We start from the raw sequence: 56,651 nt of genomic DNA on the forward strand, positions 1-56,651 counted from the left end.
CAGATGTGGAAGCCCGGTAACGGGTGGAGCTGACTGGTACTAATAGGCCGAGGGCTTGTCCTCAGTTGCTCGCGTCCACTGTGTTAGTTCTGAAGCAACGAACGGTTGCTGGTTTCTAGAGCTAGAACATAACTATAAAGTGTGCTTGTTCGCTCGAAACCGATAGGGTTTCGGTGGTCATAGCGTTAGGGAAACGCCCGGTTACATTCCGAACCCGGAAGCTAAGCCTTTCAGCGCCGATGGTACTGCAGGGGGGACCCTGTGGGAGAGTAGGACGCCGCCGAACAATCTTTCAAAGGACCCTTGGTCCAGCGTTCAACGCTGGGCCGAGGGTCCTTTTTGTTTTTACCTTTTTACGCCGAAGCGCGGCCATGGGTTGGTTGCGCGAGAATGACTAGCGGTACCCCGACGACAGGAGTCACACCCATGTCCAACTCTCCCGACGATCGTCCGGAGCGCGAGCCTCGGCGCAACGACGGCGGTGACAGGGGCGGCTACCGCGGGGGCCGTGACGACCGTGGCGGTGACCGTGGTGGCTTCCGCCGCGACGACCGTGGTGGCCGTCCGACCGGCGCCGGCGGCGGTTTCCGCCGTGACGACCGTGGTGGGCGCCCCGCCGGCGGCGACCGCCCGTCCGGTGGTGGCTTCCAGCGCCGCGACGACCGTGGTGGCGACCGCCCCTCGTTCCGTCGCGATGACCGTGGTGACCGTCCCACCGGCGGTGGCGGCGGCTTCCAGCGTCGCGATGACCGTGGTGGCGACCGTCCCCCGTTCCGTCGTGACGACCGTGGCGACCGTCCCAGCGGTGGCGGTTTCCGTGGTGGGGACCGTCCGAGCTACCCGCGTCGTGATGACGACCGCGGTGGCCGTCCCACCGGTGGTGGCGGCGGTTTCCAGCGCCGTGACGACCGTGGCGGCGACCGCCCCAGCTACCCCCGTCGTGATGACCGTGGTGACCGTCCCACGGGCGGTGGCGGCGGCTTCCAGCGCCGTGACGACCGTGGCGGCGACCGCCCCAGCTACCCGCGCCGCGATGACGACCGCGGTGGCCGTCCGAGCTACCCGCGCCGTGACGATGACCGTGGTGGTTTCCGTGGTGGCCGTGACGACCGTGGCGGGGACCGTCCCAGCTACCCGCGTCGTGATGACCGTGGTGGCGACCGTCCCCCGTTCCGTCGTGATGACCGTGGTGACCGTCCCACCGGTGGTGGCGGCGGTTTCCAGCGCCGTGACGACCGTGGCGGCGACCGTCCCAGCTACCCGCGCCGTGATGACCGTGGTGACCGTCCCACGGGCGGTGGCGGCGGTTTCCAGCGCCGCGATGACCGTGGTGGCGACCGTCCGAGCTACCCCCGTCGTGACGATGACCGTGGTGGTTTCCGTGGTGGTCGTGACGACCGTGGCGGGGACCGTCCCAGCTACCCGCGTCGTGATGACCGTGGTGGCGACCGTCCCTCGTTCCGTCGTGATGACCGTGGTGACCGTCCCACCGGTGGTGGCGGCGGTTTCCAGCGCCGTGACGACCGTGGCGGCGACCGTCCCAGCTACCCCCGTCGTGATGACGACCGTGGTGGATTCCGCGGTGGTCGTGACGACCGCGGTGGTGACCGTCCCAGCTACCCGCGCCGTGATGACCGTGGTGACCGTCCCACGGGTGGTGGCGGCGGTTTCCAGCGCCGTGACGACCGTGGCGGCGACCGCCCCAGCTACCCGCGCCGCGATGACGACCGCGGTGGCCGTCCGAGCTACCCGCGCCGTGACGACGACCGCGGTGGTTTCCGCGGCGGCCGTGACGACCGTGGCGGGGACCGTCCCAGCTACCCCCGTCGTGATGACCGTGGTGGCGACCGCGGCGGCTTCCGTGGCGGTCGTGATGACCGCGGCGGCGACCGTGGCGGCTTCCGCGGGCGTGACGACCGGGGTGGCGACCGCGACTTCCGTGCGGACCGCGACCCGGTCAAGCGCCTGCCGATCGACGAGGACATCACCGGTCACGAGATCGACGCCGATGTGCGTCAGGAGCTCCTGAGCCTGCCCAAGGGCCTGGCCGAGGAAGTCTCCAGGAACCTCGTGATGGTGGCGCGGCTGATCGACGAGGACCCCGAGCAGGCGTACGCGTACGCCCGTATCGCCCTGCGTCTGGCCTCCCGTGTCGCCGCCGTCCGTGAGGCCGCCGGCTTCGCCGCCTACGCCACGCAGAAGTACAGCGAGGCGCTCGCGGAGTTCCGCGCCGCCAAGCGCATGACCGGTTCGGTCGAGCTGTGGCCCGTCATGGCCGACTGCGAGCGCGGTCTGGGCCGTCCCGAGCGGGCGCTGGCCATGGCCGGCGAGCCCGAGGTGCAGAAGCTGGACAAGGCCGGCCAGGTCGAGATGCGTCTGGTCGCCGCCGGTGCCCGGCGCGACATGGGCGAGCTCGACGCTGCCATCGTGACCCTGCAGAGCCCGGAGCTGGCCTCCAGCTCGGTGCAGCCGTGGACCGCGCGTCTGCGGTACGCCTACGCCGACGCCCTGCTGGCCGCCGGCCGTGAGGACGAGGCCCGCGAGTGGTTCGCGAAGACCGTCGAGGCGGACAAGGACGGGGCGATGGACGCCTCCGACCGTCTCGCCGAGCTGGACGGGGTCGAGTTCGTCGACGCCGCGGCTCCGGACGAGGACTTCGAGGACGATGACATCGAGGACGAGGACGAGGCCGACGACGCCGAGGACGACGCCGAGGTGGCTGCCGCCGAGCGCGCGACCGACCAGGCCGAGTACTACGACGAGGACGACGAGGAGTACGAGCCCCTCGTTGACTCCGAGGCCGATGTCGACGTCACCGACGAGATCGTCGTCGAGGACGAGGAGCGCGACGAGCGGGACAAGGCCTGACCGGCTGTCGTATCCCGTGAGTTGACGTGAACTGACGTGAAAGGGCGGTACCCCCACCGGGGGTACCGCCCTTTCGCATGTCCGGGTCCGTGCCGGCGGCGCTCAGTCCAGGCTGCGCAGGACCAGGCCGGTGGCCGGCTTCGGGCCGAAGGAGGTGGACTTCCGGGGCATGGTGACGCCCTGGCGGGCCAGGTCCCGGACCACTTCCTCCCGTACGGGGTGCAGCAGGACCGCGGTGCCGCCGTGGCGCTCGGCCATGGCGACGGTGGCGGCCGCGTCGTGGATGTACGTGATGTGCTCCGGCTCGTCCGGGATCTGCCACAGGGTGTCGAGCAGGGCGGCGTGCAGCACGGTCGCGTCGAGCCGGCGCCAGGCCTCGGGGCGGTCGCGGCGGACGGTGCGCTCGATGAGGGCCGGGTCGGGGTCGGTGACGAGGTGGAAGCGGCCGTCGCCGGTCAGGAGGAAGGCGTTGCCGCGCTCGGCGGCGTCCGTGAGGGCCTCCAGGGCCAGCGGGAGCGGCCCGTCGACCGGGCGGACCCGGAAGTGCCCCTCGACCGCGGCCAGGGCCTGTGCCGGGGGGAGCCGGCGGAGCATCCGGTGGATGGCGCGGACCTGGAGCGGGTAGCGGGCGGTGTCCACGAGCAGGACCAGGCCGAAGTCCCATGGGGTGGGCGAGCGGTGCTCCTCCTGGAGGCGCAGGTACGTCGCCCAGCGGTGGTGGCCGTCGGCGATCAGGGCCTGGCGGTGGCCGAGGTCGGCGGTGACGGCCGCGAGGTCGGCGGGGTCGGTGATGGCCCACAGGCGGTGCTGGAAGCCGTCCTCGGTGGTGGTGGAGAAGAGGGGCGTGCTCCGGGAGGTCCGCTCGACGACGGCGGCCGCGCCCGCGGCCGGGTCGTCGCCGCGGTAGGTGAGCAGCAGGGGTTCGAGGTTGGCCGAAGTGGCACGCATCAGGCCGGCCCGGTCGGTGACCACGTGCGGCATGACGTCCTCGTGGGGCAGCACGATGCCGGCGTCGGCGGCGGACAGGGCCAGGGCGCCGATGACGCCGCGCTGGAGCAGGCCGGCCTTGCGCTGTTCGTACACGTACAGCGCGGGCTCCGGGTCGGCGCTGAGGATGCCTTCGGCGAGCCAGTGGTGGAGCGTGCGCGCGGCCTGCTCGTTGCGTGCCGCGGGCGTCTCGGCCTGCGGGAGGATCAGGCGGACGATGTTGTGCGGGTCCGCGGATTCGAGGTAGTCGACTCCGTCGGGGCGTACGACCACGTCGTACGGCGGTGAGGTGACGGCGGCGAGACTGCCGACACGCTCCGGGACATAGCGCAGTCCATGGAAGGGGATCAGGCGCAGCCCGTGCTCCGCGGTACCAGATGTGGTCATTGGTGCATCGTAAGACGCGTCTCGCGGTGCGGGATGATCGGGGGAGTGGCAGGGCGGCGCAAAAGCGGACAACATCGATCGAAGATCGATTCGAAGATCGTTTGGATGAGGAGCGGACACGATGACCCGGCAGAGCAGGACCACTCCCGCGGGCAGTGAGCGGAATCTCCACCAGGCGTACGACACGGCGCTGCTGGACCTGGACGGGGTGGTCTACGCGGGCGGGCACGCCATCGCGCACGCGGTGGAGTCGCTGGCCGCGGCCCGGGCCGGCGGGATGCACCTCGCGTACGTGACGAACAACGCGCTGCGGACTCCGGACGCGGTCGCGGAGCACTTGAGCGAGCTCGGCATTCCGACGGAGGCCGGCGAAGTCATCACCTCCGCGCAGGCGGTGGCCCGGCTGATCGCCGAGCAGGTCGAGCCGGCGTCCAAGGTGCTGGTGATCGGCGGCGAGGGGTTGCGGGTCGCGCTGCGCGAGCGCGGGCTGGTGCCGGTGGACTCCGCCGACGAGGAGGGTCTCGCGGCGGTCGTGCAGGGGTACGGGGGGCCGGATCTGCCGTGGGGGCGGTTCGCGGAGGCCTCGTACGCGATCAACCGCGGTGCGCCGTGGTACGTGTCCAACACGGACCTGACGATTCCGAGCGGGCGCGGGATCGCGCCGGGCAACGGGGCCGCGGTGGAGGTCGTACGGATCGCCACGGGTGCCGAGCCCCAGGTCGCGGGCAAGCCGCTGCCCCCGATGCACCGGGAGACGGTGCTGCGGACCGGGGCGAAGCGGCCGCTGGTGGTCGGGGACCGGCTGGACACCGACATCGAGGGCGCCTTCAACGGCGAGGTCGACTCGCTGCTGGTGCTGACCGGGGTGACGGACGCGGCGCAGCTGCTGCGGGCGGAGCCGAAGTACCGGCCGACGTACGTGGACCGGGACCTGCGGGGGCTGCTGACCGGGCAGCCGGAGGTGGAGCGGACCGAGGAGGGCTTCCGCTGCGGTGGCTGGACGGCGGTCGCGCTGGACGGCGTACTGGAGCTGCGCGGCGGGGACGGGGAGGCGGCCGACGCCGTGGACGGGCTGCGGGCGCTGTGCGCGGCGGCCTGGACGCAGGCCGGTGAGGGGGCGTGCGCCCTGGACGCGGGCAAGGCGCTGGTGAGGCTGGGTCTTTAGGCCCTGGCCGGTGGCGGTGGCCGGTGGCGGGGCTGGGTCGTCCGGGTGATCCGAACGGGCGGGAGGGTAGGCTAACCTAACTTCCGTGTTGGTCGAGAGTCCCCCTGAACAGAGCGCGGCACCCGTCGCCGCCACCCGCGCACGCCACGGCGTACGCGCCGCCGGTCTGCTGGCCGCCCTCGCGGTGCTGGCGCTGATCGCGGTGGCGAGCATCGCCGTGGGCGCCAAGGCGATGCCCCTGGACCAGGTCTGGCACGGCCTGTTCCACTACGCGGGGACCACGAACGACGTGGTGGTGCGGGACCTGCGGGTGCCGCGGACCATCCTCGGCGTGCTGGTCGGTCTCGGACTCGGCCTGTCCGGTGCGGTGATGCAGGCGCTGACCCGCAACCCGCTGGCCGAGCCCGGCATCCTCGGCGTCAACGCGGGAGCCGCCGCCGCCGTGGTCTCGGCGATCAGCTTCCTCGGGGCGAGTTCCCTGAGCGAGTTCGTGTGGTGGGCCTTCCTGGGCGCCGCGGTCGTCTCGGTCGTCGTGTACGTGCTCGGCGGCAGCCGCAGTGCGACGCCGGTGCGCCTCGCGCTCGCCGGTACGGCCGCCAGCGCGGCGCTGGTCGGCTACATCCAGGCCGTGCAGCTGATGGACAGTACGGCGCTGGACAAGCTGCGCTTCTGGACGGTGGGCTCGCTGGCCTCGGCCAACATGGACACCGTCCGCCAGGTCGCCCCGTTCCTGCTGGTCGGCGCCGTGCTCGCGCTGTCGCTGGGCCGGCCGCTCAACGCGATGGCCATGGGCGACGACACCGCGCGGGCGCTCGGGGCGAACCTGACGCGCACCCGGATCGGCGCCATGCTCGCCATCACCCTGCTGTGCGGTGCGGCGACGGCCGCCTGCGGGCCGATCGTCTTCATCGGGCTGATGATCCCGCACCTGGTGCGGATGATCACCGGGCCGGACATGCGCTGGGTGCTGGCGTACTCCGCGGTGCTCTCGCCCGTACTGCTGCTCGGTGCCGACGTCGTCGGACGGGTCGTCACCCGGCCCGCCGAGCTCCAGGTCGGCATCGTCACCGCGCTCATCGGCGGCCCCGTCTTCATCTACCTGGTTCGGCGCAAGAGGATGGCCCAGCTGTGACCCTGACCGCGAAGCCTGCGAAGTCCGGGCCGCGCGCGCTGCGCGGACCCGGGGCCACATCGCTGCGCGTGGAGCCCCGCGCCCTGCTGGCCGGACTGCTGCTGACCGCCGTGGCGCTGCTGCTGGCCGTCCTGCTGATCGGCACGGGGGACTTCGAGATCGCCCCGTGGGACGTGGTGCAGACCCTGCTCGGCAACGGCACTCCCGCCCACGACTTCATCGTCAACGACCTGCGGCTGCCGCGCGTGCTGGTCGCGGTGCTCGTCGGTGCGGCCCTCGGGATGTCCGGGGCCGTCTTCCAGTCCGTGTCCCGCAATCCGCTCGGCTCCCCGGACCTGCTCGGGTTCGGGTACGGCTCCGCGGTCGGCGCGCTCACCGTCATCATCCTGTTCAAGGGCGATGCCACCCAGGTGGCCGTGGGCGCCGTCGTCGGCGGCGTGCTGGCCGGCCTCGCCGTCTACCTGCTCGCGTACAAGCAGGGGATCCACGGCTACCGGCTGGTCCTCGTGGGCATCGGCGCCTCCGCCATGCTCGTCGCCCTCATCCAGTACCTGATCACCAAGGCCAAGCTGATCGAGGCCACCCGCGCGGTGGTCTGGCTGACCGGCTCGCTGGCCGGCCGGGACTGGGCACAGGTGTGGCCGCTGCTGGTGACCTGCGCGGTGCTCTTCCCGGTGATCCTCGGGCAGGGCAGGGCCCTGAGGCTGATGGAGATGGGCGACGACGCCGCGTACGCCCTGGGCGTGCGGGTGGAGCGGACCCGGCTGCTGCTGATGCTGGCGGCGATCGTCCTGACCACCGCGGCGGCGGCCGCCGCCGGGCCGATCACCTTCGTCGCGCTGGCCGCACCCCAGCTGGCCCGGCGCCTGACGCGCTCGCCCGGGTCCAACCTGCTCACCGGCGCGCTGATGGGCGCCGTCCTGCTGCTGGTGTCCGACTGGGCCTCGCAGCGCGCCTTCGGCGCGGACCAGCTGCCGGTGGGCGTGGTGACCGGGCTGGTCGGCGGTGTCTATCTGCTCTGGCTGCTCGTCACCGAGCGCAAGGCGGGACGTATATGAAGACCTCTAGGAGTACCCAAGTGCAGCGGCTGACCGCGGAGAACGTGACCCTCGGCTACGAACAGCGGGTCATCGCCGAGAACCTGTCGGTGGAGATCCCCGACAACTCCTTCACGGTGATCGTAGGACCCAACGCCTGCGGCAAGTCCACGCTGCTGCGCGCCCTGTCGCGGATGCTGAAGCCGTCCGCCGGGCGGGTGCTGCTCGACGGCCAGGCCATCGGGTCGATGCCGGCCAAGAAGGTGGCCAAGACCCTCGGGCTGCTCCCGCAGTCCTCGATCGCACCGGACGGCATCACCGTCGGGGACCTGGTCTCGCGCGGCCGGTACCCGCACCAGGGGCTGCTGCGCCAGTGGTCGGCCGAGGACGAGCGGATCGTCAACGAGTCGATGGCCTCCACCGGCGTCGCGGAGCTCGCGGACCGGGCCGTGGACGAGCTGTCGGGCGGGCAGCGCCAGCGCGTGTGGATCGCCATGGCGCTGGCCCAGCAGACCCCGCTGCTGCTCCTCGACGAGCCGACGACCTACCTGGACATCCAGCACCAGCTGGACGTGCTCGACCTGTGCGCCGAGCTGCACGAGAACCAGGGCCGGACCCTGGTCGCGGTGCTGCACGACCTCAACCACGCCGCCCGCTACGCCACGCACCTGATCGCGCTGCGCGCGGGCGTGGTGGTGGCGGAGGGGCCGCCGTCCGAGGTGGTGACCGCGGAGCTGGTGGAGCAGGTCTTCGGGCTGCGCTGCCAGATCATCGACGACCCGGAGACCGGTACGCCGCTGGTGATCCCCGCCGGGCGAAGGGCCCGCGCGAAGGCCACCGCCTGAGCGGGGGCCGCGAGAGCCGAGAGCCTAGAGCAGGCTCTTGAGGCGGAGCAGGTCGCGGAAGCCGGCCTCCAGCCTGACCCGGCCGGAGGCCCAGGCCTTGGCGAACTTCAGCTCACCGGCGACCAGCGCGAGCAGGTCGTCACCGGCCATCGCCAGCCGGATCTCGGCCTTTTCGCGCGGCGGGCCGGGGGCGACCGCGTCGACCCGGATCCGGCCGCCGTCGAGCCGGCCGGTGAACGTCCGGTCGAGGTCGGTCACGTGGCAGCTCAAGGACCGGTCGAGGGCGGCGGCGCCGCGCACCTCGCCCTCGGCCCGGGCCAGGTTGTCTGAGAGTTGGTCGAGTGCTTCGCGGCACTCCTCGATCGTAGCCATCGTGATCACGACCGTACCGCAGAGCCGTACGTGGTCGCGGCGCGGTTCGCGGTAGCGTCGGGGCATGACCGACGAAGTGTCCGGGAGCGCTCCGCGAGCCCCTGAGGAGTCCGCGGCGCAGGCCGTGGCAGAGCCGGTGGCGGAGCCCGCCGCGCAGGCCGCCGGCGAGCCCGCGGGGCCCGCGCCGCTGGGTGTCGTACGGACCCCCACCGGGCACGCCGGGGTGGACGCCGTCCTGGAACGGCTGGCGGACGCGGACCACCTCACGGCGGACGGACACGTCGAGGTGTACGAGGATGTGCACGGGGGACTGCGTGACGCGCTGACCGCGCTGGACGCACCGCCCGTCCCCGGACCGTACGAAAACAGGAGCTGAACCGAACGTGGCAGGAGTGGCACGCCGCCGCCTGGACGCCGAACTGGTACGCCGCAGCATGGCCCGCTCGCGCGAGCACGCGGCCCAGCTGATCGCCGCGGGCCGGGTGACCGTCGGCGGCACCACCGCCACCAAGGCGGCCACCCAGGTCGAGACCAGCGCGGCCCTCGTCGTCCTCAAGGACGAGGACGACCCCGACTACGTCTCCCGGGGCGGCCACAAACTCGCGGGCGCGCTGGCGGCCTTCCAGCCGCAGGGGCTGGTCGTCGAAGGGCGCCGGGCGCTGGACGCGGGCGCGTCGACCGGAGGCTTCACCGACGTACTGCTGCGCGCGGGCGTGGCACACGTCATGGCCGTCGACGTGGGCTACGGGCAGCTGGCCTGGTCGCTGCAGAGCGACGAGCGGGTCACCGTCAAGGACCGGACCAACGTCCGGGAGCTGACCGTCGAGCTGATCGACGGGGTTCCGGTGGACCTCGTCGTCGGTGACCTGTCCTTCATCTCGATCGGGCTGGTGCTGCCGGCCCTCGTACGCTGCTGCGCGCCGGACGCGGACCTGGTGCTGATGGTGAAACCGCAGTTCGAGGTGGGCAAGGACCGCCTCGGCAGCGGAGGAGTGGTGCGCAGCCCCGAGCTGCGCGCGGAAGCCGTACGGGAAGTCGCTGCGCAGGCCTGGAAGCTGGGGCTGGGGGTGCTCGGGGTGACCGCGAGCCCGCTGCCCGGGCCGTCGGGCAACGTGGAGTACTTTCTGTGGCTGCGGGCGGGGGCACCGGCACTCGACCCGGGGGACGTCGATCGTGCAGTGGCGGAGGGGCCGCAGTGACCGATTCAGCAGGTGCAGCTTCAGCTTCAGTTCCGGCGGTTCCGGCGGTTCCGGCGGTTCCGGCCGGGGACGCGGGCAGACGTACGGTCTTCCTCGTCGCGCACACCGGACGGCCGGCGGCCATCCGCAGCGCCGAGCTGGTCGTCCAGGGCCTGCTGAAGTCCGGGCTGGGGGTACGGGTCCTCGCGGACGAGGCGGTGGACCTGCCGCTGCCCTCCGAGGTCGAGCTGGTCGCGGAGTGCACCCTGCAGGCGCTCGAAGGGTGTGAGCTGCTGATCGTGCTGGGCGGGGACGGGACCCTGCTGCGCGGGGCGGAGTTCGCGCGCGGCTCGGGGGTGCCGATGCTGGGCGTCAACCTGGGCCGGGTGGGGTTCCTCGCCGAGGCCGAGCGGGACGACCTCGACAAGGTTGTGGACCGGGTGGTGACGCGCGAGTACGAGGTCGAGGAGCGGATGACCATCGACGTGGTCGTGCGCACCAACGGGGACGTCGTCCACCGGGACTGGGCGCTGAACGAGGCGGCCGTCCAGAAGGTGTCCCCGGAGCGGATGCTGGAGGTGGTCCTGGAGGTCGACGGGCGCCCGGTGTCCGGCTTCGGCTGCGACGGGATCGTCTGCGCGACGCCGACGGGCTCGACGGCGTACGCCTTCTCGGCGGGCGGACCGGTGGTCTGGCCGGAGGTGGAGGCGCTGCTGATGGTGCCGATCAGTGCGCACGCGCTGTTCGCGAAGCCGCTGGTGACCTCGCCGGACTCGGTCCTGGCGGTGGAGGTGCAGACCGGCACCCCGCACGGGGTGCTGTGGTGCGACGGGCGGCGCATGCTGGAACTTCCCTCCGGGGCCCGGATCGAGGTGAGGCGGGGCTCGGTGCCGGTTCGGCTCGCCCGGCTGCACCACGCTTCCTTCACGGACCGGCTCGTCGCGAAATTCGCGCTCCCGGTGTCGGGGTGGCGCGGGGCCCCGCACTAGGCACACCAATAGCACGCGCGTTCGGAGAACTCTCCACGGGTGACGTCACATGGCACCGGTGAAACCTCGGTATGGTCGTCCCGTGCTTGAGGAGATGCGGATACGGTCGCTCGGGGTCATCGACGACGCGGTGGTCGAGCTGTCGCCCGGTTTCACCGCCGTGACCGGCGAGACCGGCGCCGGCAAGACGATGGTCGTCACCAGCCTCGGACTGCTGCTCGGCGGCCGCGCCGACCCGGCCCTGGTGAGGATCGGGTCCAAGGCGGCGGTGGTCGAGGGCCGCATCGTGCTGCGCCCGGGCGCCCCCGCGGCGCTGCGCGCGGAAGAGGCCGGGGCCGAGCTCGACGACGGCGCCCTGCTGATCAGCCGGACGGTGTCCGCTGAGGGCCGCTCGCGCGCCCACGTCGGCGGCCGCTCCGTGCCCGTCGGCCTGCTCGCCGAACTCGCCGACGACCTCGTCGCCGTGCACGGGCAGACCGACCAGCAGGGCCTGCTGCGCCCGGCCCGGCAGCGCCAGGCCCTCGACCGGTACGCCGGGGACGCCGTCGCCGTCCCGCTGGAGAAGTACGCGGGCGCCTACCGGCGGCTGCGGGCCGTGGCCGTCGAGCTGGACACCATCACCACCCGGGCCCGGGAACGGGCCCAGGAGGCGGACCTGCTGCGCTTCGGGCTCGACGAGATCGCGGCCGTGGAACCCCTGCCCGGCGAGGACGCCGAGCTGGCGGCGGAAGCCGAGCGCCTCGGCCACGCCGAATCGCTGGCCTCGGCGGCCCAGGCCGCGCACGCCGCCCTCGCCGGCAATCCCGAGGACCCGGAGGGCATCGACGCGAACACGCTCGTGGCGGGCGCGCACCGGGCCCTGGAGTCCGTACGCTCCCACGACCCGGCGCTCGGCGCGCTCGCCGAGCGGATCGGGGAGCTGGGGATCCTGCTGGCCGACGTGGCCGGGGAGCTGGCGGGCTACGCCGACGACCTGGACGCCGATCCGCTGCGGCTGGCCGCCGTGGAGGAGCGGCGGGCCGCGCTGACCCAGCTCACCCGCAAGTACGGGGACTCGATCGACTCCGTGCTGGAGTGGGCCGAGCGGGGCTCCGCCCGGCTGCTGGAGCTGGACGGCGACGACGACCGGATCGCGGAGCTGACCGCCGAGCGCGACGGCCTGCGGGTCGAACTCTCGCAGCTGGCACAGGCGCTGACGGACGCCCGGATGGAGGCGGCCGCGCGGTTCGCGTCCGCCGTCACGGCGGAACTCGCCTCGCTGGCGATGCCGCACGCACGGGTGACCTTCGACATCCGCCAGACCGACGACCCCGAGGGCGTGGAGGTCGGCGGCCGGGCCGTCGCGTACGGGCCCTCGGGCGCGGACGAGGTCGAACTGCTGCTGGCCCCGCACCCCGGCGCCCAGCCGCGGCCGATCGCCAAGGGCGCCTCGGGCGGTGAGCTGTCGCGGGTGATGCTGGCGGTGGAGGTCGTCTTCGCCGGGTCCGACCCGGTGCCCACGTACCTCTTCGACGAGGTCGACGCCGGAGTCGGCGGCAAGGCGGCCGTCGAGGTCGGACGGCGGCTGGCGAAGCTGGCCAGGTCGGCGCAGGTCGTGGTCGTCACGCACCTGCCGCAGGTGGCGGCCTTCGCGGACCGGCAGCTGCTGGTGGAGAAGACCGTCGACGGCTCGGTCACGCGCAGCGGGGTCACCGTCCTGGAGGGCGAGGACCGCATCCGCGAGCTGTCGCGGATGCTGGCCGGCCAGGAGGACTCCGAGACGGCTCGGGCGCACGCCGAGGAACTGCTGGCGACGGCACGGGCGGACGCGTAGCGGACGTGCGGCACACGGTGCGGTGGGGGCCCGGGACGGGACGCGTTCCGGGCCCCCACCGCTTTTCGTCCCGGGGCGTCCGCGCGTCCGGGCGGATCGGGGGTAGCCCGTGTGGGTGAGGCTGAGGGGTGTCTGGCGGTATCTCCTGCGGGATCCGCACCCGTATGGTCCCGGAACGCGCGTGCGGACTGGCATCCTGGGCGACGTCTCTGACTCCCTCACCCTGGAGCTTCGGCCCGTGAGCAGCTCCCCGGTTTCGGCCCCCGTCCCCGCGCAGCCCTACGGGCGGCCCCCGCTGCGCACCGTCCAGGTGCTGGGCGGTGCGGGCGCGGGCAGCAGTGCGCACGTGCGGTCCCTGGCCACCGGGCTCGCCGCGCGGGGAGTACGGGTCACCGTGTGCGCCCCCGTGGAGGCGGAGGGGGAGTACGACTTCACCGGCGCCGGAGCCGAGTTCACACCGGACGCCGCCAGCGCCCTGCGGGCCGCCTGCGCCGGGGCGGACCTGGTGCACGCGCACGGGGTACGGGCCGGGATGCGGGCCGCGCTGGCGCTGCGCGGGCGCCGCCACCGGGCGCCGCTGGTCGTCACCTGGCACGGGGGCGTCCCCGAGGCCGCGGGCGCGCTCGGCCGGATGAGCCGGCTGCTGGAACGGCAGGTGGCCCGCGCGGCGGCGGTGGTGCTGGGGGCCTCCTCGGACCAGGTGGACCTGGCGCGGCTGCGCGGGGCGCGGGACGCCCGGCTGGCGGCGGTGGCGGCGCCGGTGCCCGCCGGGGCCGAGCCGGCCGCCGAGCCGGGCAAGGTGCGGGCGGAACTGGGCCTGGTCGAGCGGCCCTTGGTGATCGCGGTCGGCAGCCTGGTGGCCCGGCGCGGGTACTCCGTACTCCTGGACGCGGCGCGGGCCTGGCGCGCGCTGGAACCGGTACCGCTGCTGCTGATCGCGGGGGAGGGCCCGCTACGGGCCGAACTGGCCCGGCGGATCGAGGAGGAGGCGCTCCCGGTGCGGCTGCTGGGGCGCCGCCGGGACGCGGACCGGCTGCTGGCGGCGGCGGACGTGGCGGTGCTGGCGAGCCGCTGGGAAGGCCGGTCGCTGCTGGCGCAGGAGGCGCTGCGGGCCGGGGTGGCACTGGTGGCCACGGAGGTCGGAGGAGTGCCGGAACTGGTCGGGGACGCGGCGGTGCTGGTGCCGTACGGGGATCCGGCGGCCCTGGCCTCGGCGGTGGCGGGGCTGCTGGGCGATCCGGCCCGGCGGGCGGCGCTGGGCGCGGCGGGCCGGGTGCAGGCGGCGACCTGGCCGTCGGAGGACGACACGGTGGCGCAGGTGCTGTCGGTGTACGACGAGCTGATGGAGCGCCGGCGGGGGTAGCCGTCAGCCCTGGGGGCGGGCCGGCCAGCTGCGCATCGCCAGGTCCACGGCGCGGTGGAGCTCGGCGCGGGTGGCGCCGCTCGCGGCCTGGACCGAGATCCCGTACGACACCAGCGAGATGTATCCGGCGAGGTCGGCCGCGTCGGTGTCGGGCGGTAGCTCACCCTCCCTTTTGGCCTGTTCGAAGCGGTCCCGGAGCCGTTCCTCCGCGCTGTGGCGGCGGGCGGCGAGCTCCTCGCGGAGCGGGGCGGCCGGGCCTCCGGTGGCGAGGGCCCCCTGGACCACGAGGCAGCCGGCGGAGGGGTTGTCCGGCGAGGTCGTGACATCGGCGGCGCCGCGCAGGAGCTGTTCGGCCGTCTCGCGGGCGGTGGGGGCGAAGAGGGCTTCGCGGGTGTGCCGGGCGGGCCCGCCCACGTACCGCTCCACGGCCTTGCGGAACAGGGACTCCTTGTTCCCGTAAGCGGAGTAGAGGCTGGGGCGGCTGATCCCCATCGCCTCGGTGAGCTCGGTGAGGCCCGCGCCCTCGTAGCCGTGCTGCCAGAACACGCGCATGGCGCGGTCGAGCCGCTCGTCCAGGTCGAATTCGCGGGGTCGCCCCGTTGTTGCCATGCCGGATCCGGCCCCTCTTCGCTGTTGCCTACTGATCGGTAGAGTACCGTGGGCTGCTTGTATACCGAACGGTACAGAAGGGTGGGACAGGCGTGACTGGCCTGAAGCGGAAGGTGGCGCTCGTCACCGGCGGGGCGCGCGGAATCGGCGCGGCCACGGCCCGGGCACTGGCGGCGCAGGGCGCGGACGTGGCGATCAGCTACGTCTCCTCGGCCGGCCCGGCGCGGGAGATGGTGGCGGAGCTGGAGGAGGCGGGCGTACGGGCCGCCGCGTACCGGGCCGACCAGGCGGACGCGGAGGCGGTGACCGGGCTCGTGGACGCCGTGGCCGCCGACTTCGGGCGGCTGGACGTGCTGGTCAACAACGCGGGAGTGGTGGTCGGCGGCCGCGTCGACGAGGAGGCCGACCCGGGCGCCCTCGCACGCCAGCTGGCCGTCAACATCGGCGGGGTCACCGCCGGGATCCGGGCGGCGGCGCGGGTGCTCGGGGACGGCGGCCGGATCGTCACCGTCGGCTCGAACCTGTCGGCGCGGCCGGGGTTCACGGGGGTGGCGGACTACGCGGCGACCAAGGCGGCGATCGTCGGCTACAGCAAGGGGGCGGCGCGCGACCTCGGGCCGAGGGGCATCACGGTGAACGTGGTGCGGGTGGGGTCCGTGGCCACGGACATGAACCCGCCGCAGGGAGCGTTCGCCGATGCGCAGCGGGCGGCCAACGCGATGGGGCGGTTCGGGCGGGCGGACGAGGTGGCGGCGGGGATCGTGTTCCTCGCGGGGGCCGGGGCCTCGTTCATCACCGGGGCGGTGCTGGACATCGACGGCGGCTACCTGGCCTGAGCCCCGAAGTCCCCGAACAGTGACGGCCTGGGCGCCGAGGACCCGAACCGCGACGGCCCTGGGCGCCGAGGACCCCGGACACCGCCGGGCCCGGAGACCGCCGGGCCCGGACACCGCCGGGCCCGCGCGCCGTGGGGCGCGGCCGGGGCCGCGGGGCCTCAGGAGGCGGTGTGGCGGCGGGCGCGGAGGGCGAGGCTGAGGGAGAGGACCGTCTCGGGGTCGTCCAGGTCCGTGCCGAGGAGCTCCGAGATGCGGGCCAGCCGGTTGTACAGCGTCTGGCGGTTCAAGTGGAGTTCGCGGGCCGTCTCCGCCTTGCGGCCCGCGTGCGCCAGGTAGGTCTCCAAGGTGGGCAGGAGCGGCGGCTTCGAGGTGGTGTCGTGGACGCGCAGGGCGCCGATCGCGCGGTCCACGAAGGCCGCCAGGTCGGGGTGTTCGCGCAGCCGCCACAGCAGCAGGTCGATGTCCAGGCGGCGGGCGTCGTACCAGGGCCGCGGCGGGAGGCCGTGGGCCGCCGTCGCCGTCTCCGCGGCGTGCCGCAGGCCCGCCGAGGCCGCCGCCCAGCTGCCCGAGACGCCGACGACCACCGCCGGCGGCGCCCCCGCCCGGTCCAGGCCGGCGCGTTCGACCCCGGCGCGCAGCGCGGCGGCGACCCGGTCGGCCACCGGCGTGCGCTCCGACTCGGCGCGCAAGGACACCAGGAGCGGGACCCGGCCCTCCACCGGGCGGACGCCCAGCAGCACCGGGACACCGACCGAAGACAGCTCCTCCAGTACCGCCCGGGCCAGCACCGCCCAGTTGCCGGACGGCCCCAGGTCCGTGGCCAGCCGCATCACGACCGGCAGCAGCGGGCCCGCTCCCGGCTTGAAGCCCAGTACGCGGGCCTGCGCGGGAGCGTCCTCGGCCGAGATGCGGCCCTCCGCGAGGTCCGTCAGGAAGTCTCCGCGGCCGCGCGCCGCCAGCTCGTCCTCCTGCCGGGCCTGCATCAGTACGACCGCCAGCACGCCCGCCGTGCGCTCCGCCGCCATCCGGTGCACGGGGAGCAGCGGGGCCGACACCCCGAGCAGCACGAGGCGCGCCCGGACCGAGCCCGTTCCGTGGCCGCCGCCGGGGACGTCGACCACCACCGCGTTGCCGGACGGCTCCGCCTCGCGCTGGCCCCGCAGCCCCTCCCACACCTGGAGGGGGTCCGCCGCCGCTTCCCCGGACACCGGCCCGGCCGCGTACAGCAGTTGGCCGTCGGGGGTCTCCAGGAAGACCGGGTTCGCCGTGAAGTCGGCCAGGATGCGCAGCACCTGGGGGATTCCGCCGCCGCCCAGCAGGGCCTCCGTGCAGCGCCGGTGGACCTCCTCGGCGCGCTGGAGCAGGGCGTAGTGGCCGTTGACGATCTCGGTGTGGACCTCCTCCGTCACCGCCACGAAGGGGACCTCGCGGTGCAGCTGGACGAGCGGGAGACCGGCCGCGCGGGCCGTCTCGACGAGGGTCGCCGGGAGCCGGGTGAACCGCGGGCCCAGTTCGACGACCAGTGCGGCGATGCCCCGGTCCGCGAGGCGGCGTACGAAGGCACGCTGCTCGGCGGGCCGGGTGCCCAGGCCCAGGCCGGTGGTGAGCAGCAGCTCGCCGCCCTTGAGGAGCGAGGCGATGTTGGGGACCTCGCCGGCGTGCACCCAGCGCACGGTCCGGCCGAGCCGGTCGGCGCAGGCCACCACCTCCGGAAGGCCGCCGCGCAGTCCCGGCAGCTCCAGCGCCCGCTGAACGGTGATCCCGCCCTGGTTGTCCATGTCGCGGGACGCTACCAGGGCCTCAGGCCGGCTTGATGTTGTGGTTGAACCGGAAGACGTTGTCCGGGTCGAACTGCCGCTTCACCGCCGCGAGCCGCCGCAGGTTCTCCTCGCCGAGACCCGCCTCGACCCGCGCCTCGCCCTCGTCGCCGAGGAAGTTGAGGTACACCGCTCCGGTTCTCCAGGGCTGTACGTCGTCTCGTACGTCGCGCACCCACCGCATGCACCGTTCGTCGTCGGCCGGGTCCTCCCAGACGGCGAAGGGGTGCACCGCCCAGGGTGCGTCCCGGTAGGGCACCGGGAACTCCGCGGGCCCGTCGGCGACGGCCCCGCCCAGCGGGAACAGGATGTGCTGGGTGCCCGTCGGGACCGGCATGGAGGCCGCGCGGGCGCAGTAGACGTCGACCAGTTCGTCGGGCAGGCCCGTCAGGTACTCGGCGGACCAGTAGTTCCGCAGCCCCGGCGGGTCGTCGATCATGCACTGGAGGTCGGCGTACGGGATCCCGGTGACGATCTCCACCTCGTGCGGCACGGCCAGCAGCGGCTCCGCCAGCTTCCGCAGCGCCTCCTCGGGACCGGCGTACGTCAGCAGCACACCGCACAGCAAGGTGCCGACCAGGTGCGGCGGGACGAACGGCTCCGGCGGCGCCGTCAGGTGGATCACCCCGCCGCCCGCCTCGGGCGGCGCGGACTCGATGAGGTCCCGGTACAGGCGGGTCATCTCCGCGGCCCGCTCCGGCGCGTACATGAGCATCGCGACCGACATGGCGGGCAGTTCGTGCAGCCGCAGCGTCAGCGCGGTGGCGACCCCGAAGTTCCCGCCGCCGCCGTGCAGGGCCCAGAACAGCTCCGGGTTGTCCTCGGCGGTCGCGGTCACGCACTCCCCGTCGGCGGTGACCAGGTCCACCCCGAGCAGGTTGTCCACGGCGAGGCCGAACTTCCGTTCCAGCCAGCCGGAACCGCCGCCGAGCACGAAGCCGCCGACGCCGGTGGTGGAGGCGCGGCCCCCGGTGGTGGCCAGGCCGTGCGGCTCGCACGCCCGGTCCAGGTTGCTCATGGTGGCGCCCCCGCCGACCCGTACGGCCTTCGCCGCCGGATGCACCGTCACCTCGTTCATCCGGCGCAGGTCCACCACGAGCGCCCCGTCGCCCAGTGCCGTGCCGGCGACGCTGTGGCCGCCGCCGCGCACGGCGACCCGCAGGTCGAGTTCCCGGGCGAACCGTACGGCCGTGACCACGTCCGCCTCGCTCTCGCACTGGGCGATCACCGCGGGCCGTCGGTCGATCATGCCGTTGAAGACGGTCCGGGCCTCGTCGTAGCCCGGATCGCCGGGGACGAGGACATCGCCGGACAGGTCTTCGCGGAGCGCGGTCAGCGCCGCGCCGGTCTTCGATGGGGGAGCCATGGCCGCCCCCTTCCGGAGAGGGGCACACAGGACCCTTCCAGGCTAGGCGGGCCCGGCCCCACCGGCGACCGGCGCCCCGGCCCCGCCGGCGCGTCGACCGCACCGGCAGGGCCCGGGCGGGCGCTGCGTCAGCCCCCGTACGCCCCGCTCGCCGTCAGCCGCAGAGCGGTGTCGATCAGCGGGACATGGCTGAACGCCTGGGGGAAGTTGCCGACCTGGCGCTGGAGCTTGGGGTCCCACTCCTCCGCGAGCAGCCCCAGGTCGTTGCGGAGCGAGAGCAGCTTCTCGAAGAGCCGGCGGGCCTCGTCGACCCGGCCGATCATCGCGAGGTCGTCGGCCATCCAGAACGAGCAGGCGAGGAAGGCGCCCTCGTCGCCCTCCAGGCCGTCCACGCCGCACTCCTCGCCGGCCGTCGGATAGCGCAGGATGAAACCGTCGGGGGTCGACAGCTCGCGCTGGATCGCCTCGATGGTGCCGATGACCCGCTTGTCGTCCGGCGGCAGGAAGCCCATCTGCGGGATCAGCAGCAGCGAGGCGTCCAGCTCCTTCGACCCGTACGACTGGGTGAAGGTGTTGCGGTCCTTGTCGTAGCCCTTCTCGCAGACGTCCGCGTGGATCTCGTCGCGCAGCTCGCGCCAGCGCTCCAGCGGGCCGTCCGCGTCCCCGCTCTCGATCAGCTTGATCGTGCGGTCCACGGCCACCCACGCCATCACCTTCGAGTGCACGAAGTGGCGGCGCGGGCCGCGCACCTCCCAGATGCCCTCGTCCGGCTCGTTCCAGTGGGTCTCCAGGTAGCGGATCAGCTTCAGCTGGAGCAGCGACGCGTAGTCGTTGCGGGCCAGACCCGTCATGTGGCCCAGGTGCAGGGCCTCGGTGACCTCGCCGTACACGTCGAGCTGGAGCTGGTGGGCGGCGCCGTTGCCGACGCGGACCGGGGTCGAGTTCTCGTACCCGGGAAGCCAGTCCAGCTCGGTCTCGCCGAGCTCCCGTTCGCCCGCGATCCCGTACATGATCTGCAGGTTCTCGGGGTCGCCGGCCACCGCGCGCAGCAGCCAGTCCCGCCAGGCGGAGGCCTCGTCGCGGTAGCCGGTGCGCAGCAGGGAGGACAGGGTGATGGCGGCGTCGCGCAGCCAGGTGTAGCGGTAGTCCCAGTTGCGGACCCCGCCGATCTCCTCCGGGAGGGAGGTGGTCGGCGCGGCGACGATCCCGCCCGTGGGGCCGTACGTGAGGGCCTTGAGGGTGATCAGGGAGCGGACCACCGCCTCCCGGTACGGGCCGTGGTACGTGCACTGGTCGACCCACTCGCGCCAGAACTCCGCGGTGGCCGCCAGCGCCTCCTCGGCGTCCGGGGTCTCGGGTGCGCCCTTGTGCGAAGGCTGCCAGCTGATGGCGAAGGTGACCCGGTCGCCGGGCCCGACGGTGAAGTCGGAGTACGTCGTCAGGTCCTTGCCGTAGGTCTGCGCGTCGGTGTCCAGCCAGACCGAGTCCGGGCCGGCGACGGCGACGGTGCGCCCGTCCACCTTGTGCACCCAGGGCACGACCCGCCCGTAACTGAAGCGCATGCGCAGGGCCGAGCGCATCGGGACGCGTCCGCTGACGCCCTCCACGACGCGGATCAGCTGCGGCGCGTGATCCTCACGCGGCGGCATGAAGTCGATGACGCGGACGGTCCCGCGCGGGGTGTCCCACTCCGACTCGAGCACCAGGGAGTCACCGCGATAGCGCCGGCGGTCGGCCCGCGGGGCCGGGGTGCCGGACGGGACCGCGGGGCCGACCCGCCAGAACCCGTGTTCCTCGGTGCCGAGAATGCTCGCGAAGACGGCATGGGAATCGAACCGTGGCAGGCACAACCAGTCCACGGCTCCGTCCCTGCAGACCAACGCAGCGGTCTGCATGTCCCCGATCAGTGCGTAATCCTCGATGCGCCCGGACACGTTGCATCTCCAGTCGAACGGCCACGTCCGCCCCTGAGGGCGCTTGCATTGCGCGTTTGCGCGGTCCCCATGTGTGTAGGAATCATCGCGTCGAGCCCCATGATTCCGGAAGCGGCGTGGTTACGCCGTGTGCCGGACTGCTCGGCGACGATGTGCAGCGATATTCGAGCAGGATATGACGGCACCCTAGTGATCCCCTTAAGTCTCGGAACAATGTGGCTCGGCCAAACGGGTGACCAGGGGGAACGTCCGCGCCGGAGGCCCGGCGCACGGTCGTGCGGAGTGCCCCGGCGCGTGGCCGGAGGCGGACCGGCCCGGGCGCTGATAGGCTGGTACCCCGTGGACCGGTGGTCTGCCTGTGCGAATCAGGAGCCCCGAAACCGCAGCTTCGGCGCCCCCTGAGAGCCTTCCGGTTCGACGGAGGCCGGCGCCGGACGCACCTCACTTCGCGACCACGGGAGCCCCCTCTTGGCGACGCCGCCCGCTGCTTTTCGAAACAGCACAGCCATGACGACCAAGCACATCTTCGTCACCGGGGGTGTCGCTTCGTCCCTCGGCAAGGGCCTGACGGCCTCCAGCCTGGGTGCGCTGCTGAAGGCGCGCGGCCTGCGGGTCACGATGCAGAAGCTCGACCCCTACCTGAACGTCGACCCGGGCACGATGAACCCCTTCCAGCACGGTGAGGTGTTCGTCACCAACGACGGCGCCGAGACCGACCTGGACATCGGCCACTACGAGCGCTTCCTGGACGTCGACCTCGACGGCTCGGCCAACGTCACCACCGGCCAGGTCTACTCGCAGGTCATCGCCAAGGAGCGGCGCGGCGAGTACCTCGGTGACACCGTGCAGGTCATCCCGCACATCACCAACGAGATCAAGAGCCGCATCCGGCGCATGGCGACCGAGGACGTCGACGTCGTCATCACCGAGGTCGGCGGCACGGTCGGCGACATCGAGTCGCTGCCGTTCCTGGAGACCGTCCGCCAGGTCCGCCACGAGGTCGGCCGCGACAACGTCTTCGTCGTGCACATCTCGCTGCTGCCCTACATCGGCCCGTCCGGCGAGCTGAAGACCAAGCCGACCCAGCACTCGGTCGCGGCGCTGCGCAACATCGGCATCCAGCCCGACGCGATCGTGCTGCGCGCCGACCGCGAGGTCCCCACCACCATCAAGCGCAAGATCTCGCTGATGTGCGACGTCGACGAGGCCGCGGTGGTCGCCGCGATCGACGCCAAGTCGATCTACGACATCCCGAAGGTGCTGCACACCGAGGGCCTGGACGCGTACGTCGTCCGCAAGCTCGACCTGCCCTTCCGCGACGTCGACTGGACGGTGTGGGAGGACCTGCTGGACCGGGTCCACAACCCCGACCACGAGGTCAAGGTCGCGCTCGTCGGCAAGTACATCGACCTGCCCGACGCCTACCTGTCGGTGACCGAGGCGCTGCGCGCCGGCGGTTTCGCCAACAAGGCCCGGGTCCAGATCAAGTGGGTCAAGTCCGACGACTGCAAGACCCCGGCCGGCGCCGCGGCGGTCCTCGGCGACGTGGACGCGATCTGTGTGCCCGGCGGCTTCGGCGACCGCGGTGTCAACGGCAAGGTCGGCGCGATCACGTACGCCCGCGAGAACAAGATCCCGCTGCTCGGCCTGTGCCTGGGCCTGCAGTGCGTGGTCATCGAGGCCGCGCGCAACCTGGCGGGCATCGAGGACGCGAACTCCACCGAGTTCGACGCCTCCACCCCGCACCCGGTCATCTCGACCATGGAGGAGCAGCTGGCCTTCGTCGAGGGCGCGGGCGACCTGGGCGGCACCATGCGTCTGGGCATGTACCCGGCGAAGCTGGCCGAGGGCTCGATCGTCCGTGAGGCCTACGGCGACCTGCCCTACGTCGACGAGCGCCACCGCCACCGCTACGAGGTGAACAACGCCTACCGCGGCGAGCTGGAGAAGAAGGCCGGTCTGGTCTTCTCGGGCACGTCCCCCGACAACAAGCTCGTCGAGTACGTCGAGTACCCGCGCGAGGTCCACCCCTACCTGGTGGCCACCCAGGCCCACCCGGAGCTCCGCTCCCGCCCGACCCGGCCGCACCCGCTGTTCGCGGGTCTGGTCAAGGCCGCGGTGGAGCGCCAGCAGTCGGCCAAGTGAGCCTGCGGGACCTGACGGTCTGACCGCATAACGTAGACAGCCGGGGTACGGAGATCCGTACCCCGGCTGTCGCACGTTGTGGAGGGCATTCGGGATGGGCATCGACATCAAGGACACGCCGGAAACCTGGGAGACGGTGTCGACCCGGCGGCCGTTCGAGGGCGCGAAGACGGCGGTGAACTCCGACGTGGTCCGCATGCCGGACGGCGCGACGGTCCGCCGGGACTACCAGGTGCACCCGGGCTCGGTCTGCGTCCTGGCCCTGGACGAGGACGGGCAGGTGCTGGTGCTGAGGCAGTACCGGCACCCGGTGCGGTGGAAGCTGTGGGAGCTGCCCGCGGGGCTGCTCGACGTGCCGGGCGAGAACCCGCTGCACGCGGCGCAGCGGGAGCTGTACGAGGAGACGCACGTGAAGGCCGGCGACTGGCGGGTGCTGGTCGACTTCTTCGCGTCGCCCGGCGGGTCCGACGAGGCGATCCGGGTGTTCCTGGCGCGGGACCTGGCGGAGGCCGAGGGGGAGCGCTTCCAGGTGTCGGAGGAGGAGGCGGACATGGAGTTCGCCCGGGTTCCGGTAGCGGAGCTGGTACGGGGGATCCTGGCGGGCGAGGTGGCGAACCCGGGCCTGGTGTCAGGGGTGCTGGCGCTGTCCGCCGCCCTCGCCTCCGAGGGCGGCCTCGACACCCTGCGGCCGGCGCAGGCCCCCTGGCCGGCCCGGCCGTACGAGGCGTAGCCGCCGGACCCGGCCTCACGGGACCCCGGGCCGGGGGTGCGGAGGGGGCCGACGGGGCCAATGGGGGGTGTGGTGTGACCATCGGCTGATCCGATCGGGCGATTTGTCCGCCGCGCTCCACACGGGTCGTCGCTCTGCGTGAACTACGCTCGGCAACCCTAAGGCAGGGAGAGGAGCGGATCCGTGACGGATTTCGTCGGGCGGCGGCGTGAGCTCAAGGAGCTGCGCGAGGACATCGCACGGACCGGGCTCGACACCCTCTCGGGCCGGAAGGCCAAGGCGCCCCGCGCCCGGGTGCTGCTCGTCGCCGGACGGCCGGGGTCGGGGCGCACCGCGCTGGCCGAGGCGTTCGTGCGGGAGGTCCGCCACCAGTACCCCGACGGGGTCGTCAGGGTGCGCCTCACCGCGCCCGGCGGGGAGACCGTGCCCACCGAGCGGGCCGTCAGGACCCTGCTGGAGGGACTCGGGCAGCCGACCCCGCCCGGCGCCGGGGAGGACGACCTCAGCTCCGCGCTGCGGACGGCGCTGACCGGCAGGCGGGCGATCCTGCTCGTCGACGACGCCGCCGACCCGCACCAGGTCGACGCCCTGCTGCCGGACACCCCCGAGTGCCTGGTCGTCGTCACCGCCGAGGGGCCGCTCACCGGGATCCCGGACGTCCGCCCGTGCACCCTCGGCGGGCTGGACACCCCCTCCGCCGTCCAGATGCTCGCCCAGCGCATCGGGGACACCCGGATCACCGTCGACCCGCGCGCCGCCGAGGGTCTGGCCGAGGAGTGCGGCGGGCAGCCCGCCGCGCTGGCCCTGGTCGGCGGCTGGCTCGCCGCCCACCCCAAGGCCTCCGTGGCCGATGTGGCCAAGCAGCTCCACGACATGCCGGCCGCCACCGGCGGGCCGCTTCCCCGCGCCTTCCGGCTCGTCTACGAGGGGCTGCCGCAGCCCGCCCAGCGGACCCTGAGGCTGCTTCCGCTCGCACCCGCCGGGATCCTCGACTCGCACACCGCCTCCGCCCTGGCCGGCTGCTCCGTGGCCGCCGCGCAGTCCACGCTGGAGGACTTCGCCGGGCTGGGCCTCGTACGGCACGCGCCCGACGGCCTGTTCCTGCTGCCCGGCTGCCTCGCGCCCCTGCTCCAGGCCCTGCTGGAGACCAGGGAGCGGCCGGCGGAGGTGCAGCTGGCGCGGGCCCGGATGCTGGAGCGGACCGTACGGCTGCTGACCTCCTGCCGGGCCATGGCCGAGGGGGACGAGGACCTCGTGCGGGAGCGGCTGGACGGGCTGCCGCGCGCGCTCCGCTTCCCCGACCGGCGGTCCGCCGCCACCTGGCTGGACACCCGGCTGCCCGCCCTGTCCGCCTCCGCCACCCTGGCGGTGGCGGACGGGCAGCTGGACACCCTGGCCCGGCGGCTGGTCGCGGCCCTCGTGCGGGCCCTGGCGGAGCACCGCGGCACCGAGGCGGCCGCCCCCGAGCTGTACGGGCTGCACCGCCTGGTCCTGGACGTGGCCGAGCGGCGGAACCTGCACCGGGAGCAGGCCGCCGCGCTGCTGAACCTGGCCGATCTGGACGCCGAGACCGGCCGCACCCACGAGGCGCTGGAGCGCTACCGGGCCGCGCTGGACGCCGGAAGGGCGGCGAACGATCCGTACGCGACGGGCCGCGCGATGGAATCCGTAGGCGGCGCGTACCTGGAGCTGGCGGACTGGCACCGGGCCTCCGACTGGTTCGGCCGGGCCCTGTCCCAGGCCCTCGCCCGGGGGGAGCGCGCGGACGAGGCCAGGCTGTACGGCCGGCTCGGCAACGTGCACACCTACGCCGGCCGGTACGGGGACGCGCTGCGCAGCTGGCGGGCGGCCGCCGCCGGGTATCGGAAACTGGCCGATGTCCCGGGCCAGGCAAAGGCGTTGAGCGAGATGGCGCGCATTCAGGAGTACGCCGGGCGGCCCGAGGAGTCGCTGCACACCTGCCGCGAGGCGATCGAGCTGGCACGCCGGGCCGGGGACCTGCGGCTTCAGGCCGCGCTGCAGGTCCGCCTCGCCGACACGCTGGACCGGCTGGGTGATCCGGCGGCTGCCAGGCTGCACCGTTCCGCAGCCGACAGATTGCTGGGAGATGACCCCGCAGCCTGCGAAATCCGCAGTGATTCCGACTGAGATTATTTGTTTGCAAGGCTAGACAGCGCGTCGTCCTTCATTAGACTGGCTTCACCACGACATCCCGTGGTGCATCCCGTTGCGCGTTCTTGTGGGCGGGTATGTATGGAAGTGCCCCGTAATATCCCCTGAGCCAAGGACCGTGATCGACGATGAAGGTCGGCATCCCCCGCGAGGTCAAGAACAACGAGTTCCGGGTCGCCATCACGCCCGCCGGCGTGCATGAGCTGGTCCGCAACGGCCACCAGGTCTTCGTCGAGCAGAACGCCGGTGTCGGCTCCTCGATCACGGACGCGGAGTACGTCTCGGCCGGTGCCGAGATCCTCGGCACCGCCGACGAGGTCTGGGCGACCGCGGACCTCCTGCTGAAGGTCAAGGAGCCGATCGCCGAGGAGTACCACCGCCTCCGCAAGGACCAGACCCTCTTCACCTACCTGCACCTCGCGGCCTCCCGCGAGTGCACGGACGCCCTCCTGGAGTCCGGCACCACCGCCATCGCGTACGAGACCGTCGAGCTCGCGAACCGCGCGCTCCCGCTGCTCGCCCCGATGTCCGAGGTCGCGGGCCGCCTGGCCCCGCAGGTCGGCGCCTACCACCTGATGCGCTCGGCCGGCGGCCGCGGCGTCCTCCCGGGCGGTGTCCCCGGCACCCACGCCGGCGAGTGCGTGGTCATCGGCGGCGGCGTCTCCGGCTGGAACGCCGCGCAGATCGCCATCGGCATGGGCTTCCACGTGACCCTGCTCGACAAGGACATCAACAAGCTCCGCGAGGCCGACAAGATCTTCGGTACGAAGATCAAGACGATCGTCTCCAACGCCTACGAGCTGGAGAAGGCCGTCGTCGAGGCCGACCTCGTCATCGGCGCGGTGCTGATCCCGGGTGCGAAGGCCCCGAAGCTGGTCACCAACGAGCTCGTCGCCAAGATGAAGCCCGGAAGTGTTCTTGTCGACATTGCGATCGACCAGGGCGGCTGCTTCGAGGACTCCCGTCCGACCACCCACGCCGAGCCGACCTTCAAGGTCCACAACTCGGTCTTCTACTGCGTCGCCAACATGCCGGGCGCGGTTCCGAACACCTCCACCTACGCCCTGACGAACGCGACCCTGCCGTACATCGTGCAGCTCGCGAACCTCGGCTGGGTCGAGGCGCTGCGCCGTGACCCGGCGCTCGGCCTGGGCCTCAACACCCATGACGGCCAGGTCGTTTACGGCCCCGTCGCCGAGGCCCACGGTCTGCCGACGCTCGAGCTGAACACGCTGCTCGGCTGACCCGTCAACGACTGACGTCAATCTCACGTATCCGGCCGGACCTTGCTCGCAAGGTCCGGCCGGAGGCGTTTGCGGAGTACGTGACGGGGCGGTTCAACTCGCCTCGAACGTAACCCTTTAACCCTTTCGCACACCTGCGAAACTTCGCGGCGACAGCTCGTACGCCCTTGACAGAGTGGTGTTCGGTTGCCGACACATCGTGCCGGGTCCGGCGGATTGTGTTGCCGCTGGGCGGTGACACGCCATAGAGTCGCCAACCGTCGGCATGGTGCCACGCTGACCTATCGATAAGTGTCCTGGTCACGTCCGAGGAGGTAAGACGACTTGTGAATGAGTCGACATTTGCTCCTGGGGGTGGTCGAGCAGGAACGCCTGCGCGGGGCCAGGGCCCTGCCGGAATCGAAGCTGTCGGCTCCGTCGCAGTCCGCACCTTCGCAAACCACCAGCACATGACGACGCCCCAAAAGAGCATGGACGGCCTAGACGTGAACTCCAGGGCCGGCGACCTGAGCGGCGAAAAGCCCGTGGGTTTCGCCGACTACGAAAACGTGCCCGAAGGGCACTTCTACGACCCCGACGCGGAGTACGAGCCCGACCCCGAGTACGCGGCCACTCTCGCCCCCGACGCTGCCAGACAGCGCCGTGAGCGGATCGGCCCGACCGGACGGCCTCTTCCGTACTTCCCGATCCCGGGTCCGCTGACGGACCACGGTCCGGCGAAGATCATCGCGATGTGCAACCAGAAGGGCGGCGTGGGCAAGACCACGTCGACCATCAACCTGGGTGCCGCGCTCGCCGAGTACGGGCGCCGCGTGCTGCTCGTCGACTTCGACCCCCAGGGCGCACTGTCCGTGGGCCTCGGCGTGAACCCGATGGAACTCGACCTGACGGTCTACAACCTGCTCATGGAGCGGGGCATGTCGGCCGACGAGGTGCTGCTCAAGACGGCGGTCCCCAACATGGACCTGCTGCCGAGCAACATCGACCTGTCCGCCGCCGAGGTGCAGCTGGTCAGCGAGGTCGCGCGCGAGTCCACGCTGCAGCGGGCCCTCAAGCCCCTGATGGCCGACTACGACTACATCGTGATCGACTGTCAGCCCTCGCTCGGCCTGCTGACCGTGAACGCCCTGACGGCGGCTCACAAGGTCATCGTCCCCCTGGAGTGCGAGTTCTTCGCACTGCGCGGTGTGGCGCTGCTGACCGAGACCATCGAGAAGGTGCAGGAGCGGCTCAACCCGGAGCTGGAGCTCGACGGCATCCTCGCCACGATGTACGACTCCCGTACGGTGCACAGCCGCGAGGTGCTGGCGCGCGTCGTCGAGGCCTTCGACGACCACGTCTACCACACGGTCATCGGCCGGACGGTGCGCTTCCCGGAGACCACGGTCGCCGGTGAGCCGATCACCACGTACGCCTCCAACTCCGTCGGCGCCGCCGCCTACCGCCAGCTGGCCAGGGAGGTGCTCGCCCGGTGTCCCGCCGAGTGAGTCTGCCCGGAGCCGACGAACTGTTCCGTACGACCGGTGGGATGGCACTCCAGTCCTCCTCGCCGAGGAGGGGAGCCGAGGAGTCCTCGGGCGGCTCCGCGCAGCCGGAGCACTCGGCGAACCCGGCGGAGGGCGCGGCGGAAGGGCGCGGCCGGGAGGCCGGCGAGCCCGCGGTCGGCGCACAGCGCAGGCCGCAGGAAGGTTCTGTCACCGCCGCTGCCGCCGCCGGGGCCTCCGCGCCGCGGCGCGGCAAGGGCCAGGGCCGGGGCGCCAACCGCCGGCCGAGCGGGCGCGAGCGGCACGACGAGAAGATCACGGTCTACGTCTCCGCCGAGGAGCTGATGGACCTGGAGCACGCGCGGCTGGTGCTGCGCGGGGAGCACGGGCTGGCGGTCGACCGCGGCCGCATCGTCCGCGAGGCGGTCGCCGTGGTCCTCGCGGACCTGGAGTCCCGGGGCGACGCGAGCATCCTCGTACGGAGACTGCGCGGGCGCTGACGGCGCCTGACGCGCGGGCGCGGGCCGGACCGCTAACGTCGCCCCCGGCGGCACCGTCGTGCCGGCCCGTCCGCACCGCCCTCCGCACCACCCTGGACCCCGATGCCCCCTCCCTCCGATCCCGGCCGTCCGACCCGCCGCCACCTGGGCCGCGGCCCGGGCGCCGCCGAGCACCCCCCAGAGGCCCTGGAGGCCCCTGAGGGGAGCGCGGAGCCCGGCGGGGGCGAGGTGCCCGGCCAGGAGCCCGAGGCCCCTGAGGGGCCCGTCAGAGGGCCGGAAGCGGGCGGGGAGCCGGGCGCGGCGGCGGAGGCCGCCGCGGGCGACGGCCGGTTCACGCTGCGGCTGGCGAACTTCGAGGGGCCCTTCGACCTGCTCCTCCAGCTGATCTCGCGGCACAAGCTCGACGTCACCGAGGTCGCGCTGTCCAAGGTCACCGACGAGTTCATGGCGCACATCCGGGCCATGGGACCCGACTGGGACCTCGACCAGACCACCGAGTTCCTCGTCGTGGCCGCCACCCTGCTCGACCTGAAGGCCGCCCGGCTGCTGCCCGCCGCCGAGGTGGAGGACGAGGGTGACCTCGCGCTGCTGGAGGCCCGGGACCTGCTCTTCGCGCGGCTGCTCCAGTACCGGGCCTACAAGCGGATCGCGGAGATCTTCGAGCGCCGGGCGGAGGACGAGGGCAAGCGCTACCCGCGCACCGTCGGACTGGAGCCGCACCACGCCGAGCTGCTCCCCGAGGTGGTCATCAGCATCGGCGCCGAGGGCTTCGCCCGGCTGGCCGTACAGGCCATGCAGCCCAAGGCACGGCCCCAGGTCTACGTCGACCACATCCACGCCCCGCTCGTCAGCGTCCGGGAGCAGGCGGGGCTGGTCGTCGCGATGCTCAAGGCCCGCGGCGAGGCCACCTTCCAGGAGCTCACCGAGGACGCCCCGGACACCCTGACCGTCGTGGCGCGCTTCCTGGCCCTGCTGGAGCTCTACCGGGAGAAGGCCGTGGTCCTGGACCAGGAGGAGGCGCTGCAGGCCCTCACCGTGCGCTGGAGCGGCGGGGACGGCGACGGGATGCCGAGGGTGACGGACGAGTTCGACCAGATCGTGGAGGCGAAGGAATGACCGAGGTGGCGGACTTGGCCCTCAAGGGCGCCCTGGAGGCGGTCCTCATGGTCGTGGACGAGCCCGCGACCGAGGAGCACCTGGCCAAGGTGCTGGAGCGGACCCCCCGCGAGGTCGCCGGCGCCCTGCGCGAGCTGGCCGACGAGTACACCGCCCAGGAGCGCGGCTTCGAGCTGCGGCTGGTCGCCGGCGGGTGGCGGTTCTACAGCCGGGCGCGCTACGCGGCGGCGGTGGAGGCCTTCGTACTGGACGGCCAGCAGGCCCGGCTGACCCAGGCGGCGCTGGAGACCCTCGCGGTCGTCGCGTACCGCCAGCCGGTGAGCCGATCAAGGGTCTCGGCGGTCCGCGGAGTCAACTGCGACGGGGTCATGCGGACCCTCCTCCAGCGGGGTCTGGTGGCCGAGGCGGGGACGGAACCCGAAACAGGTGCGATCCTGTACAGGACGACGAACTACTTTCTGGAGCGGATGGGCCTGCGCGGCCTGGACGAGCTCCCGGAGCTCGCGCCCTTCCTCCCCGAGGCGGACGCGATCGAAGCCGAGACGCAAGAGGGTGTTCCGTCGTTCGATCCGGAGGCACCGTACGCCCCGGACTACTTTGAAGACGACAAGACGACGGAACTTTGATGCGAAGCAGCGGCAACGGCAACGGTGGCGGCAACAGGAACAGCAGCGGCGGCGGTGGCGGGCGTGGCAACTCCCGCGGCGGCAGCTCCGGCGGCGGCGGTGGTTACCGCGGCGGCGGCTCCGGCGGTGGCAGCGGCTCCGGTGGCGGCTACCGCGGCGGCGGCTCCGGCGGCGGCAGCTCCAGCGGTGGCGGTGGTTACCGCGGCGGTGGCTCGGGCGGCTCCGGCGGCTCGGGCGGTTCCGGTGGTTCCGGCGCGGGCGGCTACCGCGACCGCGACCAGGCGCCCCAGCGTCCCCGCAACCCCCGCCCCGAGGAGCGTCGCTACGACGTAGGCCCCGAGGGCGAGCGCAACGGCCGCGGCGGTGCCAAGGCGGGCGGCGGCGGTGCCCGCGGCGCCGGCGACGGCAACCGCGGCGGTGCCCGTGGCGCGGCGGCGCGCGGTGGAGCCAAGGGCGCCCCCCGCACCTCCCGGACCCCCGGCATCGGCGGGGCCGGCGGCCCGCGCAGCGGCCCCGGCAGCCGCAGCGGCCAGTCGCGCCCCCGCGAGCTGGACGCGCGGATCGAGGAGCGCGTACGCGACCGGTACGAGGGCCGGCCCGAGATCAAGACCCCCAAGACCTTCCCGGGTGCCGAGCAGGAGGGGGAGCGCCTGCAGAAGGTCCTCGCCCGTGCCGGCATGGGCTCGCGCCGGGCGTGCGAGGAGCTCATCGAGCAGGCCCGCGTCGAGGTCAACGGCCAGATCGTGCTGGAGCAGGGCAAGCGCGTCCAGCCGAAGGACGAGATCAAGGTGGACGGCCTGACCGTCGCCACCCAGTCGTACCTGTTCTTCGCGCTGAACAAGCCCGCCGGCGTCGTCTCCACCATGGAGGACCCCGACGGCCGCCAGTGCCTCGGCGACTACGTCACCAACCGTGAGACCCGTCTCTTCCACGTCGGCCGGCTCGACACCGAGACCGAGGGCATCATCCTGCTCACCAACCACGGTGAGCTCGCCCACCGCCTCACCCACCCGAAGTACGGCGTGAAGAAGACGTACGTCGCCGCCATCACCGGCCCGCTGCCCCGCGAGATCGGCAAGCGGCTCAAGGACGGCATCGAGCTGGAGGACGGCTACGCCCGCGCCGACCACTTCCGCGTCATCGACCAGCTCGGCAAGAACTACCTGGTCGAGGTGACCCTGCACGAGGGCCGCAAGCACATCGTCCGCCGCATGATGGCCGAGGCGGGCTTCCCCGTCGAGAAGCTCGTCCGGACCTCCTTCGGCCCGATCGAGCTCGGTGACCAGAAGTCCGGCTGGCTGCGCCGCCTGACCAACACCGAGGTCGGCATGCTCATGCGCGAGGTCGGTCTGTAGGACCCCCGGTCCGCGGGCCCGGCCCGCCAGGACCCCGCAGCACCACCGCCCCGCCTGCCGGGGCAGAAAACCCGCGGCGCCTTCCGGCGCCGCGGGTTTTCTGCTTGCCCGGACCCCCGGATCCTGTTTATAGTCAACCTGACTATTAAGGGATGGGGGCCTTCATGGGCTGGGAGACGAGCTGGACCGAGATCCTCGGGTCCGCGACGGGTGCGCTGTGCGTCTGGCTGGTGGCCCGGCAGCACATCGCCAACTGGCCGATCGGGATCGCCAACAACCTCTTCTTCATCGTGCTCTTCGCCCAGGCCGGCCTCTACGCCGACGCCGGGCTCCAGATCGTCTTCATCGCCCTCGCCGCGTACGGGTGGTGGTCCTGGACCCACGGGGGTGGACCAGGAACCGCCGGGGCCCTGCCGGTGCGCCGTACCACGGGCACCGAATGGGCCGCCCTGGCCGCGGCGGGGGCGGTGGGGGTGCTCGCCCTCACCCTGCTGCTGGGCAGCGTCACCGACTCCGACGTCCCCTTCTGGGACGCGCTGACCACCGGGCTCTCGCTGACGGCCACCTACGGGCAGTGCCGCAAGCTCCTGGAGTCCTGGTGGCTGTGGATCGCCGCCGACCTCGTCTACATCCCGCTGTACGTCCACAAGGACCTGTACCTGACGGCCGTGCTGTACGCCGGCTTCCTGGCGCTGTGCGTGGCCGGGCTCCTCGGCTGGCGGCGGGCGCTGTCCACCGCCGCGGGGAGCCGCGAGACGCTGGGGGCGACGGCATGAGGCGCTTCGGCCACGGGCTGGTGCTCGGCAAGTTCTACCCGCCGCACGCCGGGCACCACCACCTGGTGCGCACCGCCCAGGACCGGTGCGACCGGCTGACCGTCCTGGTGTGCGCGGCCTCCGTGGAATCGGTGCCGCTCGCGGACCGGGTCGCGTGGATGCGCGAGGCCCACCCCGGCGCCGAGGTCGTCGGCGCGGTGGACGACATCCCCGTCGACCTGCACGACCCGGCGGTCTGGGACGCGCACATGGCGATCTTCCGCGCGGCCGTGCCCGGCCGGGTGGACGCGGTCTTCACCTCGGAGGAGTACGGGACCGAGCTCGCCCGGCGGTTCGGCGCCGAGGAGGTCCTCGTGGACCCGGGGCGGACGCTCTTCCCGGTGTCCGGGACGGCCGTACGCGACGACCCGGCGGCCTGCTGGGAGTTCCTGGGCCCGGCCGTACGGGCCTCCCTGACGCGGCGGGTCGTCGTGCTCGGCGCCGAGTCCACGGGCACGACCACGCTCTCGCGGGACCTGGCGGCCCACTACCGGCGCCGCGGCGGCGTCTGGGCCAAGACCGCCTGGGTCGCCGAGTACGGCCGCCGGTACAGCGAGGAGAAGCTGGCGGCCGCGCGCGCCGCGGACCCGGCGGCCACCTGGTCCGACGTCTCCTTCACCTCGCAGGAGTTCCCGGTGATCGCCCGCCGCCAGGACGTGGAGGAGGAGAGCGCGGCCCGGCGGGGCTCGCCGGTGCTGTTCTGCGACACCGACTCCTTCGCGACCGGGATCTGGCACGAGCGGTACATGGGCGGCCCCAACGCGGAGGTCGCGAGGATCGCCTCCCTCACCCGGCGGGACCTCTACCTGCTGACCGACGACGCGGGCGTCCCCTTCGAGGACGACGGACTGCGCGACGGTCCACAGCTCAGACCGTGGATGACCGGCCGCTTCCGGGAGGAACTCGCGCGCACCGGGAGGCGTTTCCTGCTCGTGGGCGGGGACCGGGAGGCGCGCCTTGCCAGGGCCGTGGCAGCGGTCGACGCACTGCTCGCCGAGGGCTGGTGGTTCGCGGACCCCCTGCCCGAGAACGTACGGGCGGAGCACCGGTGAGCGCCGGATACGACCCCCACGCCTTCGAGCCGTTCGCGGTGACCGTCGACCTCGCCGTCCTCACCGTGCGCGGCGGAGCCCTGCACGTGCTGCTGATCCGGCGCGGACAGGAACCGTACGCGGGCGCCTGGGCCCTGCCCGGCGGCTTCGTGCTGCCCCGGGAATCCGCCGAGACCGCCGCCCGCCGCGAACTGGCCGAGGAGACCGGCCTGTCGGAGTCGGTGGTCGGCTCCCTGCACCTGGAACAGCTGCGCACCTACAGCGAACCGGACCGCGACCCCCGGATGCGGGTGGTCTCGGTGGCCTTCACCGCACTGGTCCCGGACATGCCGGAGCCGGCGGCCGGGGGCGGCGGAGACGCGGACCGGGCCCGCTGGGTGCCCGTGGGCGAGGCCGCCGGGCTGGCCTTCGACCACGCCGTGATCCTCGCCGACGCGCGGGAGCGGGTGGGCTCGAAGCTGGAGTACACCTGCCTGGCCACCGCCTTCTGCCCGCCCGAGTTCACCCTGGGCGAGCTCCAGGCCGTCTACGAGACCGTCTGGGACACCGCCCTGGACCGCCCCAACTTCCGCCGCAAGGTCCTGGCCACGCCGGGCTTCGTCGAAGCGGTGCCCGGCGCCGCCCGGCTGACCGGCGGCCGCGGCAAACCGGCCGCCCTCTACCGCTCCGGGCCGGCGACGGCCCTGCACCCGCCCCTGCTCCGCCCCTCGGAAGGACACGCACGATGACTGTGGCGACGAAGAAGCGAGCCGCGACCGGCGCCCTGACGGGCCTCGCGCTCGGCGACGCCCTCGGCTTCCCGACCGAGTTCAACGACGTGCCGTCGATCCTGGCCAAGACCGGGCCCTGGCGGCAGATGAGCCTGCCCCGCCCGGCGATCGTCACCGACGACACCCAGATGACACTGGCCCTGGCCCGGGGCATACGGACCGCCGCGGAGCAGGGGCCGATCGCGCCGCTGCGCCTGACCCGGCCCGTCCGCGAGGAGTTCGTCGACTGGTACCACTCCCCGGAGAACAACCGCGCCCCGGGCAACACCTGCCTGGAGGCCTGCCGGCTGCTGGACCACCCCGAGCGGGACTGGCGCGACGCCAGCCGGGTGGGCTCCAAGGGCTGCGGGGCGAACATGCGGGTCGCCCCCGTGGGCCTCGTACCGGGCTGGACGCAGGAGGAGCGGGCCGGCGCGGCCCAGCTGCAGTCCGCCCTGACGCACGGCCACCCGACGGCGCTCGCGGCCTCCGACCTGACGGCCCGCGCCGTGTACCTGCTGGCGCAGGGCACGGAGGTGACGGGCCTGGTCGGGCAGTTGCGCTCGTACGCGCTGGAGAACCGCACCCGCTACCACGAGCGCTGGCTGGGCGACCTGTGGATGCGGACCGCGTCCGACGCCTCGCCGCAGTCCTTCATGGCCCGGGGCTGGGACGAGTGCCTGGCCGTCCTGGACCGCCTCGCGGCCGCGCTGAGGACGCCCTCCCCGGAGACCGACCCCTGCCTGACCACGGGCGACGGCTGGATCGCGGAGGAGGCCCTCGCCACGGCCCTCCAGTGCTTCCTGCTCTTCCCGGAGGAACCGCTGACCGCGCTGCGCAGGGCCGCCTGCACCAAGGGCGACTCCGACTCCATCGCCTGCCTGGCCGGCGCGTTCGCCGGCGCCCACCTCGGCGCGGACGTCTGGCCCCGGGAGTGGGAGGGGCGCATCGAGTACCGGGACGAACTCCTGGCCTTCGGCGCCCTCTGGGACGCGTGACCCCCGCGCGCCCGGACGGCTACGGGAGGCCCTCAGACGGCTGACGCGCGGCGGGTGCGGGCCAGGAAGTCCTCCACCCGGGCGCGGTCCGGGTCCTCGGGCAGCGGGCTGCGGGCGAGGGCGTCCTCGGACTCCCGGGCCAGGCGGGACATCCAGGCGTCGACCTCCTCCCAGCTCAGCTCCCCGCGCCTGACCGCGAGGAGGCGGTCCCGCTTCGGGCCGGCCTCGATGACGAGGCGGCCCGTGCGCAGCAGGTCGCGGCAGGACCCGAGCAGCCGCAGCAGGTGCATCGCGTGCTTCCAGCGCGGGGCGCCGTGGTTGCGTACGTCCGCGAGCAGCCTGCCCCGCTGGGACAGTGCGTAGCGGCCGAACGAGGTGTGCGCCCGGCGGGAGAGGAAGGCCTCGCGCAGGGAGAGGAGTTCCTCGCCCACCGGGGTGGTCCGCTCCACCAGAGGGGAGTGCAGGCACTCCAGGATGTTCGGGTTGGCGCGCAGGGCCAGTTCGCAGAAACGTTCCAGCTCCCAGGAGAACTCCTCGTCCCGCGGCCCCTCCACGTGCGTCGGCGGCTTCTCGAAGCGCCAGAACAGCGGCGTGGGGGCGAGGTAGACACCGCGCCGGTCGGTGTCGCTCGCCTCCGTCGCCAGGCCGAACGCACGGGAGCCCATCACGCACGCGTAGACGGTGTGGTCCCGGACCAGGGTGAGGTCGTTCATCCCGGGAGGGTAGGCGGAACCTCCGCCGCTACGCGAGGGAGATTTCGCCGTTCGCGGCCACGTTGATCTTCTTCTCGGCCAGTGGACGGGTGGCCGGGCCCTTGGCCACCGCGCCGTCCGCGATCTCGAACTTGCTGCCGTGGCAGGGGCAGTCGATGGTGCCGTTCTCGACCTTGTTCACCAGGCAGCCCTGGTGCGTGCACACCGCCGTGAAGCAGCGGAAGGACCCGGCCGTGGGCTGGGTGACCACGAGTTTCTCGTCCTTGAGGACCGTGCCGCCGCCGACCGGCACGGCCGAGGACTTCACCAGCGCCTTCGCGCCACCCGCGGACGGGGCCGCGGGGGAGGACCCCCCGGTCTGCGGGGTGGCCGCGCTGCCCGCCTCGCGCTCGGGCTGCTCGGAGCTCTCGCCGCAGGCCGCTAGCGCGCCGCCCGCGAGGGCCACCGCCCCCGCCGCCAGTACCGTGCGCCGGGCGGTCTGTGTGGGATCGCTCATTGACTGTCTCCTCGCTGAGTGGCCGGGCTGGGCGAGCAGCATCCTGGCCTGCGGCGGGCCTCAAGAGAAGCGTGCCGCGCCAGGCACTTCGCTACTGCTGCGGCGCGCGTCGGGGTCCCGGCCGCCACGGTGCCAGTGAGGCGGGGCTGCCGGGTGTGCGCACCACCTCCCACACGCGTACCACCGCGTCCCGGTTCAACGGGCCGTGGACGTGCGGGTAGCGGCCCTCCGGATCACCCTCCCGGCGGACCTCGGACGTCAGGGCGGACTCGTCGAGTTCCACGGCCAGCAGGGTGCCGGGGGTCTGCCGGTAGTGCGCCTCGGTGATCGCGAGCGCGGTCGCGCGGTCCGCCGAACAGTGGACGAAGCCCTCGGAATCGAGCGAGGCCGGGGCGTACGGGAACTCGGGCGCGGCGGCCCAGTCGGTGAGCGCGACGATGTGGAAGATCATGCCGAAGGTTCTACCCCACGGGCACGGGCCCCGCGTCGCTTGCAGAACTGGGCGTCACTTGCAGAACTGAGCCAGTGCGGCTGCCGAGCCGGCGGCGTAGCCCTTCTCGTAGTTCGGGTCGAGCGGGGCGACACCCTGCTTCGGGGGCTCCTTCTTGCAGTCTTCCTTGGTGTCGGCGACCCCTTGCCGGTAGCCCTTGCGGTACTCGGCGCGGGCGTCCTGCTGCTCGGCCTCCTTGACCGTGGTGCAGGTGACCTTCGGGTCGTCGCCCTGTTGCATGGTCATCGGAAGGGAGTCGGTCGTGACCCCGGCCGCGACCGTCCCGTCAGCCTTCGTCTGCACCCTGAGGGTCGCGCCCGTTTTCACGCTGATGTCGACCGGTTCACCCGGCTTGAAGCCTTGGCCCTTGGCGTCGAACTCGTTCGGCTTCGCGGCGTTCTGCGTCACGCTGCACGTGGCAGTGACCGCCGCCTGGGCCGGTCCCGCCAGGAACGCCGCCGATCCCAGTGCCAGGGACGACGCCAACACGGGCGTCAGCACGGCCAGGCCGATGCGTCGGTTCATCGCTACTTCTCCCGTCAAGAGGCTCGCGAGCAGACATGACGCGGAGTCGCGTGGGGGAGGGGGCGGAGGCCACGGAGGGATGGACCGGGACCGGTCCGCCGCACAGACCCCTGAGGTGGGCTCGATCCATCGGCCCCGCGTCCCCGGACAGCCGGCGCCCCGCCGGCGGCGGCCCGGGTGACCTCATCGGTCTCCTCCCATCGTCGCGCCGGTGGCTGCCCGTGTCGACCGAGGCCGGTACGCCCCGACGGCCCGGCGGCCCTCCGCCAGGTGGCGGAATGGGGTGATCCGGGCGACATTGTCCGTGTCTTGAAGCCGGGTCCGCCGCGAACGCGCGCGACCCGGAACCTCTCCGAAAGGCGTGACCATGGCGGGTAATGACCTCGGCTCCCTTCTCGGCAGCCTCCTCGGCGGCAGCAACGGCCAGGGCGGCAGCGGCGGCGCGGGCAACATCCTCGGGGCGCTCCTCGGCGCGCTCGGCGGTGGCGGCGGCGGAGCCCAGGGGGCCGGAGGCGGGAGCAACCCGCTCGGCGGGCTGATGGACATGCTGACCAAGTCCGGGCTCGTCGACCAGGCCCAGTCCTGGGTCGGCACCGGCGAGAACCAGGCCGTCAGCGGGGCGGAGATCGCCCGGGCCCTGCCCGACGAGACCCTCCAGAAGGTCGCGGAACAGACGGGCGTCACCCCCGAGAAGGCCGCCGACCAGATCGCGCGGGCGCTGCCGGACGCCGTCGACAAGCTGACCCCCGAGGGATCACTGCCCTCCGGGTCGCTGGAGGACATCATCAGCCGGCAGAAGCTCTAGGTTTCCGGCCGCAGCCGTCCGCGAGGGCCCGGCAACCGTCCCACGGGGCGGCCGCCGGGCCCTCGCGCCGCACAGCCTGGCTACCCTGAGTCAGGCCCGCCGTCACGCGATCACCCAGGAGCACCCCCGTGAGAACCGCCGTAGTCATCGGAACCGGACTGATCGGCACCTCGGCGGCGCTCGCCCTGACCGCCAGGGGCATCACCGTCCACCTCGTCGACCACGACCCGGCGCAGGCCCGTACGGCCGCCGCCCTGGGCGCCGGCACGGACGAGGCCCCGGACAGCAAGGTCGACCTCGCCATCGTGGCCGTGCCCCCGGCCCATGTCGCGACGGCCCTGGCCGACGCGATCGGCCGGGACATGGCCCGGGCCTACGTCGACGTGGCCAGCGTCAAGGGCGGGCCCCGCCGGGAGCTGGCGGCGCTGGGCGCGGACGCGCGGGCGTACATCGGCACGCACCCGATGGCGGGCAAGGAGCGGTCCGGGCCGCTCGCCGCGACGGCGGACCTGTTCGAGGGCCGCCCGTGGGTGCTGACGCCTACCCGGGACACCGACCACGAGGTGCTGAACCTGGCGCTGGAACTGGTCGCGCTCTGCCGGGCCGTCCCCGTGGTGATGGACGCCGACGCGCACGACCGGGCGGTGGCGCTGGTCTCGCACACCCCGCAGCTGGTGTCGAGCATGGTCGCGGCGCGGCTGGAGGACGCCGACGAGACGGCGGTCCGGCTGTGCGGGCAGGGCATCCGGGACGTCACGCGGATCGCGGCGTCGGACCCGCGCATGTGGGTGGAGATCCTCTCCGCGAACCCGGGGCCGGTGGCCGACGTGCTCGCCGGGATCGCCGCCGACCTGGAGGAGACGGTGGAGGCCCTGCGCGGGCTCCAGTCCGCGGACGAGTCGAAGCGGCGGGGCGGGGCGGCCGGGATCGAGGACGTGCTGAAGCGGGGCAACGCGGGCCGGGTCCGGGTCCCCGGCAAGCACGGCGCGGCGCCGATGGCGTACGAGACGGTCGGGGTGTTCATCAGCGACAAGCCGGGAGAGCTGGCGAGGATCTTCGCCGACGCCGGGCGGGCCGGCGTGAACGTCGAGGACGTACGGATCGAGCACGCGACGGGGCAGCAGGCGGGCCTGGTCCAGCTGATGGTCGAGCCGAGGGCCGTACCGGTCCTGGAGGCCGAGCTGCGCGAGCGCGGCTGGGCGCTGCGCCAGCAGTAGCCGCCGAGGCCCCGGCCCCGGCCCCGCGGTCCCCGACCCCGCCCCGACCCCGGCCCGGACCCCGGCCGGGGCGGGGTCCGGGGCAGTGGGGAGGGCCTCGTACCCGGGCGGGACGGGGAGTGGCCCGGGCCCGGTAACCTGGGGAGGGGCGCTATTGGCGCGCCCGGACACGTACGCGCAACCAGGAAGGTGCCCGCACCGTGGAAACCGCAGCTCCGTCCGCCGTGATCGTCGCCATCGACGGTCCCTCCGGCACGGGCAAGTCCAGCACCTCCAAGGCCGTGGCCGCCAAGCTCGGGCTGCGCTACCTGGACACCGGTGCCCAGTACCGGGCCATCACCTGGTGGATGATCACCAACGGCGTCGACACCGACGACCCGCAGGCCATCGCCCTGGCCGCGGGCAAGCCCGCCATCGTGTCCGGCACGGACCCGTCCGCGCCCACCATCACCGTCGACGGACTGGACGCCTCCGGCCCGATCCGCACGCAGGAGGTCACCTCCAAGGTCAGCGCCGTCAGCGCCGTCCCCGAGGTGCGCACCCTGATCACCGAGCTCCAGCGCTCCATCGCCGCCGAGGCGGCCGCGGAGGCGGACGGGATCGTCGTCGAGGGCCGGGACATCGGCACCACCGTCCTGCCCGACGCCGACCTCAAGATCTTCCTGACCGCCTCCGCCGAGGCCCGCGCAGCGCGCCGCAGCGGCGAGCTGCGCGGCAAGGAGGCCTCGGACCTCGCGGCCACCAAGGAAGCCCTGATCAAGCGGGACGCGGCCGACTCCGGCCGGAAGACCTCCCCGCTGGCCAAGGCCGCCGACGCGGTCGAGGTGGACACCACCGAGCTCACGCTGGACCAGGTCATAGAGTGCGTCGTGACGCTCGTGGCGGAGCGGCAGAGCGCGGCCGAGGGCACGGGGAAGCGGGCGGGCCGCAAGTGAGCCAAACGCCCTCCCTCAAGGGTGCGGCGGTCGGCCGGCGGATCGGCATCGGGCTGATGTACGGGCTGTGGAAGCCGCGCGTACTGGGAGCCTGGAAGGTGCCCGCCAACGGCCCCGTGATCCTGGCCGTCAACCACTCCCACAACATAGACGGGCCCATGGTGATGGGGACCGCGCCGAGGCCGCTGCACTTCCTGATCAAGAAGGAAGCGTACGTGGGCCCGCTCGGCCCCTTCCTCGAAGGCATCGGGCAGGTGAAGGTCGACCGCACCGGTGCCGACCGCACCGCCGTCGGCCGCGCCCTCGGCGTACTCGAGAACGGGGGAGCCCTGGGGATCTTCCCCGAGGGCACCCGCGGCGAGGGCGACTTCGCCTCCCTGCGCGCCGGCCTCGCGTACTTCGCGGTCCGCAGCGGCGCACCGATCGTGCCCGTCGCCGTGCTCGGCAGCACGGAGAGCCGCGGCCGCCTCGTCAAGGGGCTGCCCGCGCTCAAGAGCCGGGTCGACGTGGTCTTCGGCTCCGCCTTCGACGCCGGGGACGGCACCGGGCGCCGTACGCGCACCGCGCTGGACGGGGCCACCGTACGCATCCAGGACCGGCTGACCGCCCACCTGGCCGACGCCAAGCGCCTCACCGGGCGCTGAGCGAGACTTGACCTAGTAGTGGAACCGCGCTGCGCGGGTGCCACCGATCACCACGAACGACGAGGAACGGACTTCATGAACGACCAGCACGACCACGGAGCACTTGGCGACGCCGAGTACGCGGAGTTCATGGAGCTCGCCGCGGAGGAAGGCTTCGACATCGAGGACGTCGAAGGCGCGATCGAGGAGGCGGGCCACGGCCCGCTGCCCGTCCTCGCCGTCGTCGGCCGCCCGAACGTCGGCAAGTCGACCCTGGTGAACCGCATCATCGGCCGCCGCGAGGCCGTCGTCGAGGACAAGCCGGGCGTCACCCGCGACCGCGTGACGTACGAGGCCGAATGGGCCGGGCGCCGCTTCAAGGTCGTCGACACCGGCGGCTGGGAGCAGGACGTCCTCGGCATCGACGCCTCCGTCGCCGCCCAGGCCGAGTACGCCATCGAGACCGCCGACGCGGTCGTCTTCGTCGTGGACGCCAAGGTCGGCGCCACCGACACCGACGAGGCCGTCGTCAAGCTGCTGCGCCGGGCCGGCAAGCCCGTCGTGCTCTGCGCCAACAAGGTCGACGGCCTGAGCGGCGAGTCTGACGCGGCCTCCCTCTGGTCGCTGGGCCTCGGCCTGCCGCACCCGGTCTCCTCGCTGCACGGCCGCGGCACCGGCGACATGCTGGACGCGGTCCTCGAAGCCCTGCCGGAAGCCCCCGAGCAGACCTTCGGCGGCGCCGCCCTCGGCGGCCCGCGCCGCATCGCGCTGATCGGCCGCCCGAACGTCGGCAAGTCCTCGCTCCTGAACAAGGTCGCGAAGGAGGACCGGGTCGTCGTCAACGAGCTGGCCGGCACCACCCGCGACCCGGTCGACGAACTCATCGAGCTCGGCGGCATCACCTGGAAGTTCGTCGACACCGCGGGCATCCGCAAGAAGGTCCACCTCCAGCAGGGCGCCGACTACTACGCCTCGCTGCGCACGGCCGCCGCCGTCGAGAAGGCGGAGGTCGCGGTCATCCTGATCGACACCACCGAGACGATCAGCGTCCAGGACCAGCGCATCATCACCATGGCCGTCGAGGCGGGCCGCGCCATCGTGATCGCGTACAACAAGTGGGACGAGCTCGACGAGGAGCGCCGCTACTACCTCGAGCGCGAGATCGAGACCGAGATGCAGCAGGTCGCCTGGGCGCCCCGGGTGAACGTCTCGGCGCTCACCGGCCGCCACATGGAGAAGCTGGTCCCGGCGATCGAGACGGCGCTCGCGGGCTGGGAGACGCGCGTCCCCACCGGCCGGCTGAACGCCTTCCTCGGTGAGGTCGTCGCCGCCCACCCGCACCCGATCCGCGGCGGCAAGCAGCCCCGCATCCTGTTCGGTACCCAGGCGGGAAGCAAGCCGCCGCGGTTCGTCCTCTTCGCCTCCGGCTTCCTGGAGCACGGCTACCGCCGCTTCATCGAGCGCCGCCTGCGCGAGGAGTTCGGCTTCGAGGGAACCCCGATCCACATCTCGGTGCGCGTGCGCGAGAAGCGCGGCGCCCAGTACAAGAAGAAGAAGTAGGGCGCGGGAGTGACGCGGCGCCGGGGTCAGTAGCCCCGGCGCGGAGCGGGCGGCAGGGCCGCCGGGATGTGGTGCATCCCGGTCTGGTGCTGGCGCCCGTTGCCGTATCCGGGGGCCGAGCTGCCCGCGTAGGCGTAGGAGGGCTGCGTCGCGGCCGGTGCGGCCGGGGTGTACGAGGGCTGCCAGCTGTCCGCCGGCTGCCATGAGGAACCGTTCCAGCCGCTTCCGTACGAGCTGCTCCCGGACCCGCCGCCGCTGTACGAGCCGCTGTAGGAGCCCCCGTACGAGAACGCCGTGAAGCCCAGGTCCTCCTCACCCGTGCGATCGCCCGGCAGGGCCCTGAAGGCCCGCAGGTACTCCGAGTAGAGCGTGTCGTAGATCGGGGTGTGCGAGGCGGCCGGAGCGGTGTCCAGTTCCCGGGAGGGGCGCATCGGGGGGACGGTGCTCGGATAGGACGGGGCGCGGGAGACGTCGTATGAATGCACGTAACAGCCAACGAACCCGGAGCCCTGCGGATGCGGGCTGAACGGGCCGGAAACGCAGATCGCCGGGGGTGCGCGGGACGGACCGCGCACCCCCGGCGCACGCCGTCCGACCCCCACGGCAGGGGGCGGACGGCCGTCCTCCGGCGGGGAAGGAGGGAGAGGGGCTACGAGGGGTCAGGCGCCCGGGGTGCCGGCCAGGGGCATCGAGGCGGCGACCAGCTGGCCGTTGGCGGCGGCCTTGTCGAGGGCGTCGCGGAGCAGGTCCTCGCGGGGCTGCTGGCCGATGGAGCCGACCGGGGCGGCGTAGATGAGCACGCGCTGGGTCTTGTTGACGGCGGCCCTCCAGCCGTCGGTCACGGACAGCGCCTGGTGCGCCTGCCACCAGTGGATCGGGCTGCCGCCGGCCGGTCCGGGCTGGAGCACGGCGTGCAGCTGTCCGGCGGCGAGCAGCACCGACCAGCCGTTCAGCGGGGAGGGGAGCTGCTTGGTGTCGGTGACCGGGATGAAGCCCTGCTCGATGAGGAGCGGCAGGAAGTCGTCGCCGGGGCCGGTGGTGCCGGGGCGGGCGATGGGCGCGGTGGGCTCGACGACCAGCGCGGGGTGCAGTTCGTTGTCGATCAGGACCAGACCGCTGGTGATGCCGAGGACGGCCTGACCGCCGGGCGCGGACTGGGGTGCGGAGCCGGGGGCGACCGGGGCGGGGGCGGCCGGGCCGTCACCGGTGATGCTGGCGACGGCGCCCTGGAGCTGGGCCTCGGGGACGGAGACGACCTGGGAGGGGATACAGGTGGCGTGGGCGAAGGCGAGGACCGCCGTCTCCTCGCCGACGAACAGCACCGTGCTGGTGCGGTCGCTCTCCGGGTCGCCGGGGGTGCGGCAGGAGGTGCAGTCGTAACTGCCCGGCGCGTCGTCGCCGACGAGCAGCCTGTCGGCTTCTTCGTCACCGATTTCGGCACGTACCTCATCACTGACGTCGAGCATGCGCGGCACGGGGTGGCTCCTCGGACTAGACGAGCGGGGGCCGGGTGGTCCCCGGCTCGCCGGGCACAACGGGGGAGCGGCGGGTGGGGTCACGCCGTTTGAGGGAACGGAATCGAACCGGCCACCCGGAAGAGTGAACGGTCCGACCGGCGCTTTCTTTTCCTGCCAACTCTTTTCTGGTCGTGCGCAGTTGGTGTCCGGTGCTGCCCGGTTCCTGGAGGGGTGGCGGTCGGCCGTCCGGGTGGGGCGCGCGGCGGGGCCGCGTGGCGGGCCGGGGCGCCGGGGCGGGCTGCGTAGCGTGACCCGATGCCCGCACTCCGGATCCGGTGGGCCACTGCGGTGGCCGTCGCCGCGCTGGTGCTCCTCCTGCCGACCGGTGCCGCCGGGGCTCCGCCCCCGCCGGCCCCAGGCCCCTCCGGGGCGGGGCATCCCGGCTCGCCGGGGGTGGTCGGGCAGGGGCCGGGGGACTGCGGGCCCGGCGGGACGTGGCCCTGGGACTGCGTGGCCGACTGCGAGAGCAGCGGGCGCTGGGCGGTCAACACGGGCAACGGGTTCTACGGGGGGCTGCAGTTCTGGCAGCCGACCTGGGAGGAGCACGGCGGGCTGGTCTTCGCGGCGCGGGCGGACCTGGCCGGCCGGGAGCAGCAGATCCGGGTCGCGGAGGACGTGATCGCCACCCAGGGCTGGGACGCGTGGCCGGTGTGCTCGAAGCGGTACGGGCTGGCGGGGCGGATGCACGTGGTGCGGGCCGGGGACTCGCTTGACTCGATCGCGCGGCGGTACCGGGTGCGGGGCGGGTGGCAGGCGCTGTACGAGGCGAACCGGGCGCTGATCGGCCCGAGGCCGGCGGCACTCGCGGTCGGCGTGCTGCTGGCCTTGCCGGCCCCGAACCCGCAGCTGCAGCCGCAGCCGCAGCCGCAGCCGCAGCCGCAGCCGCAGCCGCCGAGGCCGGCGGGCTGAGCTCGGGCGGGCGGGTGGCGGGCCCGGGCCCGGGCGGGGGCGCGGGCCCGGGTTCTGGGGGTGGGCGGGCTACCGGCAGACTTCTCGGCATGCTGGAGACCTCCGCACGACTGCTGCGCCTGCTGTCCCTCTTGCAGGCCCACCGCGAATGGACCGGCGCCGATCTGGCCCACCGGCTCGGGGTGACCGCACGTACCGTGCGGCGGGACGTGGACCGGCTGCGCGAGCTGGGCTACCCGGTGAACGCCAGCCCCGGCACCGGCGGCGGGTACCAGCTGGGTGCGGGGGCGGAGTTGCCGCCGCTGCTGCTCGACGACGACGAGGCCGTGGCCGTCGCCGTGGGGCTGCGGACGGCCGCCGGGAACGGGGTCGAGGGGATCGGGGAGGCCTCCGTACGGGCCCTCGCCAAGCTGGAGCAGGTGCTGCCGTCCCGGCTGCGCCGACGGGTCTCGGCGCTCAACGAGTTCACGGTGCCGATGCTGAGGGGGCAGCAGCGGTCCACCGTCGACCCGGCCGTGCTGACCGAGCTCGCCACCGTCTGCCGGGACGCCGAACGGCTGCGGTTCGGGTACCGGGACCACGAGGGCAACGTCACCCGCCGCACCGTGGAACCGCACCGGCTGGTGTGCACCGAGCGGCGCTGGTACCTCGTCGCCTGGGACCTGGACCGGGAGGACTGGCGCACCTTCCGGGCCGACCGGATCGAGCCCAGACCCCCGCACGGCCCGCGGTTCACCCCGCGCCCGCCTCCCGCCGAGGACCTGGCCGCCTACGTGGCCCAGGGCGTGTCGCAGCGCGTGTACGCGGCCCGGGCGACGGTGCGGCTCAAGGTCTCCGCCGAGGAGGCCGCCGGGATCGTCGGGCCGAGCGACGGGACCCTGGAGCCGGTCGACGCGCAGAGCTGTCTGCTGCGCACGGGGGCGGTGAACCTGGACGTCCTGGTGGTTCACGTCCTGCTGCTCGGGTGTGAGTTCGAAGTCGTCGAGCCGGTGGAGCTGGCCGAGCGGTTCCGGGGCCTTCGGGACCTTCTCGACCGTTCGGTGAAGGAGTTGTAAGGAAGCTGAGGGGCGCTCAGCTTCGCGTCCCGACGGGACCCCGGGCAATCGAGCGGCGGGAATTCCGGGGCTCCGGGGCGGAATTCGAAAGAGAAGTCGGGTGCGGGCGCGCGGGGGACCGCAAAAGAATGGGCGGCTCATCTTCCCGGCTCCTTCGCCGGCTCCTTCGGGAGAAGGGAGCCGACTAAAGAACTGTCGACAATCCGTGACACAAGCGTGACCCGGTACGGAGGAACGTCCGGGCGTAACGCTGACGGACCGGGCATACGAACGACAACGGCGGGCCGGTTCGGTGAACCGGCCCGCCGTGGCGGTGCGATGCTGCGGGGTGCGGTCGTGCGTACCGTCCCGCGGAGCGGTGGGCGGCTCAGCCGCCCGCGACCGGACGGGCCGTGGCGCTCCGGGCGGCGGCCCGCTCGGGGGGCGCCGGACGGCGGCTGCCGACCGGGGTGACCGGGGTCCGCTCGGACCGGATGACGTGCGGGCGGGCGGTCAGGTGCGCGGCGGGGCGGGGCGCCGGGGCGTGCCCGGTAGGGGCGGTGGCCGCGGCCTCGGCCGGAGCTTCGGCCTTGCGCTGGAGCTGCCACTTCCCGCCCGCCGAGAGCAGCGGGGTGAGTGCGGCGGCGACCGGCTCGGACACCCGGCCCTCTTCGAGGCGGCGGCGCAGCAGCTCGCGCAGCTCGAAGACGTAGGCCTCGGCCCGGGCGATCAGCGGCTCGAACCAGGGCAGCGCCAGCAGCACCAGCAGGCCGGCCGACCAGCCGAGGAGGACGTCGCTCACCCAGTGCGTGCCGAGGTACACGGTGGTGGCGCCGACGCTCAGCGAGACGATCGCGGACACCATGGACAGCACCCGCCGGGTGACCACGGTGGAGGCCAGGTAGGCCAGGATCCCCCAGGTCACGACGGCGTTGGCGGTGTGGCCGGAAGGGAATATATCGCCGCCCGCGAAGAGCTCGGCGGAGCCGATCTCGGTCGCGTAGTGCGGGCCGAGCCGGCCGAGGCCGAGCTTCACGGCGCCGACGGTGATGTTCAGCAGGAGTAGCGCCACGCCGAGGGTGATCAGTGGGCGCAGGGTGTGCTGCCGCCAGGAGCGCCAGCCGAGCCAGGCCGCGACCATCACCGCGGTGGGCCCGCGCTGGCCGAGTACGACGAGGTAGTCGAGGAAGGCGTGCAGCTGCGGCCACTGCTCGTAGGGCCGGAAGAACATGATCTGCCAGTCCAGCCGGACGAGCCAGGACGTGGTCAACACGGCGACCACGATCGCGAGATAGAACGCGAGCGTGGAACCGAGGAGCACGATGCGATGCCGGCTCATCCGCGGAGTTTGCAGATGAGCCGGTCGCTCTGGTTCCCGGTCGAGGCGGGCGAAGACCCGCTCGAGACGGGTCAGCATTTGGTCGGTACGCACTCAATCGACGTTACCGCGCGTCGAAGCTCGGCCCGGTCGAATCGCGGGCTTTGTGATGACCATGTGATGTGGAGTTGGTCTCACGCGGGGCTTAATTCCCGTTATTTCCGCGCCGGTTGAAACGCTTGCCGGGCAATTATCAACACACTTACTCGGCGTTTATTGCCGCAGGTCAATTCCTTTGCTCAAACATGGATTGGAATGATCCGTTCCGTGATCGCCGGACTCCGGCCGCGGGGAAGGGCGCTGCTCACGGAGGCCCCGAGCCGTTCAGCCAGAACGCCCCGTACACCGCCGACACCAGGGCGGCCGCGCCCAGCACCGCGGCCGCCCGCCCCGTCCGCCACCGGGCCAGCGCCACCGCCACCGGCAGCATCAGCGGGAAGGCGGGCAGCAGCAGCCGGGGCTTGGAGCCGAAGTACCCGGAGGCGCACAGCGCCAGCGCCACCACGATCCCGCAGTACACGAGCAGGGCCGCGGGCTGCCGCTGGCGGACGCACAGCCGGTACAGCCACAGCACCAGCAGCACCCCGGCGATCAGCCCGATCCCGGCGGGGAAAGAAGGGGAGGCGAGCCGCGCCCCGATGAACCGGGCGAAGGCCCAGCCCCCGTCGAAGCCGTTGCCCCAGCCAGCCTGTACGTCGAGGTAGCCGAGCAGCCCGTCGCCCGTACGCGCCCCGACCCACAGGACGTACGCCGCCGCGCCCAGCGGGGCCAGCAGCACGCCCGCCGCCATCCGCCAGGACCGCTCGCCGCGCCGCCAGGCCGGTACGGCCGCCACCCACACCGCCGCGACCACCGCCGCGCCGACCGGGCGGGTCAGCCCCGCCCCGGCGGCGAGCAGCCCCGCCGTCAGCCACCGGCCGCGCAGTACCCCGTACAGGGCCCAGGCGGCGAGCGCGGTGAACAGCGACTCGCTGTACGCCATGGACTGCACGACGGCGACGGGCAGCGCCGCCCAGGCGGCCACCGCCAGCACCCCGGCACGGCGGCCGTACAGGGAGTCGGCGACCGCGAAGATCCCCCAGGCCGCGGCGAGCCCGGCGACCGCCGAGACCACCAGGCCCGCGGAGCCGTACGAGAGCCCGGTGGGCGCCGCCACCAGGCGCTCCAGCCACGGCAGCAGGGGGAAGAAGGCCAGGTTGGAGTGGACGGCGCCGTTCGGCAGGACCACCTCGTAGCCATAGCCCTCGGCGGCGATCCGGGCGTACCAGAGCGAATCCCAGCGGGCGGACAGCAGGGTGTGCGGGCTGCTGCCGGCGGCCGCCCCCCACACCGCGAGCACGGTCAGCCCGAGCAGCCTGACCGCCGCGAAAACGGCCAGGGCGGGCGCGGCCCGACGGAACGCAAGATCTTTCACGGGCATGATTATCGACGCCGCGGACACCCGGCGCCGGACCGCGGCCACCACCCCGAGGACCAGAACCACGGGCCGTGACGGCGCGTGTACGTGGGGGGAGGGGCGGGGTGGAGGGAGTGGCGCACACCACAAGGCGGCCGCCGCCGGGATGAGAGCTTGACCACGTGTCGGACAGGCGAACTCGCGTACGCTGACCCTTCACTCGCGTGTCGATGCCGGACCCCGTAGGACGCCGCACACCGCACCACCCCGTGGCTCCACAAGACGCTGGTCCGCCGAGTGCGAGGGATCACCTGGGAGGTACATGCATGTCGGGGACGAACCTGACCGGCGACGGGAACCCTTCCCCCTGGCGGCGACTGAATGCCGCCTCCGGCGGGGCCAACCGCTGGGTCGTCCTCGCCGTCCTCTGTGTCAGCCTCGTGCTCGTGGCGCTCGACGCGACGATCCTGCACGTCGCCGTCCCCGCCGTCACCGCCGACCTGCGCCCCGGCTCGGTCGAGCTCCTCTGGATCGTCGACGCCTACCCGCTCGTCTGCGCCGCGCTGCTGATCCTCTTCGGCACCCTCGGCGACCGGGTCGGCCGGCGCCGGATCCTGCTCATCGGCTACGGGCTCTTCGGCATCGCCTCCGCGATCGCCGCCCTCGCCGACAACGCCCAGGTCCTCATCGCGGCCCGCGCCCTGCTCGGCCTCGGCGGCGCGATGATCATGCCGGCCACCCTGTCGATCCTGCGCCAGGTCTTCCCGGACCGGCGCGAGCGCGCCCTGGCCATCGGCATCTGGACCGCCGTCGCCGCCATCGGCGCGGCCAGCGGCCCCGTCCTCGGCGGATTCCTCGTCGAGCACTTCTGGTGGGGCTCCGTATTCCTGATCAACATCCCGCTGATGGCGCTGATCCTGCCGCTCGGCCGCTGGCTGCTGCCCGAGTCCAAGGGCTCCTCCGACGGACCGTGGGACGTGCTCGGCGCGCTGATGGCCGCCGGTGGCGTGCTCGGCGCGGTGCTCGGCGTCAAGCGGCTCGGCGCCGAGCGCCAGCTCACCGACCCCGAGGCGCTGGTGCCGCTGCTCCTCGGCGTGGCGCTGCTGATCCTCTTCGTGCGGCGGCAGAAGCGGCGGACGCACCCGCTGATCGACATGCGGCTGTTCTCCCGCGCCGCCTTCACCACCTCCGTCGGCTGCATCGTGCTCGCCATGCTGGCCCTGGTCGGCCTGGAGCTGATCGCCGTCCAGTACCTCCAGCTGGTGCTGCACCTGGGCCCGCTGGAGACCGGCCTGCGGCTGCTGCCGCTCACCTTCGCCGCCATGGCCGCCGGCGCCACCGGCTCGTACACCCTCCAGCGGGTCGGACCGCGCACCATGGTCTCGCTGGGCTTCCTGCTCACCGCCTGCGCCGTACTGCTGCTGACGCTGATGGGCCAGCAGGACCGGCCCGTGCTGCTCACCGTCGGCTTCGTCCTGCTCGGCTTCGGGCTCCAGACCACGCTGTTCGCCGCGTACGAGTCGATGCTGAGCGAGGCCCCGGCGGCCGGCGCCGGCGGGGCGGCCTCCATAGGCGAGACCTCGTACCAGCTCGGCGCCGGCATGGGCATCGCCCTGCTGGGCAGCGTGATGAACGCGGCCTACGCGCCGGGGCTCCAGGAGGTGCCGGGGGTGACGGCCCGCGACTCGGCGCACGCGGCGAACTCGCTGGGGGAGGCGTACCAGATCGCCGCCCACCTGGGCGGCCCGGCGGGCGAGTCGCTGTACGCGGCGGCCCGGCACGCGTTCGTGCACGGACTGCACGTGACGCTGCTGGTCAGCGCGGGTCTGCTGTTCGCCGGGGCGGCGATGGCGCTGAAGCTGCCGCGGGTGATGGACTGCGCGGATCCGGCCGAAGCCGATCCCGTACGGCTCCCCGCGCAGGCATCGAGCCCGGGCGAGGCATGCCCCCGGATCCCCGGCCCGGCCAAGGCCGAGCGTGACCCGGCGGCCCGCGCCGGCTGACCGGTCCGCCGCAGCGCGCGCCCGGCAGGCGACAAGTGGGGCTGGACCGGCGGCGGGGGCGGGGACAAACTTGCACCGCTAGGTTTCCGCTCCTCAGGCCGCCGGGAGGCCACGTGTCCTTCGTACCCACCGATCCGCTCGGGATCGACGAGCTGCTCAGCCCCGAGGACCTGGCCGTCCGCGACACCGTCCGGGCCTGGGCCGCCGACCGGGTGCTGCCCCACATCGCCGAGTGGTACGAGAACGGCGAGCTCCCCGGCATCCGGGAACTCGCCCGCGAGCTCGGGGCGATCGGCGCACTCGGCATGTCGCTGACCGGGTACGGATGCGCGGGCGCGTCCGCCGTCCAGTACGGGCTGGCCTGCCTGGAGCTGGAGGCCGCGGATTCCGGGATCCGCTCGCTGGTCTCCGTACAGGGCTCCCTCGCCATGTACGCGATCTGGAAGTACGGCTCCGAGGAGCAGAAGCAGCGCTGGCTGCCGGGCATGGCGGCCGGTGAGCTCATCGGCTGCTTCGGCCTGACCGAGCCCGATGTCGGTTCCGACCCCGCCGCGATGCGTACGTACGCCAAGCGCGACGGCACGGACTGGGTGCTGAACGGCCGCAAGATGTGGATCACCAACGGGTCGGTCGCCGCGGTCGCGGTGGTGTGGGCGCAGACCGACGACGGGATCCGCGGCTTCGCCGTCCCCACCGACAGCGCCGGGTTCTCCGCGCCCGAGATCAAGCACAAGTGGTCGCTGCGCGCCTCGGTGACCAGCGAGCTGGTGATGGACGACGTACGGCTGCCCGCGGACGCGGTGCTGCCGGGCGTCACCGGGCTCAAGGGGCCGCTGGGCTGTCTCAGCCACGCGCGGTACGGGATCATCTGGGGTTCGATGGGCGCGGCGCGCGCCAGTTTCGAATCGGCCCTCGACTACGCGAGGACGCGGGAGCAGTTCGGCCGGCCGATCGGCGGCTTCCAGCTCACCCAGGCCAAGCTCGCGGACATGGCACTGGAACTCCACAAGGGCATCCTGCTCGCCCACCACCTGGGCCGTCGCATGGACGCGGGAACCCTCCGGCCGGAGCAGATCAGCTTCGGCAAACTCAACAACGTCCGCGAGGCCATCGACATCTGCCGCACCGCGCGGACAATCCTCGGCGCCAACGGGATCTCCCTGGAGTACCCCGTCATGCGGCACGCCACCAACCTCGAGTCGGTCCTCACCTACGAGGGCACCGTGGAGATGCACCAGCTGGTGCTGGGCAAGGCACTCACCGGGCTCGACGCCTTCCGGTGAGGGCCCTGCTCAGCTCTGGTTGAAGAAGTCGCGCGAGCGCCCGCCGGGCTCGCCGTTGACGATCTGGGTGTCGGCCGGGGTCAGCAGGAAGACCCTGGTCGCCACCCGCTCGATCGAGCCGCGCAGCCCGAAGGTCAGCCCGGCCGCGAAGTCGACGACGCGCTTCGCGTCGCCCGGGTCCATCGACGACAGGTTCACGATGACGGGGACGCCCTCGCGGAAGAGTTCGCCGATGCCGCGGGCGTCACGGAAGCCGTCCGGGGTCACGGTCGCGATCCGCCGGCCCTGCTCGACCGCGGACTCCGAGGCCACCTTGACCCGGGGGTCGGTGACCCACTGGTCGCCGGGGCCCGAGACGGAGCCGCCCTGCTGGCGCTCCACCGCCTCCGCGTAGTCGTCGTCGTAGTACCGCTCGTCGTCGCTGTCTTCCACGAGACCCAACCAGGCACTCGCCTTGCGCACCGAACCCATGGACGCCTCCTTTCACCGCGGTCAGTTGTCTTCTCTCCGCTGCCCCTATGGTCGTCCATGATGCTGACAACGCGCCAAGTGGATAGTCGGCGCGCAGGGCTTTCGTGACGGTACTGGTGCAGAACATCCGTTGCACGGTCAAGGATCCAGACGGCTACCGCTGCTGACTGAGTGAAAATACGACCGGCGCTTCCGTCCGGGTGAGCAGCGGGGGCGTACGGGTGAACGACCGGGCTCGATACGATGCCCGTCAAGCAGGCGCACCACACGGGGGAGCAGATTGTTCGGCATCGTCAGACCTTGCACGCACCGGCTGGGAGAGCGGTTCAAGGCCGAGTGGATGGCCCATCTCTGCGGCCTGTGCCTGGCACTTCGCGGTGACCACGGACAATTCGCCCGGATCGTTACCAACTATGACGGGCTGCTGGTCTCCGTTCTGACGGAGGCTCAGTCGGGTCCCGCGCCGGGCGCCCGGCGCACCGCCGGCCCCTGCCCGCTGCGCGGGATGCGCACCGCCGCCGTGGCCAACGGCGAGGGCGCCCGGCTCGCCGCCGCCGTCTCCCTCGTCCTGGCCTCCGCGAAGGTACGGGACCACGTGGCCGACCGGGACGGGCTGTTGGCCCGGGCCCCGATCGCCGCCGCCGCGCGCAAGGTGGCCCGGGGATGGGACCGGGCCGGCGCCCGCACCGGGGCCTCCCTCGGCTTCGACACGGCGGTGCTCGTGGACGCCGTGGACCGGCAGGGCGGCATCGAGACGCTGGCCGGGATCGGCACGCCCGTGCTGGTGGTGACCGAGCCGACGGAGACGGCGACCGCGGCCGCCTTCGCGCATACCGCGATCCTGGCGGGACGGCCAGGCAACACCGCCGCGCTCGCCGAGGCCGGCCGGTACTTCGGCCGGCTCGCGCACCTGCTGGACGCGGTGGAGGATCAGGACGCCGACGCCGCCTCGGGCGCCTGGAACCCCCTCACCGCCACCGGGACCTCCCTCACCGAGGCCCGGAGGCTGTGCGACGACGCCCTCCAGGGCATCCGGCTCGCGCTGCGCGAGGTGGAGTTCGCGGACGCGGGCCTCGCCCACCGGCTGCTGGTGCACGAGCTGCGCACCTCGGTGGACCGGGCCTTCGGGACCTCCGCCTGCGGGCACGGGAGCGGCCATGTCGCCACGAACTCCGGCGGGGGCTTCGGCGCGGCGCCGCAGGGCTACCAGGCCCCGGGCGCGGCCGGACCGTACGGCAGCGGCGGACCGTACGGCAGCGGCAATCCGTACGCCCCCGGCACCCCGTACGCCCCCGGCGGGCCCGGGATGCCACCGCCGATGGGACCGGGCGGTCCGGGCGGCGGAGGCGGAGGCGGTGGCGGCGGGCTGCCCCCGCAGAAGCCGCGCCGCGGACTGCTCGCGGGCTGCGCGGTGGCCGTCGGGCTTTTCTGCACCTGCCAGCTCTGCTGCACCGAGCACGAGGGTCCGTGGTCCCGGAAGAAGCGGGACGCGTGGTGCGACGACTGCGACTGCGGCAACTGTGACTGCGGCGGCTGCGACTGTGGCTGCGGAGACTGCTGCTGCTGTCCCTGCGACGGCTGCTGACCGCCCGTCACGTACGACGCGGCCCCGGACGGCGTACCGCGAGGTTCCCGTCCGGTTTGGCGTGGAAGGGTTGAGCGGCATGAAGGATGACGACGCTGACGACCCCAAGACCGCCTGGCGGCACTGGCACGAGCATCGGCTGGCCGCCGTGGCCGCGCCCTACGGGCCACTCGCGCTGACCGGTACGCACTGGCTCGCCGACTACCCGGAAGGTCGAATTCCGGCCGTTCCGGGGCAGTGGCGCGCCACCGGCGCCGCAGTCGCGCTGCGCGCCGCTCCCGAGGACGGCATGCGCCTCGACGGCGAGCCCTTCGCCGGTGACGCCCTGCTCGCCGCCGACGAGGCGCCGCCCTCCCGCTCCCGGATCGCCGCCGGGGACGTACGGATCGTCGTGATCCGGCGGGAGGGGGAGTGGGCGGTACGCGTCTTCGACCCCGCCTCCGCGGCGCGGCGCGCCTTCACCGGCATCGAGGCCGGCCCCTACGACCCGGACTTCGTCCTCCCGGGGCGCTTCTCCCCGTACGGGGAGGACCGGACGGTCCAGGTGGAGAACGCCGACGGGCGGGCCCGCGGGCTCGGCCTCGGCGGGGAGCTGAGTTTCGCCTACCGGGGAGCGGAGCAGACCCTCCAGGTGGCCGTGGACGAGGAGGACGGCAGCCTCTGGGCCGTCTTCGGCGATGCCACCGGCGGCACGTCCAGCTACCGGTTCCGTTTCCTCAAGCCGGGCGCCCCCGCCGAGGACGGCTCGATCACCGTGGACCTGAACAGGGCCCTGCTGCCGCCGTGCGCCTTCGCGGACCACTTCATCTGTCCGTTCCCGCCCCCGGGGAACACCCTCCCGTTCGAGGTACCGGTGGGTGAGCGGAGGCTGAAAGCAGCCCTTGCCGCCGGAATCTGACGCCAGGACACTCCCGTCAGCGTCTCTCACGGGGCTTGTCAGGGGCACGGCGAACGGGCATGCGCCCGCCGTGCTCCCGGCCGCCCCGCTCCAGGGTTCCGGCACCCCCACCTCAGCCGGGCCCCCGATCCCCTCCGGGAGGACGAGTCAGTGAGGATCCAGAGCATGACCCGCATCAAGCTGCTCGCGGCGGCCACCGGCCTGGCCGCCGTGGCCGCGTTCGCCGCGCCCGCCACCGCCACCGCCGACACCGGCTTCGGCGCGGCCCGCCTCGCCTCGGCCGGGGCCTCGGTCCTGCGCGCCGACGTGGCCGGCACCGCCTGGCACACCGACCCGGCCAGCGGCACCCTCGTGGTGACCGCCGACTCCACGGTCACGGCAGCGGACATCGCGAGAATCCGCCGCGAGGCCGGCGCCGACGCCGCGGCCCTGCGCATCGAGCGCACCCCCGGCAAGCTGACCAAACTGCTCTCGGGCGGCGACGCCATCTACGCCAGCAGCTGGCGCTGCTCGCTCGGCTTCAACGTCCGCAGCGGCAGCAACTACTACGTCCTCACCGCCGGGCACTGCACCGACGGCGCGGGCACCTGGTGGACCAACTCCTCCCACACCACCGTCATCGGAACCACGACCGGCTCCAGCTTCCCGACCAACGACTACGGCCTGATCAAGTACGCCAGCAACTCGCCCGTGCCGCCCGGCACCGTCGGCAGCCAGGACATCACCAGCGCCGTCAACGCCACCAACGGCATGTCCGTCACCCGGCGCGGCTCCACCACCGGCATCCACGGCGGCACCGTGACCGGCCTCAACGCCACCGTCAACTACGGGAACGGCGACGTCGTCTACGGCATGATCCGAACCAACGTCTGCGCCGAGCCCGGCGACAGCGGCGGCCCGCTCTACTCCGGCAGCCGCGCCGTCGGCCTCACCTCCGGAGGCAGCGGCAACTGCTCCTCGGGCGGAACGACCTTCTTCCAGCCCGTCGTCGAGGCCCTGGGCGCCTACGGCGTCAGCGTGTACTGACCCACGCGCCCCCGTCGCACCCCTGGACGTCCTCCCGCCTTCTGGGAGGATGTCCAGGGCGTCCGTGTCCGCGGGGGGAGACAGGTTTCCGCATGAAACGTAT

General features: G+C 73.0%; 51 protein-coding genes, 1 rRNA gene and 2 pseudogenes (1 of these 54 running past the window's edge). 39 read left to right on the forward strand and 15 right to left on the reverse strand.

The features are described from left to right. Positions 1-169: 169 nt before the first annotated feature. From rrf to ACZ4TG_RS30745, 3 genes and pseudogenes are all read left to right on the forward strand, one after another. Positions 170-286: ribosomal RNA gene (gene rrf, locus ACZ4TG_RS30735) — 5S ribosomal RNA — on the forward strand. 338 nt (positions 287-624) lie between these two features. Further along, a pseudogene (locus ACZ4TG_RS30740) lies at positions 625-1,689 on the forward strand (hypothetical protein); the annotation flags it as partial. A gap of 321 nt (positions 1,690-2,010) precedes the next feature. After that, positions 2,011-2,868, forward strand: a complete 858-nt coding sequence (locus ACZ4TG_RS30745; protein ID WP_468169413.1) for a tetratricopeptide repeat protein — start codon at positions 2,011-2,013, stop codon at positions 2,866-2,868. A 102-nt stretch (positions 2,869-2,970) separates the two neighbouring features. On the opposite strand, the gene ACZ4TG_RS30750 is transcribed toward ACZ4TG_RS30745, so the two are convergent. Continuing rightward, on the reverse strand, positions 2,971-4,242 hold the full coding sequence (locus tag ACZ4TG_RS30750; RefSeq protein WP_468168913.1) for a DUF1015 family protein: 1,272 nt from the start codon (positions 4,240-4,242) through the stop codon (positions 2,971-2,973). Positions 4,243-4,363: 121 nt separating this feature from the next. On the opposite strand from ACZ4TG_RS30750, the gene ACZ4TG_RS30755 reads away from it, so the two are divergent. From ACZ4TG_RS30755 to ACZ4TG_RS30770, 4 genes are all read left to right on the forward strand, one after another. Next, complete coding sequence (locus tag ACZ4TG_RS30755; protein ID WP_468168916.1) at positions 4,364-5,407, forward strand: HAD hydrolase-like protein; 1,044 nt, start codon at positions 4,364-4,366, stop codon at positions 5,405-5,407. Between the two features lie 85 nt (positions 5,408-5,492). Next, positions 5,493-6,539, forward strand: coding sequence for a FecCD family ABC transporter permease (locus ACZ4TG_RS30760; protein ID WP_468168919.1), 1,047 nt, complete (start codon positions 5,493-5,495; stop codon positions 6,537-6,539). Continuing rightward, complete coding sequence (locus tag ACZ4TG_RS30765; RefSeq protein ID WP_468168922.1) at positions 6,536-7,597, forward strand: FecCD family ABC transporter permease; 1,062 nt, start codon at positions 6,536-6,538, stop codon at positions 7,595-7,597. The genes ACZ4TG_RS30760 and ACZ4TG_RS30765 overlap by 4 nt, the downstream gene beginning before the upstream one ends. Beyond that, entirely contained in the window at positions 7,594-8,421 is an 828-nt protein-coding gene (locus ACZ4TG_RS30770) for an ABC transporter ATP-binding protein (protein ID WP_468168925.1), read from the forward strand. The genes ACZ4TG_RS30765 and ACZ4TG_RS30770 overlap by 4 nt, the downstream gene beginning before the upstream one ends. Positions 8,422-8,445: 24 nt before the next feature. On the opposite strand, the gene ACZ4TG_RS30775 is transcribed toward ACZ4TG_RS30770, so the two are convergent. Next, positions 8,446-8,793, reverse strand: coding sequence for an SCP2 sterol-binding domain-containing protein (locus ACZ4TG_RS30775; protein ID WP_468169416.1), 348 nt, complete (start codon positions 8,791-8,793; stop codon positions 8,446-8,448). 64 nt (positions 8,794-8,857) lie between these two features. Between ACZ4TG_RS30775 and ACZ4TG_RS30780 the strand changes: the two genes are divergently transcribed. The 5 genes from ACZ4TG_RS30780 (at position 8,858) to ACZ4TG_RS30800 (ending at position 14,136) form a co-directional block, all read left to right on the forward strand. After that, positions 8,858-9,169, forward strand: coding sequence for a hypothetical protein (locus ACZ4TG_RS30780; protein ID WP_468168928.1), 312 nt, complete (start codon positions 8,858-8,860; stop codon positions 9,167-9,169). A 7-nt stretch (positions 9,170-9,176) separates the two neighbouring features. After that, the gene (locus ACZ4TG_RS30785) at positions 9,177-9,992 is read left to right on the forward strand and encodes a TlyA family RNA methyltransferase (protein WP_468168931.1); all 816 of its coding nucleotides are present in this window, start codon (positions 9,177-9,179) and stop codon (positions 9,990-9,992) included. Continuing rightward, positions 9,989-10,960 (forward strand): NAD kinase, encoded by a 972-nt coding sequence (locus tag ACZ4TG_RS30790; protein WP_468168934.1) that lies wholly within the window; start codon positions 9,989-9,991, stop codon positions 10,958-10,960. Before ACZ4TG_RS30785 ends, ACZ4TG_RS30790 begins: the two co-directional genes overlap by 4 nt. Before the next feature lie 94 nt (positions 10,961-11,054). After that, positions 11,055-12,773, forward strand: coding sequence for a DNA repair protein RecN (recN, locus tag ACZ4TG_RS30795; protein ID WP_468169419.1), 1,719 nt, complete (start codon positions 11,055-11,057; stop codon positions 12,771-12,773). A 238-nt stretch (positions 12,774-13,011) separates the two neighbouring features. Further along, on the forward strand, positions 13,012-14,136 hold the full coding sequence (locus ACZ4TG_RS30800) for a glycosyltransferase family 4 protein (protein WP_468168937.1): 1,125 nt from the start codon (positions 13,012-13,014) through the stop codon (positions 14,134-14,136). A gap of 3 nt (positions 14,137-14,139) precedes the next feature. Here ACZ4TG_RS30800 and ACZ4TG_RS30805 read toward each other — a convergent pair whose 3' ends face one another. Then, complete coding sequence (locus ACZ4TG_RS30805) at positions 14,140-14,745, reverse strand: TetR/AcrR family transcriptional regulator (RefSeq protein WP_468168940.1); 606 nt, start codon at positions 14,743-14,745, stop codon at positions 14,140-14,142. 92 nt (positions 14,746-14,837) lie between these two features. Between ACZ4TG_RS30805 and ACZ4TG_RS30810 the strand changes: the two genes are divergently transcribed. Then, entirely contained in the window at positions 14,838-15,581 is a 744-nt protein-coding gene (locus ACZ4TG_RS30810) for an SDR family NAD(P)-dependent oxidoreductase (protein WP_468168942.1), read from the forward strand. Between the two features lie 158 nt (positions 15,582-15,739). Here the strand turns inward: ACZ4TG_RS30810 and ACZ4TG_RS30815 are convergent, their stop codons facing one another. The 3 genes from ACZ4TG_RS30815 to ACZ4TG_RS30825 form a co-directional block, all read right to left on the reverse strand. Then, positions 15,740-17,359 (reverse strand): PucR family transcriptional regulator, encoded by a 1,620-nt coding sequence (locus ACZ4TG_RS30815; RefSeq protein WP_468168945.1) that lies wholly within the window; start codon positions 17,357-17,359, stop codon positions 15,740-15,742. A 22-nt stretch (positions 17,360-17,381) separates the two neighbouring features. Further along, complete coding sequence (locus tag ACZ4TG_RS30820; protein WP_468168948.1) at positions 17,382-18,764, reverse strand: FAD-binding oxidoreductase; 1,383 nt, start codon at positions 18,762-18,764, stop codon at positions 17,382-17,384. A gap of 128 nt (positions 18,765-18,892) precedes the next feature. Further along, positions 18,893-20,698, reverse strand: a complete 1,806-nt coding sequence (locus ACZ4TG_RS30825) for a glycoside hydrolase family 15 protein (RefSeq protein ID WP_468168951.1) — start codon at positions 20,696-20,698, stop codon at positions 18,893-18,895. Positions 20,699-21,205: 507 nt separating this feature from the next. Here ACZ4TG_RS30825 and ACZ4TG_RS30830 point away from each other — a divergent pair. From ACZ4TG_RS30830 to ACZ4TG_RS30890, 13 genes are all read left to right on the forward strand, one after another. Beyond that, on the forward strand, positions 21,206-22,843 hold the full coding sequence (locus ACZ4TG_RS30830; protein ID WP_468168954.1) for a CTP synthase: 1,638 nt from the start codon (positions 21,206-21,208) through the stop codon (positions 22,841-22,843). 100 nt (positions 22,844-22,943) lie between these two features. Continuing rightward, positions 22,944-23,573 (forward strand): NUDIX domain-containing protein, encoded by a 630-nt coding sequence (locus ACZ4TG_RS30835; protein ID WP_468169422.1) that lies wholly within the window; start codon positions 22,944-22,946, stop codon positions 23,571-23,573. A gap of 183 nt (positions 23,574-23,756) precedes the next feature. Further along, complete coding sequence (locus ACZ4TG_RS30840; protein ID WP_468168957.1) at positions 23,757-25,721, forward strand: tetratricopeptide repeat protein; 1,965 nt, start codon at positions 23,757-23,759, stop codon at positions 25,719-25,721. Between the two features lie 152 nt (positions 25,722-25,873). Next, positions 25,874-26,989, forward strand: a complete 1,116-nt coding sequence (gene ald / locus ACZ4TG_RS30845) for an alanine dehydrogenase (protein WP_468168960.1) — start codon at positions 25,874-25,876, stop codon at positions 26,987-26,989. Between the two features lie 326 nt (positions 26,990-27,315). Then, complete coding sequence (locus tag ACZ4TG_RS30850; RefSeq protein WP_468168963.1) at positions 27,316-28,476, forward strand: ParA family protein; 1,161 nt, start codon at positions 27,316-27,318, stop codon at positions 28,474-28,476. Further along, complete coding sequence (locus ACZ4TG_RS30855; protein WP_468168966.1) at positions 28,461-28,973, forward strand: hypothetical protein; 513 nt, start codon at positions 28,461-28,463, stop codon at positions 28,971-28,973. The genes ACZ4TG_RS30850 and ACZ4TG_RS30855 overlap by 16 nt, the downstream gene beginning before the upstream one ends. Positions 28,974-29,075: 102 nt before the next feature. Further along, positions 29,076-30,089, forward strand: a complete 1,014-nt coding sequence (locus ACZ4TG_RS30860) for a segregation and condensation protein A (protein WP_468168969.1) — start codon at positions 29,076-29,078, stop codon at positions 30,087-30,089. After that, on the forward strand, positions 30,086-30,715 hold the full coding sequence (scpB, locus tag ACZ4TG_RS30865; RefSeq protein WP_468168972.1) for an SMC-Scp complex subunit ScpB: 630 nt from the start codon (positions 30,086-30,088) through the stop codon (positions 30,713-30,715). Before ACZ4TG_RS30860 ends, scpB begins: the two co-directional genes overlap by 4 nt. Continuing rightward, on the forward strand, positions 30,715-32,070 hold the full coding sequence (locus tag ACZ4TG_RS30870) for a pseudouridine synthase (protein ID WP_468168975.1): 1,356 nt from the start codon (positions 30,715-30,717) through the stop codon (positions 32,068-32,070). The genes scpB and ACZ4TG_RS30870 overlap by 1 nt, the downstream gene beginning before the upstream one ends. A 152-nt stretch (positions 32,071-32,222) precedes the next feature. Beyond that, positions 32,223-32,846, forward strand: coding sequence for a nicotinamide riboside transporter PnuC (gene pnuC, locus ACZ4TG_RS30875; RefSeq protein WP_468168978.1), 624 nt, complete (start codon positions 32,223-32,225; stop codon positions 32,844-32,846). Beyond that, positions 32,843-33,937: an AAA family ATPase gene (locus ACZ4TG_RS30880; RefSeq protein ID WP_468168981.1), complete on the forward strand. Its 1,095-nt coding sequence runs from the start codon at positions 32,843-32,845 to the stop codon at positions 33,935-33,937. Before pnuC ends, ACZ4TG_RS30880 begins: the two co-directional genes overlap by 4 nt. Beyond that, positions 33,934-34,665, forward strand: a complete 732-nt coding sequence (locus tag ACZ4TG_RS30885) for an NUDIX hydrolase (RefSeq protein ID WP_468168984.1) — start codon at positions 33,934-33,936, stop codon at positions 34,663-34,665. Before ACZ4TG_RS30880 ends, ACZ4TG_RS30885 begins: the two co-directional genes overlap by 4 nt. Further along, the gene (locus ACZ4TG_RS30890; protein WP_468168987.1) at positions 34,662-35,684 is read left to right on the forward strand and encodes an ADP-ribosylglycohydrolase family protein; all 1,023 of its coding nucleotides are present in this window, start codon (positions 34,662-34,664) and stop codon (positions 35,682-35,684) included. The genes ACZ4TG_RS30885 and ACZ4TG_RS30890 overlap by 4 nt, the downstream gene beginning before the upstream one ends. Before the next feature lie 32 nt (positions 35,685-35,716). Here the strand turns inward: ACZ4TG_RS30890 and ACZ4TG_RS30895 are convergent, their stop codons facing one another. The 4 genes from ACZ4TG_RS30895 to ACZ4TG_RS30910 all read right to left on the reverse strand — a co-directional run bounded on the left by ACZ4TG_RS30895 (position 35,717) and on the right by ACZ4TG_RS30910 (position 37,908). After that, positions 35,717-36,397 carry a nucleotidyltransferase domain-containing protein gene (locus tag ACZ4TG_RS30895; protein ID WP_468168990.1) on the reverse strand — a complete coding sequence of 227 codons (681 nt, stop codon included), beginning with the start codon at positions 36,395-36,397 and terminating at the stop codon, positions 35,717-35,719. A 28-nt stretch (positions 36,398-36,425) separates the two neighbouring features. Then, positions 36,426-36,893, reverse strand: coding sequence for a Rieske (2Fe-2S) protein (locus ACZ4TG_RS30900; protein ID WP_468168994.1), 468 nt, complete (start codon positions 36,891-36,893; stop codon positions 36,426-36,428). Positions 36,894-36,984: 91 nt separating this feature from the next. Further along, entirely contained in the window at positions 36,985-37,344 is a 360-nt protein-coding gene (locus ACZ4TG_RS30905) for a DUF952 domain-containing protein (protein ID WP_468168997.1), read from the reverse strand. Positions 37,345-37,398: 54 nt separating this feature from the next. Continuing rightward, entirely contained in the window at positions 37,399-37,908 is a 510-nt protein-coding gene (locus ACZ4TG_RS30910; RefSeq protein WP_468169000.1) for a hypothetical protein, read from the reverse strand. Between the two features lie 367 nt (positions 37,909-38,275). Between ACZ4TG_RS30910 and ACZ4TG_RS30915 the strand changes: the two genes are divergently transcribed. The 5 genes from ACZ4TG_RS30915 (at position 38,276) to der (ending at position 43,048) form a co-directional block, all read left to right on the forward strand. Next, entirely contained in the window at positions 38,276-38,713 is a 438-nt protein-coding gene (locus ACZ4TG_RS30915) for a YidB family protein (protein ID WP_468169003.1), read from the forward strand. Positions 38,714-38,841: 128 nt separating this feature from the next. After that, on the forward strand, positions 38,842-39,930 hold the full coding sequence (locus tag ACZ4TG_RS30920; protein ID WP_468169006.1) for a prephenate dehydrogenase: 1,089 nt from the start codon (positions 38,842-38,844) through the stop codon (positions 39,928-39,930). Positions 39,931-40,130: 200 nt separating this feature from the next. Beyond that, positions 40,131-40,865 carry a (d)CMP kinase gene (cmk, locus tag ACZ4TG_RS30925; RefSeq protein ID WP_468169009.1) on the forward strand — a complete coding sequence of 245 codons (735 nt, stop codon included), beginning with the start codon at positions 40,131-40,133 and terminating at the stop codon, positions 40,863-40,865. A 56-nt stretch (positions 40,866-40,921) separates the two neighbouring features. After that, positions 40,922-41,509, forward strand: coding sequence for a lysophospholipid acyltransferase family protein (locus tag ACZ4TG_RS30930; RefSeq protein WP_468169425.1), 588 nt, complete (start codon positions 40,922-40,924; stop codon positions 41,507-41,509). Positions 41,510-41,584: 75 nt separating this feature from the next. Continuing rightward, positions 41,585-43,048: a ribosome biogenesis GTPase Der gene (gene der / locus ACZ4TG_RS30935; protein ID WP_468169012.1), complete on the forward strand. Its 1,464-nt coding sequence runs from the start codon at positions 41,585-41,587 to the stop codon at positions 43,046-43,048. A gap of 26 nt (positions 43,049-43,074) precedes the next feature. Here der and ACZ4TG_RS30940 read toward each other — a convergent pair whose 3' ends face one another. Next, complete coding sequence (locus ACZ4TG_RS30940) at positions 43,075-43,479, reverse strand: hypothetical protein (RefSeq protein WP_468169015.1); 405 nt, start codon at positions 43,477-43,479, stop codon at positions 43,075-43,077. A 228-nt stretch (positions 43,480-43,707) separates the two neighbouring features. After that, a complete protein-coding gene (locus ACZ4TG_RS30945) occupies positions 43,708-44,514 on the reverse strand; it encodes a hypothetical protein (protein WP_468169427.1) in 807 nt (268 codons plus the stop codon). Between the two features lie 306 nt (positions 44,515-44,820). Between ACZ4TG_RS30945 and ACZ4TG_RS30950 the strand changes: the two genes are divergently transcribed. Together ACZ4TG_RS30950 and ACZ4TG_RS30955 are read left to right on the forward strand one after the other, a co-directional pair. Continuing rightward, positions 44,821-45,474 carry a LysM peptidoglycan-binding domain-containing protein gene (locus ACZ4TG_RS30950; protein WP_468169018.1) on the forward strand — a complete coding sequence of 218 codons (654 nt, stop codon included), beginning with the start codon at positions 44,821-44,823 and terminating at the stop codon, positions 45,472-45,474. Between the two features lie 89 nt (positions 45,475-45,563). Then, positions 45,564-46,517 (forward strand): annotated as a pseudogene (locus ACZ4TG_RS30955) (helix-turn-helix transcriptional regulator); the annotation flags it as partial. Positions 46,518-46,896: 379 nt separating this feature from the next. On the opposite strand, the gene ACZ4TG_RS30960 reads toward ACZ4TG_RS30955, so the two are convergent. Both ACZ4TG_RS30960 and ACZ4TG_RS30965 read right to left on the reverse strand, forming a co-directional pair. Next, a complete protein-coding gene (locus ACZ4TG_RS30960) occupies positions 46,897-47,940 on the reverse strand; it encodes a phosphatase PAP2 family protein (protein WP_468169021.1) in 1,044 nt (347 codons plus the stop codon). 250 nt (positions 47,941-48,190) lie between these two features. After that, positions 48,191-49,306: a glycosyltransferase family 39 protein gene (locus tag ACZ4TG_RS30965; RefSeq protein WP_468169024.1), complete on the reverse strand. Its 1,116-nt coding sequence runs from the start codon at positions 49,304-49,306 to the stop codon at positions 48,191-48,193. Between the two features lie 302 nt (positions 49,307-49,608). Between ACZ4TG_RS30965 and ACZ4TG_RS30970 the strand changes: the two genes are divergently transcribed. Further along, entirely contained in the window at positions 49,609-51,285 is a 1,677-nt protein-coding gene (locus ACZ4TG_RS30970; protein ID WP_468169027.1) for an MFS transporter, read from the forward strand. Positions 51,286-51,398: 113 nt separating this feature from the next. Beyond that, positions 51,399-52,568, forward strand: coding sequence for an acyl-CoA dehydrogenase family protein (locus tag ACZ4TG_RS30975; RefSeq protein WP_468169030.1), 1,170 nt, complete (start codon positions 51,399-51,401; stop codon positions 52,566-52,568). A gap of 9 nt (positions 52,569-52,577) precedes the next feature. Here ACZ4TG_RS30975 and ACZ4TG_RS30980 read toward each other — a convergent pair whose 3' ends face one another. Then, the gene (locus ACZ4TG_RS30980) at positions 52,578-53,039 is read right to left on the reverse strand and encodes a cell division protein SepF (RefSeq protein WP_468169033.1); all 462 of its coding nucleotides are present in this window, start codon (positions 53,037-53,039) and stop codon (positions 52,578-52,580) included. A gap of 280 nt (positions 53,040-53,319) precedes the next feature. On the opposite strand from ACZ4TG_RS30980, the gene ACZ4TG_RS30985 reads away from it, so the two are divergent. From ACZ4TG_RS30985 to ACZ4TG_RS31000, 4 genes are all read left to right on the forward strand, one after another. Next, a complete protein-coding gene (locus tag ACZ4TG_RS30985) occupies positions 53,320-54,624 on the forward strand; it encodes a DUF5685 family protein (RefSeq protein WP_468169036.1) in 1,305 nt (434 codons plus the stop codon). Between the two features lie 79 nt (positions 54,625-54,703). Beyond that, positions 54,704-55,522 (forward strand): DUF1684 domain-containing protein, encoded by an 819-nt coding sequence (locus ACZ4TG_RS30990; protein ID WP_468169039.1) that lies wholly within the window; start codon positions 54,704-54,706, stop codon positions 55,520-55,522. A 165-nt stretch (positions 55,523-55,687) separates the two neighbouring features. Further along, a complete protein-coding gene (locus tag ACZ4TG_RS30995) occupies positions 55,688-56,548 on the forward strand; it encodes a S1 family peptidase (protein ID WP_468169042.1) in 861 nt (286 codons plus the stop codon). Positions 56,549-56,640: 92 nt separating this feature from the next. Further along, positions 56,641-56,651, forward strand: the 5' end (the start) of a protein-coding gene (locus ACZ4TG_RS31000) for a hypothetical protein (protein WP_468169045.1). 469 nt of this gene lie beyond the right edge of the window; 11 of the gene's 480 nt are visible here — the first part of the coding sequence; the start codon lies at positions 56,641-56,643; its stop codon lies beyond the right edge, outside the window.

This window comes from Streptomyces sp. NPDC028314, from assembly GCF_055565795.1.

What these genes read in the sequence shown, in the direction of transcription:
- ACZ4TG_RS30750 (WP_468168913.1), bottom strand. Translation starts at nt 4,242, where the DNA reads ATGACCACATCTGGTACCGCGGAGCACGGGCTGCGCCTGATCCCCTTC.
- ACZ4TG_RS30755 (WP_468168916.1), top strand. Translation starts at nt 4,364, where the DNA reads ATGACCCGGCAGAGCAGGACCACTCCCGCGGGCAGTGAGCGGAATCTC.
- ACZ4TG_RS30770 (WP_468168925.1), top strand. Translation starts at nt 7,594, where the DNA reads ATGAAGACCTCTAGGAGTACCCAAGTGCAGCGGCTGACCGCGGAGAAC.
- ACZ4TG_RS30775 (WP_468169416.1), bottom strand. Translation starts at nt 8,793, where the DNA reads ATGGCTACGATCGAGGAGTGCCGCGAAGCACTCGACCAACTCTCAGAC.
- ACZ4TG_RS30780 (WP_468168928.1), top strand. Translation starts at nt 8,858, where the DNA reads ATGACCGACGAAGTGTCCGGGAGCGCTCCGCGAGCCCCTGAGGAGTCC.
- recN (WP_468169419.1), top strand. Translation starts at nt 11,055, where the DNA reads ATGCGGATACGGTCGCTCGGGGTCATCGACGACGCGGTGGTCGAGCTG.
- ACZ4TG_RS30805 (WP_468168940.1), bottom strand. Translation starts at nt 14,745, where the DNA reads ATGGCAACAACGGGGCGACCCCGCGAATTCGACCTGGACGAGCGGCTC.
- ACZ4TG_RS30815 (WP_468168945.1), bottom strand. Translation starts at nt 17,359, where the DNA reads ATGGACAACCAGGGCGGGATCACCGTTCAGCGGGCGCTGGAGCTGCCG.
- ACZ4TG_RS30820 (WP_468168948.1), bottom strand. Translation starts at nt 18,764, where the DNA reads ATGGCTCCCCCATCGAAGACCGGCGCGGCGCTGACCGCGCTCCGCGAA.
- ACZ4TG_RS30830 (WP_468168954.1), top strand. Translation starts at nt 21,206, where the DNA reads ATGACGACCAAGCACATCTTCGTCACCGGGGGTGTCGCTTCGTCCCTC.
- ald (WP_468168960.1), top strand. Translation starts at nt 25,874, where the DNA reads ATGAAGGTCGGCATCCCCCGCGAGGTCAAGAACAACGAGTTCCGGGTC.
- ACZ4TG_RS30860 (WP_468168969.1), top strand. Translation starts at nt 29,076, where the DNA reads ATGCCCCCTCCCTCCGATCCCGGCCGTCCGACCCGCCGCCACCTGGGC.
- scpB (WP_468168972.1), top strand. Translation starts at nt 30,086, where the DNA reads ATGACCGAGGTGGCGGACTTGGCCCTCAAGGGCGCCCTGGAGGCGGTC.
- ACZ4TG_RS30870 (WP_468168975.1), top strand. Translation starts at nt 30,715, where the DNA reads ATGCGAAGCAGCGGCAACGGCAACGGTGGCGGCAACAGGAACAGCAGC.
- pnuC (WP_468168978.1), top strand. Translation starts at nt 32,223, where the DNA reads ATGGGGGCCTTCATGGGCTGGGAGACGAGCTGGACCGAGATCCTCGGG.
- ACZ4TG_RS30880 (WP_468168981.1), top strand. Translation starts at nt 32,843, where the DNA reads ATGAGGCGCTTCGGCCACGGGCTGGTGCTCGGCAAGTTCTACCCGCCG.
- ACZ4TG_RS30890 (WP_468168987.1), top strand. Translation starts at nt 34,662, where the DNA reads ATGACTGTGGCGACGAAGAAGCGAGCCGCGACCGGCGCCCTGACGGGC.
- ACZ4TG_RS30895 (WP_468168990.1), bottom strand. Translation starts at nt 36,397, where the DNA reads ATGAACGACCTCACCCTGGTCCGGGACCACACCGTCTACGCGTGCGTG.
- ACZ4TG_RS30900 (WP_468168994.1), bottom strand. Translation starts at nt 36,893, where the DNA reads ATGAGCGATCCCACACAGACCGCCCGGCGCACGGTACTGGCGGCGGGG.
- ACZ4TG_RS30905 (WP_468168997.1), bottom strand. Translation starts at nt 37,344, where the DNA reads ATGATCTTCCACATCGTCGCGCTCACCGACTGGGCCGCCGCGCCCGAG.
- ACZ4TG_RS30910 (WP_468169000.1), bottom strand. Translation starts at nt 37,908, where the DNA reads ATGAACCGACGCATCGGCCTGGCCGTGCTGACGCCCGTGTTGGCGTCG.
- ACZ4TG_RS30915 (WP_468169003.1), top strand. Translation starts at nt 38,276, where the DNA reads ATGGCGGGTAATGACCTCGGCTCCCTTCTCGGCAGCCTCCTCGGCGGC.
- ACZ4TG_RS30930 (WP_468169425.1), top strand. Translation starts at nt 40,922, where the DNA reads ATGTACGGGCTGTGGAAGCCGCGCGTACTGGGAGCCTGGAAGGTGCCC.
- der (WP_468169012.1), top strand. Translation starts at nt 41,585, where the DNA reads ATGAACGACCAGCACGACCACGGAGCACTTGGCGACGCCGAGTACGCG.
- ACZ4TG_RS30940 (WP_468169015.1), bottom strand. Translation starts at nt 43,479, where the DNA reads ATGCGCCCCTCCCGGGAACTGGACACCGCTCCGGCCGCCTCGCACACC.
- ACZ4TG_RS30945 (WP_468169427.1), bottom strand. Translation starts at nt 44,514, where the DNA reads ATGCTCGACGTCAGTGATGAGGTACGTGCCGAAATCGGTGACGAAGAA.
- ACZ4TG_RS30950 (WP_468169018.1), top strand. Translation starts at nt 44,821, where the DNA reads ATGCCCGCACTCCGGATCCGGTGGGCCACTGCGGTGGCCGTCGCCGCG.
- ACZ4TG_RS30965 (WP_468169024.1), bottom strand. Translation starts at nt 49,306, where the DNA reads ATGCCCGTGAAAGATCTTGCGTTCCGTCGGGCCGCGCCCGCCCTGGCC.
- ACZ4TG_RS30970 (WP_468169027.1), top strand. Translation starts at nt 49,609, where the DNA reads ATGTCGGGGACGAACCTGACCGGCGACGGGAACCCTTCCCCCTGGCGG.
- ACZ4TG_RS30980 (WP_468169033.1), bottom strand. Translation starts at nt 53,039, where the DNA reads ATGGGTTCGGTGCGCAAGGCGAGTGCCTGGTTGGGTCTCGTGGAAGAC.
- ACZ4TG_RS30990 (WP_468169039.1), top strand. Translation starts at nt 54,704, where the DNA reads ATGAAGGATGACGACGCTGACGACCCCAAGACCGCCTGGCGGCACTGG.
- ACZ4TG_RS30995 (WP_468169042.1), top strand. Translation starts at nt 55,688, where the DNA reads ATGACCCGCATCAAGCTGCTCGCGGCGGCCACCGGCCTGGCCGCCGTG.